Genomic DNA, 49,891 nt, shown 5'->3' with positions numbered 1-49,891 from the left:
GGCGGGGGGGGGGGCCCCCCCGGGGGGCGCGCCCCCCCCCCCCGGGGCGGCCGCCCCCCCCCCCCCCCCCCCCGCCGGCGGGCCGGGCCCCCCCCCCCCCCCCCCCCCGCCTCCACGTCGTGGAGGGCCGGTTGCCGCCCGGCGCGTCAGGCGCAGGTGAAGCGGGCCGCGGCCCAGTCCCCGTGGTCGCCGGACTTCTTCGCGTCGGTGTCGGTGACCTTGAGCGTGACGTGCCGGGCGCCGTCCAGTTTCACGTCCACCGCCGCGGTCGCCGAGGCCCCGGTCAGCTTGGGCGAGGTCCACAGCACCTTGCCGTCGGCCTCGACGGAGAAGGCCACTTCGCCGTAGCCGTTGATCTCGTCGTCGATGCCGACGTCGGCGGTGAAGGCGGTGCACCGGCCGCCGGTGTAGACCTCGATCGCGGAGTCGGCGTGGGTGCCGATGCCCTTGTCGTAGGTCTTCCCGGCGAGGGTGAGCTTCTTGCCGTCGGTGGCGCCGGACTCGCCGTTGCTGCGGTCGCGTTCGGCGGGCCCGTAGCCGTTGGACGACTTCAGCCAGACCATGTCGCTCGCCCAGGTGCCGGTGGTGGGCGGTGGCGGCATGACGGCCGCCCCGAAGCGCTGGACGGTGGTCCTGTCCTCGCCCGCCGCGCGGTGGCGGGCGGTGGCGGTCAGGGTGGTGTCGCCCGGCACGGCGTCCTTGGCCGGGGTGACGGCGACCTCGACGCGCCGGGTCGTCCCCGCCGGTACGCGGTCGACGGTGGCGGCGGGGGTGACCTGCCAGCCGGCCGGTGCGTTCAGCGACACGGAGACGCCGGTGGCCTCGCGGCTGCCGGCCGTCACGTCGACGGCCACCTTCCCGGTTTCCCCGGCGCCCAGTTCCTGGCCGGGGGCGACGGCGAGGGAGGCGGCGGCACCGGGCTGCTTGCCGCCGACCGCGCTGGTGTCCTCCAGCTCCAGTGCGAAGGACCGGTTCGTGGGCAGCGGTGCGGTCTTCACCCTGACCACTCCCCCGCGGTCGTCGCGGTCGTACCACCAGCCCTGGACGGCACTGTCGTACGCCTGCCTGCTCTTGAGCCGCGGCAGTTCGCGTCCGGCGAGCTCGACCTCGTCGGGGGCGGAGTTGGTGTGCACGGTGAAGGCGTACGGCCGGCGGGTCTGCTTGCCGGTGAAGTCTCCGTTGCTCGCGCCGATCCGGATCGAGACGTCGCCCGCCCCGCGCCGCGGGGCCTCGACGTCGGCCCGCTGGGTGGCGAACCTGCCGTCCCGGTGCTGCCGGGTGACGCCGTCGTCCTCGTACAGCGTGAAGGAGGACCGGCCCTGCGGGTAGACGTCCCAGGCGAGCGGGGAGTCCGCAGTGCGGTCGGCGTACGAGCGGATGCCCGGCCACATCGGGATGTTCGCGCCCGCCTTCACGAACAGCGGGAGGGTGTCGAGGGGCGCGCTGTAGTCGTCGAGGGTGACGGGACCCTCGTAGGTACGGCCGCTCCAGTAGTCGGTCCAGGTGCCCTTGGGCAGGTAGATCCCGTCCCGCTCGGCGCTGTCCTGGTACACGGGGGCGACGAGGAAGTGCTCGCCGGACATGAACTCGTACTTGGCGGCGTCGGTCGCGGCCTTCGGGTCGTCCGGGAACTCCAGGGACAGCGGGCGGACCATGCCGACGCCGGTCTTGGTGGCCTCGTGGGCGTAGGAGTACTGGTACGGCAGCAGCGACTCCTTGAGCTTGAGGTAGTCGCGGTTGATCGAGGTGTACGGCTCGCCGTAGCGGAAGGGCTGCTTGTCGTTGGCGGCCCAGCCGTCCATGGTCATCGTGGTGCCCAGGAACATCTTCCACTGGAGGTCGCGGGTGTACGTCTTGGCGCTGCCGCCGAAGATGCCGTCGACGTCACCGGTGGTGTAGGCGAGCCCGGACATGGTGGAACCGGCGTACGTGGGGATCTGCCAGCGGATGTACTCCCAGCTGCCGGACTGGTCCCCGGACCACTGCACCCCGCAGCGCTGGGCGCCCGCCCAGCTCTCCGGTGCCCAGGTGAAGCCGCGGGCGTCGCTGTTCGCCTCGATGCCCTTGTAGGCGTCCTTGCAGCCGTCGAGCGCGAACTTGTAGCCGTCGCCGACCCACGCGACGTCCAGCTTGGCGACCCGCTGCCCGGCCTTGACCTGCTCGCCGAGCTTGTCGATGCCGTCCTCGGTCCACAGCCCGAGCTGCATCTTGCGGTCCTGGAGCCCCTTGGCGGTCTGGGCCAGGTCCTCGTAACCGCACCCGTAGCCGTCGTTGACGAGCATCCAGCCGTTGGGCATGTCGTTCTGGACGTAGCCGTCGGCGACCTTCAGGGAGTCCAGGGTGCGGCGCTCGCCGCGGTTGGCGTTGTGCAGGTAGCAGTCGGCGTCGCCGATCTCCATGCCGTAGATCGGCGGGAGGAAGGGTTTGCCGGTGAGCTGCGTGTACTTGCCGATGACGTCCTTGCTGTCGCGGCCGGCGAAGTAGTAGGCGTCGAAGCGCTGTTCCTTGGCGGCGGTGGTGACGTCGGGCTGCTTGTCGGCGAAGGAGTAGGTGTTGGGGGCGTAGGTGTTGCGGTAGACGCCGTAGCCGGCGGTGGAGAGGTAGAAGGGTACGGAGTTGGGGTGGCCGCCGTCGTCCCAGTTGTAGTCGACGCCGACCTCGACGGTCTTGCCGCGGTGGGAGGTGTTGCCGCGGCCGTTCTGCATTCCGGCGCCGTAGAACTGCTCGTCGGCGCGCGGGGCGAGGGTCTGGGTGGTGGTGTCCTTGCCGTCCGTGCCCTTCCCCCAGCTGATCCCCTTGGCCTCGGACCACAGCTGGGTGCCGTCGGCCCGGTACAGGGCGAAGCGCAGGGGCGCCTTGTACGCGCGCAGGGTGACCTTGCCGGTGCTCAGCTCGTACCGGTCGCCGCGGTCCTTCCAGCGCACCCGGGGTGCCTTGCCGGACTGCGGCAGGACGATGTCCGTGCCGGTCGGGTCGGTGAACTTGCCGTCCGGGGCGAGTTCGACGCGGAAGGTCTCCTCGGTGACGAAGGTGACGCGGGCCTCGGCGGAGTCGGCGTGCAGGCGGAAGGTGCGGCCGTCGGGGGCGGCGTCGAATCCGGTGAGGTCGCCGACGGTGGTGCTGTCGGCGGCGCCGGCGGCAGCGGCGCGGGCCGGTTCCGCGGCCGTTCCGGTGCCGCCGGGCCCGGCGAGCGCGAGAACGAGCCCGAGGAGCGCGGCGGGGACGGCGGCTCTGAGGAGGGTGGGTGGTCTCATGGGGCGTTGTTCTAGCGCGGTTGGCGTGTACGCGACCATGGACTTGCGTGGGGGGTGCGTGGACTTACGTGGACACAGAGGGGCCGCGCCCCTTCAGGGGCGCGGGGAACTGCGCGAGCGGGCACATCGAAGCCGCGGATACGCACCCGGCCCAGGAGGGCTCGCCACCCGTTTCGGGAAGGGGCGGGGTGGGGGAAGGCCCCGCGCAGCGGCCGAGCCCCGGCCATGGGGCGGCCGGGGCTCGGGCGGAGGCAGGAGTGAAGGGGGTCATCCGCGACAGGCGGGCCCCCCGCCCACCTGCACGGACGTGCTACAGCGCAACCCCCAGCAACGCATCCACCGTCCGCGAGATCACTCCCGGCGCCCCCTCCTCCGTACCGCCCTCGGACTCCTGGCGGGCCGCCCACGCGTCCACCGCCGCCAGCGCGCCCGGCGCGTCCAGGTCGTTGGCCAGCGCTTCGCGTACCGCTTCGACGGTCGCGTCGGCGGACGGGCCGTCCGGCCGGGAGACCGCCGCACGCCACCGCTCCAGCCGGGCCACCGCGTCCGCGAGTACCTGGTCGGTCCACTCCCAGTCCGCCCGGTAGTGGTTCGCCAGCAGGGCGAGGCGGATCGCCGCCGGGTCCACCCCGTCGCGCCGCAGCTGCGAGACGAAGACCAGGTTGCCCCGGGACTTCGACATCTTCTCGCCGTCCAGGCCGACCATGCCGGCGTGCACGTACGCCTGGGCGAACGGGTGCTCGCCGGTCAGCGCCTGGGCGTGCGAGGCGCCCATCTCGTGGTGCGGGAAGGCCAGGTCGGAGCCGCCGCCCTGGACGTCGAAGCCCATGCCCAGGTGCTCCAGGGCGATGGCGACGCACTCGATGTGCCAGCCCGGCCGGCCGCGGCCCAGCGAGGCGCCGTCCCAGCTCGGCTCGCCCTCGCGGGCCGCCATCCACAGCATCGGGTCGAGCGGGTTCTTCTTGCCGGGGCGCTCCGGGTCGCCGCCGCGCTCGGCGGACAGCAGGCGCATGGCCTCCGCGTCGAGCCCGGAGACCTCGCCGAAGTGCGGGTCGGCCTCGACGGAGAAGTAGATGTCGCCCTCCAGCTCGTAGGCCGCGCCGGAGTCCCGCAGCCGCTCGACGAGCGGCACGATGCCGGGGATGGCCTCGACGGCGCCCACGTACTGCTGCGGGGGCAGCATGCGCAGGGCCGTCATGTCCTCGCGGAAGAGGGCGGTCTCGCGCTCGGCGAGGCCGGTCCAGTCGATGCCGTCGCGGATCGCGCGCTCCAGGAGCGGGTCGTCGACGTCCGTCACGTTCTGGACGTAGTGGACCTGCCGCTTGGTGTCGAGCCACACGCGCTGTACCAGGTCGAACGCGTTGTAGGTCGCCGCGTGACCCATGTGGGTCGCGTCGTACGGCGTGATGCCGCACACGTAGATGCGGGCGACGGGACCGGGGTCGAGTGAGACCAACCCCTGGGTCGCAGTGTCGTGGATCTGGAGGTCGCGGCCCTTGCCGGGCAGGGCGGGGACCTCTGAAGCGGGCCAGGCATGCATGTAGCGAGCGTAACCGGACGCATGTTCCGGTTACGAACCGGACCGGGATCTTGACCGATTACGCCGTCTTGCGCACACCGCCCCCGATGGGGCACGGCCCGCGCACCCCGGACGGATCACCCGCCGGGCACACCGCCCCCGGCCGGCCACGGCCTCACACCGGCGGCCACGGGATCGCGGGCCACTGCCCGCTCGGCTGCGGGTGCGCCGCCGATTCGCGCAGGGTGGCGACCCGTCCGCGCAGCGCGGCCAGTTCCGCCGCCGTGATCAGTTCGGCCAGCCGGGTGGCGAGCAGGGTCCCGTCCGCGAGGTCGTCGGCCAGCTTGGCCAGTACGGCGACGGCCTCGTCCGGCAGCGGTTCCCCGGCCCAGCCCCACAGCAGGGTGCGCAGCTTGTCCTCGACGTGGAAGGTGACGCCGTGGTCGATGCCGTAGAGCCGGCCGTCGCCCGTGGGCAGCAGGTGGCCGCCCTTCCGGTCGCCGTTGTTGATCACCGCGTCGAGCACCGCGAGGCGGCGCAGCCGTTCGTCGTCGGCGTGCACGAGCAGGGCGGTGCGGCCCTCCTCGATCTCGGCCAGCACCACCGGTTTCCAGCCGTCACCCGGTTCGTCCTCCTCGACGAGGGCCAGCAGCGCGCCGCCCGCCTCGGGGTCGCCCTCGATCCACAGCTGGCACATGCCCTCGCCGTACGGCCCGTCGCGCAGCACCGTCGGCGGGATCAGCCCCCAGCCGGTCGCCCGGGAGATCTCGTACGAGGCGACCTCGCGCCGGGCGAGGTTGCCGTCGGGGAAGTCCCACAGCGGCTGTTCGCCCGCGACCGGCTTGTAGACGCACGTGGCGCTGTCGCCGTCGTGGGAGATCTCGCAGTAGAGCACCGCGTTGGACGCCTCGCGGACCTGGCCGAGCACCTTCAGCTCGCCCTTGGCCAGCAGCGTCAGGGGGTCGCCGGGCACCGGGGTCACAGCCCCCGCCGGTATCCGTTCTGGCGCGGGCATACGTGTCCCTCCGGGTCGAGCGGCAGGCTGCACAGCGGGCACGGCGGGCGGCCCGCGTTCACGACGTCCAGGGCGCGCTTGGCGAACGCCCTGGCCTGGGCTCCGCTGAGCCGCACGCGCAGCATCGGCGGGCCGTTCTCCTCGTCCTGGAGCAGCCGCTCCTCGGCCTCCGCGAGGTCTTCCTCGGTGTCGACGTCGAGTTCGACCAGGGCCTGCGCCTCGACGATCATGCGCTGTTCCTCGCCGTCCCAGGCGAGCGCCATGGTGCCGACCCGGAACTCCTCCTCGACGGGGGCGTCCAGCGGGGCGCTGTCGTGCACGTCGGCGGGGGCCACGGCCGGTACGGGGGCGTTGCCGCCGGTGCGGCGCACCACCTCGTCGAGCAGTTCGTCGATCCGTTCGGCCAGTGCCTCGACCTGGGTCTTCTCCAGGGAGACGCTGGTGACCCGGCCGGCCGCCGACGCCTGGAGGAAGAAGGTACGGCGGCCAGGCAGCCCGACCGTACCGGCCACGAAACGCTCCGGCGGGTCGTAGAGGAACACCTGACGGGACACGTCCTGATCTCCATCGCTTCGGGGGGCTGGGAAGGGAAATGGTTTACGGCGCGACCACCCTACTGTGCACGGCGATCACGGTGCTCCCGCGCCACCGCCCACCGCCGCGTCGCCATTGTCCGTACCCGCGCTGTCGTCGCTCGGGCGCGGGGCGAGGGAGGCCAGGTCCCCGGTGTCGCCCAGGCGTACGAGAAAGGGCCGGAGCCTGGTGTAGCGGATCACCGTCAGGGAACACGGGTCGACGTGAATCCGCTGGAAGAGGTCGAGATGCATGCCGAGGGCGTCCGCCACGAGCGACTTGATGATGTCGCCGTGCGAGCACATGACGTACATCGCGTCGCTGCCGTACTCGGCGTCGATGCGCGTGTTCCAGTCGCGTACGGCGTCCACCGCTCGGGTCTGCATGGCGCGCATGGATTCGCCGCCGGGGAAGGCCGCGGCGGAGGCGTGCCGCTGGACGACGTCCATCAGGGGGTGGTCGGTGAGTTCGCCGAGCTTGCGCCCCGACCACTCGCCGTAGTCGCACTCGTTGATCCGCTCCTCGGTGTGCAGGGGCAGTCCGGGGCGGGCGTCGAGCAGCGGCCGCAGGGTCTCCCGGCAGCGCTGGAGGGGGCTGCTGACCGCGGCGGCCAGGGGCAGCGCGGCGAGCCGGGCGGGCAGGGCGGCGGCCTGTCCGGCGCCGTGGTCGTCGAGGGCGACACCGGGCGTCCGGCCCGCGAGCAGCCCGGCGGTGTTGGCGGTGGAGCGTCCGTGCCGCAGAAGAATCAGCGTGGCCATGCTCCTCAGCGTAGGCGCAGGGACGCAGGTGGCCGAAGGCGGACAGGTGCAGCGGGGTGCGCGACGGGCCCGGCCCGGGGAGAATGCACGCCGTGATCGTCGACTGCGCCATCTACCGCGAGGGCCGCCGCACCGAGGGCCCGGCCGACTTCTCCGACGCGCTCGCCGAGGCACGTTCCGCGAAGGACCGTTTCCTGTGGATCGGGCTGCACGAGCCGACGGAGGAGGAGTTCTCCCTCGTCACGTCGGAGTTCGGGCTGCACCCGCTGGCGGTGGAGGACTCCCTGTCGGCCCATCAGCGGCCGAAGCTGGAGGTGTACGAGGACTCGCTGTTCGTGGTCCTCAAGCCGGTCGTGTACGAGCCGAAGAGCGACACCGTGACCACGGGCGAGCTGATGGTCTTCGTCGGCGACTCGTTCGTGGTGACCGTGCGGCACGGCGAGGGCGCGCCGCTGACGGCCGTACGGGCGCGGCTGGAGTCGGATCCCAAGGTGCTGGCGCACGGTCCGACGTCCGTGCTGTACGCGGTGAGCGACGCGGTCGTCGACCACTACCTGGAGGTCGCGGCCGAGCTGCAGACCGACCTGGAGGAGCTGGAGGCGGAGGTCTTCGCGCCGCCGGGCGGCGACACCAAGGGCACCGCGGGGCGGATCTACACCTTCAAGCGGCAGGTGCTGGAGTTCCGGCGGGCGACGGGGCCACTGACCGGGCCGATGCAGCGGCTGGCCAGTCCGGGGCTGCCGTTCGTGCACGAGCACGCGCAGCCGTTCTTCCGCGATGTCGGGGACCATCTGACCCGGGCGAACGAGCAGGTGGACGGCCTGGACCGGCTGCTCTCCGACATCCTGTCCGCGCATCTCGCGCAGATGGGGGTGCGGCAGAACGACGACATGCGGAAGATCTCGGCGTGGGCGGCGATGGCCGCGGTCCCGACGATGGTCGCGGGCATCTACGGCATGAACTTCGAGAACATGCCGGAGCTGAAGTGGTGGTGGGCGTACTACGCGGTGCTGGTCTTCATGGTGCTGTGCGAGGTGGGGCTGTACCGGCTGTTCAAGCGGCGCGGCTGGCTCTGAGCGGTACGGGGACCCGCGGGGCCCGTTCTCCTAGGCCGCGGGGCCGTTCAGTGCTCCCCTGCGCTCGGGCATGGTCAGGGTGACCATCCGCCGCCGGCCGAGGACCCGCTCGTAGAGGTGCATCAGGCGGATGCCGGTGGCGAGCAGGGTGGATTTGGGGCGCGACCAGCCGAGGAGCTGTCCCATCCGGGCCATCACGGCGAGGCTGACGTCCCGGTAGACGCCGATCTCCACCCGTACGCACTCGTCGAGGACGCGCCGGATGGTGGGGCCGTGGCCGAGGGCGGCCAGCCGCAGCAGTTCCTCCTGGCAGTAGGCGAGGTGGTTCTCCTCGTCCTGGCAGATCATCCGGATCGGCTTGCCGGCCTCGGGGTGGTTGCCGAAGTGGGTGACGAGCATGTCCATCTGGTCGGCGGCCCGCTGCTCGGTGACCCTGCTGTGGGCGAGGTAGACGACGATGTCCTCCTCGGTGAGCGTGGTGTCGGCGCGCAGTTTGCTGTGCGCGAGACCGATTCCGGCGCGTTCCAGGAGCAGTGTGTAGTCGAGCGCGAGGGGCACCTCGACCTCCGTGAGGTCGCGCTTGTTGAGCAGGGCCCGGAAGAGCCGGCCGTGCTTGTCCTCGTCGGCGCCGTGCCGGGCGATCTTGGGGGCGAGGTCGCGCATGGTGTCGGGAACGAGGGCGGCGATGCGGCCGTTCTCCCAGCCGCCCTGGGCCTCGCCGCTGGCCGCGACCGAGCAGAACAGCCGGAACGACTCGTCGTTGTCGAGGATTTCCTGGAAGAGACTCCGAGCAGAGAGCATCACTGCCACCTCCGTGCACCTGTCGCACCGGCCGTCGAACCCAATGTGTCGAGTGAAGTGCGGTACGGACCGGGAGGCAACAGGTATGACGGACAAGTCGCCCGCATGAGGGAGCGTGCAATCCCTTCGCAGGGCGTAACCGACGGGCCGCTGGCGCGTTGTGCTGCATGACGGCCGTGGCGGGGAAGACCCCCGAGCCCCCACCACGGCCGCTGACTTCGAATCCCCTGTGCGCTAGGCGAGTCCGGCGTGCTCCAGGGCCTCCGTGCCCGCCCGCAGCGCGGCGATCCGCTCCTCCCGCGTGAATCCCGCGGGCGCCAGCGTCAGGGTGGTCACTCCCGCGGCGGCGTACGCCTGCATCCGCTCGGCGATCCGCTCGACCGGGCCGAGCAGGGTGGTCTGGTCGATCAGCTGGTGGGGTACGGCGGCTGCCGCGCCGTTCTTGTCGCCGCCCAGGTACTTGTCCTGGATCTCGGCGGCCTCCTTCTCGTAGCCCATGCGCTGGGCGAGCTTGTTGTAGAAGTTCTGCTTGCGGCTGCCCATGCCGCCGACGTACAGGGCGGTGTACGGGCGGAACATGTCGGCCAGCGCGTTCACGTCGTCGCCCACCGCGAGCGGCAGCGTCGGGCAGACGTCGAAGCCCTCCATGGTCCGCCCGGCCTTCTCGCGGCCCGCGCGCAGCGGGGCGAGCGCGGTCTCCTCCAGGTGCTCGGCGGAGGGGAAGATCAGCAGCGCGCCGTCGGCGATCTCGCCGGTCTGCTCCAGGTTCTTCGGGCCGATGGCGGCGATGTACAGCGGGATGGTCTCGCGCTCGGGGTGCACGGTCAGCTTGATGGGCTTGCCGGGGCCGTCGGGCAGCGGGAGCGTCCAGTGCTCGCCCTCGTACGACAGGCGCTCGCGGGACATGGCCTTGCGGACGATCTCCACGTACTCGCGGGTGCGGGCGAGCGGCTTGTCGAACTTGACCCCGTACCAGCCCTCGGAGACCTGCGGTCCCGACACGCCGAGGCCGAGCCGGAAGCGCCCACCGGACAGCGAGTCGAGGGTGGCGGCGGTCATCGCCGTCATGGCGGGCTGGCGGGCCGGGATCTGCATGATCGCGGAGCCGATGTCGATGCGCTCGGTCTGGGCGGCGACCCAGGAGAGCACGGTGGGGGCGTCCGAGCCGTACGCCTCGGCGGCCCAGCAGACCGCGTAGCCGAGCCGGTCGGCCTCCTGGGCGACGGCGAGGTTGTCGCCGTCCATGCCCGCTCCCCAGTAGCCGAGGTTGATCCCGAGCTTCATGCGTCGCTCCCTTACTCATCGGTAACGTCCTGGTGCGGCGGACTCTAGCGCGCCCGGAACACATTCGTCTGCGGCGGGTTGTCCACAGGCCCCGTCTCCCCGAAGGGGTGGACCAGTACTCTCGCGGCCATGGAGCAGAGGCATCTCGGCCGCACGGGCCTGCGCGTATCGAGAATCGGGCTGGGCACGCTCACCTGGGGCCGGGACACCGGCGAGCACGACGCGGCGGACCTGCTGAAGGTGTTCTGGGAGGCGGGCGGCACGCTCGTCGACACGGCCGACGTGTACGGGGACGGCGACTCCGAGTACGTGCTGGGACAGCTGGTGGAGCGGCTCGTCCCGCGCCGGGACCTGGTCATCGCCACCAAGGCGGGCAGCGTGCTCGACCCGGACCGCCGCCAGGACTGCTCGCGCGGCCATCTCCTGGCCGCCCTGGACGCCTCGCTGGAACGCCTCGGCACGGACTACGTGGACCTCTGGCAGGTGCACGCCTTCGACCCCGGCACCCCGCTCGACGAGACCCTCCAGGCCCTGGACATCGCCGTGAGCAGCGGCCGGGCCCGGTACGCGGGGGTCGCGGGCTTCTGCGGCTGGCAGCTCGCGAGGGCCGCCACCTGGCAGCTCGCGGCCCCCGGCACCCGGACCCGGCTGGCCAGTACGCAGATGGAGTACTCGCTGCTCCAGCGGGGCGTGGAGCGCGAGGTACTGCCCGCCGCGCTGGACCTGGGGGTCGGACTGCTGCCCTCGTCGCCGCTGGGCCGGGGCGTGCTGACCGGCAAGTACCGGCACGGCACACCGGCCGACTCGCGCGGCGCCTGCGACCATCTCGCCCCGTTCGTCGCGCCCTACCTGGACGACGCGGCCGGCCGCATCGTGGACGCGGTCGCGACGGCCGCCGACGGCCTGGCGACGACCCCGCTCCAGGTGGCCCTGGCGTGGGTACGGGACCGGCCGGGCGTGGCCGCCCCGATCGTCGGCGCGCGCAACGCGCAGCAGCTCGCGGCGGCATTGTCAGTGGAGGCGCTTAGTCTGCCCTACGAGATCTGCCGAGCGCTGGACGACGTGTCCGCGCCCGTGCACCGCTATCCCGACCAGGACTGGAGCACGCTGTGACCGCGCACCCCCGGGGGGAGACCCCCGTCCCCCCGGCCGACCCCGAGGCCGCGGAAGCGACCGGGACACCGGACCAGCAGGCCGCACCTGACGACCCGGACGGCGACACGCCCGTGGAGGACACACCCACGGAAGACACGTCCGCGCAGGACACGCCCGGCCCGGAGGCGACCGCCCCGGACGGGGACACGTCCGGGACCGCCCCTGACGCGACTGCGCAGGACGCGACCGCGGAGCACGAGACTGCGGAGCACGAGACCGGCACCGGCACACCCGCCGAGGACGGCGCCGCGCCGGAGGAAGCCGCGCCCGCCGGGGACGCGGACGGGTCCGAGGCGCCCGGGGCGGACGGGGACGCCCCCGAGGCAGCCGCGCCCGCCGAGGGCGAGGACGGTGCCGGCCCGGACGCGTCCGCCGGGGAGGACGACGGCGCGGCCGACTCCGACGACGCGGACAGCGCGCCCGACGGGGGGACCGCGCCGGCGGCCGGGGACGACGCCCCCGCCGCGCCCCAGCTCTCCGAGGCCGAGGCCGAGCTGGCCGCCCAGCGGGAGTTCCGGGCCAGGATCGAGAAGCGGAAGGCCGAGAAGCCGGCCATTTCCGCCGGTACCAAGCTGAGCGGGCGTGCTGCCGACCTGATGGCCGCCGTACGGGCCGTGGAGAGCGGCTCCAGGCCCGCCACCGCGTTCGTCGCGGAGCCCGCGCCGGCCGCCGGGCCGGCCAGTGCCCCGGCTCCGGCCGCCGTGCCGTCCCAGGCCGCGTCCCGCCCGGTGACTCCGGCTGCCGGGCCGGTCGCCGCCGGGCCGCGGACGGTGGCGGACGTACGGGGCGTGCTGGCGGCGGGCGGTGCCCCCGAGGAGCTCGCGCCGCAGGTCGCCGAGCGGCTCGGCGAGCAGGCCGCGGAGCTGCTGCGGGAGGACCCCTGGCAGTTGCTTTCCGTACCGGGCGTGCGGCCCGAACAGGCCGACGGGTTCGCCAGGGCGCTGCTCGGCGGGCAGTGCGGCCCGGACGACGGGCGGCGGACCGCTGCCCTGGTCGGCTGGCTGCTGGAGCGGGCCGCCCGGCAGGGCCACACGGCCGTCCCGGCCGAGCAGGTGTGCACAGCGCTCGCCGGGCACGCGGTGCCCGACCCCGCAGGAGCGGTCGCGCACGCCGTCGCGGAGGGCGTCGCACTGTCCCTCCAGGAGGACGACGGGGCCGACGACGCGCAGGAGGAGGAGCCGGCGGACGGCGAGGAGGCCGCGGACGGCGGCCCCGACGCGCCGGAGCCCGCGCCCGCCCTGCTCGGTCTCGACCGGTACGCGATGGCCGAGGAGAGCCTGGCGGAGGGCCTCGCCCGGCTGGTGAACTCCCCCGTGGCCGACGCCGGGGAGTGGGAGCGGCTCCCGGGCTCCGCGGGCGAGTTGGTGCAGGCGGTGGCGGACCACTGCCTGGTCGCCCACACCGGCGGCGAGGCGTCCCGCGCGGAACCGGCCGCCCTGCTCGCGGCGGCCCACCGGCTGGGCCTGCGCGCGTTCGCCGCCACCCACAGCCCCGACGGCCGCGCCCGCGTGGCCGCGGCACTCGACGCGGCGACCGGGACCCCCTCCCCGGACGGCGGCCCGGCGGCCCCGGACGGCGACGCCCGCCCCGCGGCACACCCGTGGGCGGTCACCCTGGCCGGGCTGCTGTCCGGCGCCGAGGGTCCCGGCCGGGACGCGGACGGTGCGCTCGCCCTCGACCTGCTGGTGGTGCTCGACGCACCCCAGCTCGACGTGGAGACCGGCGCGGTGCTCGTCGAGGCGCTGCCCGACGGGGCGCGCCTGGTGCTCAGCGGCGACCCCGGCGTACTGGCCTCGGCCGGTGCCGGGCAGGTGTTCGCGGACGTGCTGAGCGCCCGCGCCTGTCCGCAGATCGCCTCGCGCACCCCCGACCCGGGCCCGATCGGCGAGCTGGTGTCGGGCATCGGCATCGGTGAGCTGAACCAGGTCGCCGCCCCCGGCAAGGAAGTGGTGATCGTGCCGGTGCGCGACGCGGGCGAGGCCGTGCACCGTACGGTCCAGCTCGTCGCGGACTCGGTGCCGCGGGCTTTCGGAGTACCGCCCGAGGACACCCAGGTGATCACCCCGGGCCACGGCGGCTCCGCGGGCACCCGGGCGCTCAACGCGGCGCTCAAGCAGCGGCTCAACCCGGGCCCCGGCCGGTTCGGCGGCTTCGACGCGGGCGACCGGATCGTGTACGTCCCGGTGGCCGGGCGGACCGTGCCGGGCACCGTGGTGGGGGCGGACGCGGAGGGGCTGCACCTGGACTGTGCCGGCACGCCCGTCGTCGTACCGAAGGAGCGGGTCGAGTCGTCGGTGCGGCACGGCTGGGCGCTGACCGCGCACCAGGCGGCCGGGATGCGCTGGCCGGCGGTGGTCGTGGTGCTGCCGGGCGACGCGGCGCAGGTGCTGGACCGCCCGTGGGTGTACACGGCGTTCGGCCGCGGTGAGCGTCATCTCTCGGTGGTGCACGGGGTGGACCAGGCGCTGCCGCGTGCGGTGGCCGAGGCTCCGGCGCGCCCGCGCACGACCAGGCTGGCGGAGCTGCTGCGCCCGGCACCGGCCGGGGCGACGGCGTAACGGCACGGGCGTCCGACGCGTGACCAAGGGGGTGCGGGGCAGTGACTGCCCCGCACCCCCTTGGTGCGGCTGCCGCGCGCGGGCGGCCCCGTTCTGCGCTCAGACCTCTTCGAGGTCGTCCATCTCGTCGTCGTCGAAGACCGAGCTGACGTCGAAGCGGCACACGACGCTCTGCGGATCGGCGCTGTCGAACGGGGAGTTGAGCCACTCCCCCGGCTCCGGAAGTTCCTCGACGGCGGCGATCCACAGCGTGGAGTCGCCCTCCTCCAGACCGAACTCCTTGTGCCGGGAGGCGATCTCGTCGGGCTCGTACTCGCCGAAGAGCACCCCGAGGGCGGCCTGCACACTGCTGCCGACCACGCCCGCGGAGGCGGGTAGTCCGTTGGTGCCGACGTCCGGGTCGAGGTCGGCGATGCGCTGTGCCTGGGCGAGCAGCCGCTGCGGCTGGGAGACCGCGTAGTCGCGCCGGATCAGCACGCTGAGCGCATCCAGGGGCCCGGTGTGGGCCGGGAAGGACGTCTCGGGGCTGGGGATCTCGAAGGGGGTGACCTCGTCGTAGCGCTCGTAGAGCAGCTCGTCGTAGTCCTCCGCGGCTGCGGCCAGTTCGTTGAAGGCGTCGTAGACGGCGGGGTCGTCGTCCCCGGAACGGCGTTCGACCGCCTCAAGGTGGCGGTCCAGCGCGGCTTTGACCGCCTCGGCGGCGGCGCGTACCTCGGCAGCGGTGGGCTGAACGGCATCAGACATAGTGCAGACGCTATCCGTAGACGACCTCTGCCCGCACAATAGATGCGATGCCGGAATACGAATTTGTCGACGTGTACGTCCCGCGCGGGGTTTCCCGCAAGGAGGCGACCCGCCTGCTGACCGACCACGCCGAGTACGGGCACTGGGAACTGGACCGACTGATCCTGCGCCACGACGGGAGCCGCCGGGTGCGGCTGCGCAGGCGGATCATCCGCCAACTGCGGGCCACCTGGTGAGGTGACAGCGCCACGGCCCCATACCGGCCGGGCACTTCACGCAGCGGGCCGCGCCGTGACGGGACCCGCTCCGTGAAGTGCTGTTGCTCCGTGTCGTCGCGCCGGACCTGGCCGGCGCCGTGACCGCGGTTACGCCGCCGAGCGCGACCGGCGGTAGAGCACCGCGCCCGCGAGGAGCAGACCCGCGCCCGCGGGGATCACCGTGCCGAGCGCGCCGGACGCGCCGGTCTGTGCGAGCGACTCGGTGGCCTTGGGCTCGGTGACGGTCTGCGTCCGCGGGGTGTTGGGGATCGCCCGGGTGGGCGGGGTGTGCGGCTGCGGCGGGGTGACCGGGTGGTGCGGCTCGCCGGGGGTCCCGGGGTTGCCGGGGTGCGGCGGCTCGTCGGGGGTGGCCGGGGTGGCGGGCGACTCGTTCGCGCAGTCGTTGCCCATGGCCGGGTTGAGCAGGCCGACGACGCTGACGCCGTTGCCGCAGGCGTTGACCGGGATGTCGATCGGCACCTGGATGTTGTTGCCGGAGCCGATGCCGGGCGAGTTGGCGGTGGTGCCGTCGGCGGACGAGCCGCCTCCGGTGTGACCGCCGCCGGTGTGACCGCCCCCGGTGTGGCTGCCGCCGCCGGTCTGGTTGCCGCCGCCCGTGTGGCTGCCGCCGCCGGGTCCGGCCGGGCCGGGCTTGCCGGGGGTGGCCGAACCGGACTTGTTGGCGCACGCGTTGCCCATCGCCGGGTTCAGTGCCCCGATGACGTTGACGGTGTTGCCGCACGCGTTGACCGGGACGTGGACCGGGATCTGCACCGAGTTGCCGGACAGCACGCCCGGCGAGTGCGACGCGGTGCCCTCCGCACCCGAGTCGGCCTGCGCGTAGCCGCCGCCCAGGGCGAGCACGCCACCGGCGGCCGCGACGGTGATCAGACCTTTTTTGGTGACCTGACGCATTGGATCGTTCCCCTGCCTCTTCCGGAATGCCCGCGGACGTGCTTGACCGCGGGCCGCAATGCGAGGGCGGCCCCGGAGTGCATGGCGCGCACTCCGGGGCCGCCCGGGAATCAGACCCTCAAGGGGTCGTGGCACAACGTCAGCTGTTGACGCAGGTGTTGCCGAAGGTGGGGTTCAGCAGACCGATCACGGAGACCGTGTTGCCGCACGCGTTCACGGGCACGTGGATCGGCGCCTGAACAACGTTGCCGGAGAGCACGCCGGGGGACTGCAGCGCAGCGCCCTGGGCACCCGAGTCGGCGACGGCCATACCCGCACCGGCGAGAACGAGGCCACCAGTGGCAGCCGCAGCAGCGACGACCTTCTTGATCATTGTTCCTCCTAGTTGGAAAGTGCGATCCCAGCCGCGGACCGCACCACCTGTAACGAAGAGAAACGGGCGGGGCTACGACCCGGTCCCACCATTCACTCTTTTCATTCAATTAGCACGTGAGGGCGAATACCCGGGCAATACGTTTCCGCAACCCCCGTCCTGGGCATCGCCCCGCGCCCCTGCCGGGTCTCAGCAGGCGTCGATGAAGCGGTCCAGCACCCGGGCGCCGAACTTGAGCCCCTCGGTCGGCACGCGCTCGTCGACGCCGTGGAACATGCCCGCGAAGTCCAGCTCGGGCGGCAGCTGCAGCGGCGCGAAGCCGAAGCAGCGGATGCCGAGGTCGTCGAAGTGCTTGGCGTCGGTGCCGCCGGAGAGCATGTACGGGATGGCGCGGGCGATCGGGTCCTCGGCGCGCAGAGCGAGCTGCATCGCGTCCACGAGCTTGCCGTCGAAGTCGGTCTCCAGCGCCCTGTCGCGGTGCGAGCGCTCCTCGTCGATCTTCACCCGCGGGCCGAGGATGCGGGCGAGGTCGGCGTGGAACTCCTCCTCGTAGCCGGGCAGGAAGCGGCCGTCGACGTGGGCGCTGGCCTGGCCGGGGATGACGTTCACCTTGTAGCCGGCGTCGAGCATGGTGGGGGCGGCGGAGTTGCGCAGGGTCGCGCCGACCATCTTGGCGATGCCGCCGAGCTTGGCGAGGGTCTCGTCCATGTTCTCCGGGTCGAGCTCGGTGCCGAGCGCGTCGGAGAGCTCGTCGAGGAAGGAGCGCACGGTCTTGGTGACCCGCACCGGCCACTCGTAGCGGCCGAGCCGTCCCACCGCCTCGCACAGTTCGGTGATGGCGTTGTCCTTGTTGGTCATCGAACCGTGGCCCGCGGTGCCGTCCACCGTGAGGCGCATCCAGTTCATGCCCTTCTGGGCGGTCTCCACCAGGTAGAGGCGCAGGTTCTCGTTGACCGTGAAGGAGAAGCCGCCGACCTCGCCGATGGCCTCGGTGACGCCCTCGAAGAGGTCCGGGTGCTTGTCGACGAGGTGCCGGGCGCCGTAGGTGCCGCCGGCCTCCTCGTCGGCGAGGAAGGCCAGCACGATGTCGCGCGGGGGCTTGCGGCCGGAGCGCAGCCGGTCCCGGACGACCGCGAGGGTCATCGCGTCCATGTCCTTCATGTCGACCGCGCCGCGCCCCCAGAGGCAGCCGTCGGCGATCTCGCCGGAGAACGGGTCGTGGGTCCAGTCCGCCGCGTTGGCGGGCACCACGTCGGTGTGGCCGTGGATGAGGAGGGCGGGCCGCGACGGGTCCTCGCCCTCGATGCGGGCCACGGTCGAGGCGCGCCCCGGGTGGGACTCGAAGATCTTCGGTTCGAGACCGACCTCGGCGAGCTTCTCCGCCACGTACTCGGCGGCCCCCCGCTCGCCCGGCCCGGAGTGGTCGCCGTAGTTGCTGGTGTCGATGCGGATGAGGTCCCGGCAGAGGTCGACGACCTCGTCCTCGCCGGTCACCTTCCGGGTCGTGTTCGACTCGCTCACGCTGCTTCCTCCCACTGCGTTCCTGGTGGTCCCCCTCATCCTCTCGCCCGCACCGCCGCCGCCCAAGGGGGGCCCACCTGCGCAATACGCCGTTCACGCAGGTGGGAGGCCCGATCGGGGGTGGTGATCGAGCACCCCGAACCCCTGGTATTGTTTTCCACGTCGGAACGGGACAGCACAAAAGCCCCAACCGGCAGACACCTTGTCCGGGTGGCGGAATGGCAGACGCGCTAGCTTGAGGTGCTAGTGCCCTTTATCGGGCGTGGGGGTTCAAGTCCCCCCTCGGACACAGAGACGAGAAGGCCCCCAGATGATCTGGGGGCCTTCTCGCATGTCCGGGCCCGTCCCCCGGCGGGCCGATGTCCCGGGGCACGGACAAGGGGGCCGCCCGGTGCGGGCGGCCCCCTTCGTCGTGACCGGTGTCAGTGGCCGCGGGCGATCCAGTCTGCGAGGTGGGGGGCCTCGGTGCCGATGGTGGTGGAGTCGCCGTGGCCGGTGCGGACGGCGGTGTCCGCGGGGAGGGTGAGCAGCCGGTCGCGGATCGAGTCGACGATGGTCGGGAAGTGGGAGAAGGAGCGGCCGGTGGCGCCGGGGCCGCCCTGGAAGAGGGTGTCGCCGGTGAAGACGGTGCCGAGGTCCGCCGCGTAGAGGCAGACGGCGCCGGGGGCGTGGCCGGGGGTGTGCAGGACCTGGAGGGTCGTTCCCGCCACGGTGAGTTCCTGGCCGTCGGTCAGGGTGCCGTCCGGGGCGCGGTCCGGGTGGGTCTGCTTCCAGAGGGGCAGGTCGTCCTCGTGGAGGAGGATCGGCGCGCCGGTGGCCGCCGCGAGGGCGGGGGCGGCGTCGATGTGGTCGTTGTGGGCGTGCGTGCAGACGATGGCGCGCAGGGTGCGTCCGGCGAGGGCGGCCAGGATGGCGTCCGCGTCGTGGGCGGCGTCGACGACGATCGCCTCGGTGTCGTCGCCGACGATCCAGACGTTGTTGTCGACGTCCCAGGTGCCGCCGTCGAGGGAGAAGGTGCCGGAGGTGGTCAGGTGGTCGATGCGGGGCTCGCTCACGAGAACTCCACCACCGAGCGCAGGACGTCGCCCTCGTGCATACGGGCGAAGGCCTTCTCGACGTCGCCGAGGCCGATGGTCTCGGTGACGAAGGCGGCCAGGTCGATGCGGCCCTGCTGGTGCAGGTCGACGAGCATGGGGAAGTCCCGCGAGGGCAGGCAGTCGCCGTACCAGGAGGACTTGAGGGCGCCGCCGCGGCCGAAGACGTCGAGGAGGGGGAGTTCGAGCTGCATGTCGGGCGTGGGGACGCCGACCAGGACGACGGTGCCGGCGAGGTCGCGGGCGTAGAAGGCCTGCTTGTACGTCTCCGGGCGGCCGACCGCCTCGATGACGACGTCGGCGCCGTTGCCGCCGGTCAGCTCGCGGATCGCCTCGACGGGGTCGGTGGCGCGGCTGTTGACCGTGTGGGTGGCGCCCATGGACCTGGCGGTCTCCAGTTTGCGGTCGTCGATGTCGACGGCGATGATCTTCGCCGCTCCGGCGAGCCGGGCGCCGACGACGGCCGCGTCGCCCACTCCCCCGCAGCCGATGACGGCGACCGAGTCGCCGCGGCCCACCTGTCCGGTGTTGATGGCGGCGCCGATGCCCGCCATGACGCCGCAGCCGAGGAGGCCCGCGACGGCCGGGGAGACCGACGGGTCGACCTTGGTGCACTGGCCGGCCGCGACGAGGGTCTTCTCGGCGAAGGCGCCGATGCCCAGGGCCGGGGAGAGTTCGGTGCCGTCGAGCAGGGTCATCTTCTGCTTGGCGTTGTGGGTGTCGAAGCAGTACTGGGGACGTCCGCGCAGGCAGGCCCGGCACTGGCCGCAGACCGCGCGCCAGTTGAGGATCACGAAGTCGCCGGCCGCGACGTCGGTGACGCCCTCGCCGACGGCCTCCACGACGCCCGCCGCCTCGTGGCCGAGGAGGAAGGGGAAGTCGTCGTTGATGCCGCCCTGCTTGTAGTGCAGGTCGGTGTGGCAGACGCCACAGGCCTGGATCTTCACCACGGCCTCGCCGGGTCCGGGGTCGGGGACGACGATCGTCTCGACGCGCACCGGCTCGTTCTTGCCCGGGGCGATCACGCCGCGCACCTGCTGTGGCATGTGGGGTCCTTCCTGACCTGGCTGGATGACTGGCTGAAGAGGTGTCTGACCTCGCAATATGTCCGACCATACGCCGGTCGGCCGCCTCCCCGGAGGGGAGACGGCCGACTGCGGTGCGCGGGCGTGGATCAGAACTGTCCGGTGCGCTCCGCGGCGATGGCGTTCACCCGGCGGCGTACCAGGAACCAGCCGCCGACGAGGCCCGCCGCGATCAGCGGGAGGCAGTACACCGTGGTCCGGCCGACCCCGTCGCCGTACCACATCAGGAAGACGACGATCGCGAGGAAGACGAGCGTGACGATCTGGGTGTACGGGGCCCAGGGCAGCTGGTACGAGGGGCGTTCCAGCAGGCCCTGCTGGGAGCGGCGCCAGAACAGCAGCGAGCAGGTCATGATCATCGCCCAGGTGCCGAGGATGCCGATCGAGGCGAAGTTCAGGACGATCTCGAAGGCGTCGTCGGGGACGACGAAGTTCAGCGCGACGCCCAGGACGCCGAAGCCCGCGGTGAGCAGGATGCCGCCGTAGGGGACCTGGCCCTTGTTCATCAGGCCGGTGAACTTCGGGGCGGAGCCCGCCAGCGACATCGAGCGCAGGATGCGGCCGGTGGAGTACAGGCCGGAGTTCAGGCTGGAGAGGGCGGCGGTCAGCACGACGAGGTTCATGATGGCCGCCGCGCCGGGCACGCCGATCTTGTCCATGACGGTGACGAACGGGCTCTGCTTGTCGGTGTACGCGGTGTACGGCAGCAGCAGCGCGAGCAGGACGACGGAGCCGACGTAGAAGACGCCGACGCGCCACATGATCGAGTTGATCGCCTTGGGCAGCACCTTGTGCGGGTTCTCCGTCTCGCCGGCGGCGACGCCGCACAGCTCCACGGAGGCGTACGCGAAGACGACGCCCTGGATCACGATCAGCATCGGCAGCACGCCCATCGGGAAGATGCCGCCGCCGTCGGAGACGGTGGAGAAGCCGGGGGTGTGGCCGTCGACCGGGGTCTGGGTGACCACCAGGTAGATGCCGATCAGCATGAAGACCACCAGGGCGGCGACCTTGACGATGGCGAACCAGAACTCCAGCTCGCCGAAGTACTTCACCGAGATGAGGTTCGCGGTGAGGCAGACGGCCAGGGCGATCAGCGCGAGTATCCACTGCGGGATGTCGCTGAACATGGCCCAGAAGTGGGCGTAGGTCGCGGCGGCGGTGATGTCGGCCACAGTGGTCGTCGACCAGTTGAGGAAGTACAGCCAGCCCGCCGTGTACGCGCCCTTCTCACCCATGAACTCGCGGGCGTAGGAGACGAAGGCGCCCGAGGACGGCCGGTAGAGGACCAGCTCGCCGAGGGCGCGGACGACGAAGAACGCGAAGACGCCGCAGACGGCGTACGCGATGGCCAGGGAGGGGCCCGCCCCGGCCATCCGGCCGCCCGCCCCGAGGAAGAGGCCGGTGCCGATGGCTCCGCCGATGGCGATCATGTTGATGTGGCGGGACTTGAGGTCCTTGCTGTACCCCTCGTCACCGGCGTCGACGTGCGAGGACGTCGAGGGCGGGGACGGCGGGGCGCTGTCGACGGCCGCAGTGCGGGTGCGGTCACTCATGTATCGCTTCGCCTTCGTATGGGGGGATGTGCGGTACCGGGGCGCACGAGGGAGTTGAGTGCGGTCTCGACGAGTTCGAGGTGGGCGGCCATGGCGTGCACGGCTGCCCCCTCGGACCCTTCGACGATCGCTTCGACCAGGGCCCGGTGCTCGATGTCCGACTGGCGTCGCCGGTCACCGAGTTGGTTCAGGAAGCTGGACTGCCGCGCGAGGGCGTCCCGGATCTCTTCGATGATCTTGCTGAAGACGGGATTGCCCGATGCCCTGGCGACGGTGAGGTGGAACATCGAGTCCAGGGCCACCCAGGCGGTGGGATCCGTCTCGCGTTCCATGCTCGCGATCAGCGTGAGGAGATGATCGATGTCGTCCTGGGTGCGGCGAGCAGCAGCGTACCCCGCCACGGGGATCTCCACGTGACGGCGGACTTCCAGCAGGTCACGGGCCGAGTACGAGCCGAAGACCGGATTCTGGTCCACACCGGCCGACTCGACGTACGTGCCCTTGCCCGCGCGCGACACCGTGAGGCCGAGGGCCTGGAGGGTGCGCAGGGCCTCGCGGACGACGGAACGGCTGACGCCGAAGTGCCGGCCGAGCTCCGCCTCGGTGGGGAGCTTGTCGCCCACGGCCAGTTCGCCGGACCCGATGGCATCACGGAGATGCGCGATGACGACATCGGTCGCACTCACGCGTCTCGGGATGCCGGGAGCGCCACCCTGAGTACTTGCGGAACCTGGTATTCCATCCGAGCTCATGGGGCTTGTCCGGCTGTCTGACAAGGCCATGCGGAGAATGCTCGGGCGTCGTTACTGGTGCGTCAAGGCTGAACTGAGAGGAATGGGCGGGCTGATGAATTTCTCACACGTCGTAATCGTTACGGGCTCAGCGGGTACAGGGGAGGCAGCAATTGGGGCATTACCGGCGCAAAGGGTCGGGGTGTCGTACGCGGAGGGTAATGACTTCCCGCCGGCCGCCAACCCCGCCGGGACGACCGGCACAACGCCGCCGACCGACGAGGGGCGGCGGCCCCGACGGGAGCGGCTCGGCGAACGGGCCCCCGCGCGGGGCGACTTGGGCGGCGCGGTGGGCTGCCCGGCGCTACACAGGGTGGTGCTGCCGGATTCGCCGTACGCGTCGCTGGAGGGGGCCGGCAGGAACGAGACGGGCGTCACAGTGGACGTCGCGGGCGCGGCCGGATGCCGGGCCGTCCGTGCGGACCGTGGGCGGCGGACGGCGTGCGACGGGCTAAGGGCTACGGGTGCCAGTGCGGGTGCTCGTTCTCGGCCCAGGTCCGGTCGACCGTGCCGGTGCGCATGCCCACGCGGGACTCCGGGTGGGTCAGGGCCGTCCAGAGGTGTCCGGCGACGACGACGCCGATGAGCAGGGCGAGCCAGTCGTGGACGAAGGTGGCGCCGGTACGCCAGAGGACCGGTGCGAGATGGGTGAACCACATCAGCAGGCCGGTGCCGAGCATGACCAGTACGGCGCCCGCGATCCAGCCCGCGTACAGCTTCTGGCCCGCGTTGAACTTCCCCGCCGGGCGGACGAGCTCGCGGCGGCGGGCGGCCCGCAGCCAGTCCCTGTCGTAGGGGGCGAAGCGGCCGATGCGGCGGAGGTCGGCGCGGAAGGCCCGGGAGAACAGGCCCAGCAGGTAGGGGACGGGGATCAGGACACCGGTCCAGATGTGCACGGTGACGACCAGGTGGCGGCGGCCCACCAGCTCGGCGAGGAAGGGCAGGTAGAGGAAGGCGGCGGTGGCCACGCAGGTCAGGGTCAGGACGGCCGTGGCCCGGTGCACCCGGCGTTCGGCGCGGGTGAACCGCTCCACCCGGGCGGGGAGTTCAGACGGTGGGGGTGTCGGAGCGTCCGTTCGACCGGCCGACCCAGGCGTCGATGTCATAGCCGAGTTCCTCCCAGTAGCCGGGGACGACCCGGTCGGTGACCGTGATGCCCGAGAGCCATTTGGCCGATTTGTAGAAGTACATGGGGGCGACGTACAGCCGCACCGGGCCACCGTGCGAATGCGTGACGTCCTCGTCCCGCATCCGCAGCGCCACCAGCACGTCCTGGCGGCCCGCCTGCTGGAGGGTGAGGCTCTCGGTGTACGTACCGTCGAAGCAGGTGAAGCGGATCGCGCGGGCGGTCTCCCGCCTGACCCCGGCGAGCGCCAGCAGGTGCGAGAGCCGCACGCCCTCGAAGGGCGTGCCCGGCACTCGCCAGCCGGTGACGCACTGGACGTCGCGCACGATCCGGGTCTGCGGCAGCGCGCGGAGCTGGTCCAGGCTGTACGTGGCGGGGCGCTCGACCAGTCCGTCGACGGTGAGCCGGTAGTTCTCCGGGGTCTTCTTCGGGACGGAGGAGGCGACCGAGTAGTAGCGGAAGCCGCCGGTGCCGGGCAGGAGCCCGGTCAGACCGGTGGGGTCCTTGCCGGCCGCCGCGCCGAGGAAGGAGTCGATGCCGCGCTGGACGTACGGGGCCGCCGCGACGCCCGCGGCGCCGAGACCGAGCATCCCGAGGACGAGACGGCGGCCGACCGGAGCACCGCGCGGGGACTCGGGCGGGTCCGGTGCGGCGGGCGGGGGCCCGGACCGGTCCGGGGCGGCGGGCGGGCCGTCGGAGGGCGGCGGTTGAGGGTTCACACGGACGATTCGAGCACTCGTGGCCGCCCGGATCCAGGGGCCACGGGCACTCGTCAGCGTTTCGTAAGGTGTACCGGCCCGTCACCGGAGGTCCGGCAACGGGCCGTGGCGGGGGCCGCGGCCGAGGTCAGTCGCGTGCCGCCGCCGACTCGGACGCCGCCTTGTCCAGCTGGAACGCCTCGTTGCCGAGCCCGATCCGGGCGTGCACCTCGGGCTTGCGGGAGCGCAGCACCAGGCCGAAGACGATGCCGCCGATCAGGGTGACGCCGATGACGCTCGGCAGGATCCAGCTCAGCGCGGAGCCGGGGCCCGCGCCCACCAGCACGTCGAAGTCCTGGACGGTGAAGACCGTGATCACGGTCAGCGCGACACCGGCGATGCCGGAGGCGATCAGCCAGCCCGCCTGCGCGCGGGCCGCGCCGCGCCGGACGAAGAAGGCGATCACCGCGAAGGACGCCACGGCCATCAGCACCATCACGCCGAGCGCGCCGATGTTGCCCATCCAGGTGAAGAGGTGGAGCACCGGGACGGTGGGGTCGCCGTTCGGCTTGTCGTCGGTGAACGCGAAGACGGCGACGATCACCAGCGAGATGGCCGTCTGGAGGAGGGAGCCGGTGGCGGGGGCGCCGCTGGCCTTGTTGGTGCGGCCGAAGGCGGCGGGCAGCAGCCCCTCGCGGCCCATCGCGAAGGCGTAGCGGGCGACCACGTTGTGGAAGCTGAGGAGCGCCGCGATCATTCCGGTGACGTACAGCACGTGCAGGATGTCGTTGTACGTGGAGCCGAGGCGGGCCTCGGTGAGCGAGAAGAGCAGGCCCGGCCCCTCGGCGGCGGCTGCCTTGACGACGTTGCCGGGGCCCGCGGCGACCGACATCGCCCAGGAGCTGAGGGCGAGGAAGACCACGCCGCAGCCGACCGCCAGGAACATGACACGCCGGACCACGACCTGGGGGCGGGAGGTCTCCTCCGCGTACACGGGGGCCTGCTCGAAGCCGACGAAGGCGGCGATGCAGAAGCACAGGGCGGTGCCGAGGCCCGCACCGGTGAGGGTCTCGGGGTTGAAGGCCGCCATGGAGAGGCCCTCGGGTCCCGGCGAGGCTATCGCCGCGATGTCGAAGACGACCACGAGGGCGAACTCGATGACGAGCAGCACGCCGAGCACCTTGGCACTGAGGTCGATCTTGAGCCAGCCGAGCAGGCCGATGCCCGCCACCGAGACCAGCGCGATCACCCACCAGGAGACGCTGAGGCCGAGGTACGCGGAGAAGAGGCCGGACACCTCGAAGCCGAGGATGCCGAAGATGCCGACCTGCATCGCGCTGTACGCGACGAGGGCGACCATCGAGGCACCGGCGCCGACCGTCGGACCGAGGCCCCGGGCGATGTACGCGTAGAACGCGCCCGCGTTGTGGACGTGCCGGCTCATCTCGGAGTAGCCGAGGCTGAAGAGCAGCAGGATCGCGCCGATGATGACGTACAGGAGGGGCTGGCCGACGACGCCCATCACGCCGAAGAGCGTCGGCATGACGCCGGCGACGGTCATCAGGATGGCGCTGGCCGCGAGGACGGAGAGCAGCAGACCCCCGGTGCTGAGGCGGTCGGCGCGCAGCGCCCCCTCCTCCCCCTTGAAGGTGTTGATCCCGCCCGGACCGCCCGGCCCGGCCGGTCCGGCGTTCCCGCCGCTGCTTCTCGTGGTCGAACTGCCCGTCGCCATGGCGGGGTTGTCCCTTCGGTGGATGGAGTGGAAGGTGTCCGGGCGCGCCGCCGTTCGAGCGGCGGGCCGGCCGGTCCGGTCAGTCGTCGCCCAGCGCGGCAGCGCGCGCGGCGCGGAACGCCTGGTGCGGGTCCCGGTCGGGGTACGACCAGGGGGCCGCGGTGCGGTGCGGGCCGATCCGGTGGAACAGGGCGGCAGCCTCGGCGGTGCGCCCCTCGCAGTGTTTCGCGTGCGCGAGGAAGTTGAGGTCGATGCGGGAGCGGGGGTGCTTTCGGTGCTCCCACTCCAGCCACCAGTCGAACGCCGACTTCATCACCTGGCGGGCGCGGCGTCCGGTCCAGTGGCCGGACAGCTCCGGGTCGGGCGGGATCTGCCCGGCGACGGCGAGCACGCGGTAGCGCTCGGCGTGCGCGACGACCGGGAGGATCGCCAGCGGGGAGTCCGCCGGGGCCTGCTCGGCGGCCCAGGAGGCGAAGTCGTACACCTCGTGGAGGGGGTCCTGCCCTATGTCGGGGCGACGCTCCGCGAGCCGGGCGATGATCAGGTGGTGGGCGTGGTGGTGCTCCGGGTGACGGGCCCTGACCTGGTCGTACAGCTGGGTGACCTCCTCCTCGGTGCCGAGGTGGCGGGCGAGGAGGAGCAGCGCGAGCCAGGGGGTGGGGTCCTTCGGGTGGCGCTGCGCGGCCGTCCGGCAGGCCTTGCGGGCGCGGTCCGGGGAGCCCTTGCCGGACAGGGCGCGCTGTACCTCGGCGCAGGCCAGCAGGGCGGCGGCGTCCGCGCTCTCGGGCTCGGCGAGCAGCCAGTCCTGGGTCCAGGCGTGGGTGCCCTTGGGCTCGGCGAGGACCAGCAGTCGGTGTCCGCGGCGGTCCCACTCGTCGCCGGTGCGGGCCAGCAGGGTGCGCACCGCGGTCCAGCGGCCCTGGGCCAACTGGTCGCGTACTTCGACGAGTTCGGTGTCGTCGAGGGCGGAGTCCGGCGGCTGTTCACCGCGACGACGGGAGCGGCCGAGGAGCGGCGGCGGAGGTGGGGCCATCCGCGGGGTACCTCCACGACGCGACGAGCCAGCGTTTGATCAGGCACAGCAAAGCGGTAGGGGTGGCTCCACGTCAAGGGGAGTTGGGTTTTGCTCCCTGCCAACTGAAGCCGTCCGCGGAGCAGTTGGCAGGGGGATGGTACGGGATCGCCGCTGGTGGTGGGGGGTGCGGCGATAAAGTGGGGGGATGAGTGAGGACTTGAGGGGTGAGGGTGTGGATTCGGCCGGTTCGGTGGGTTCGGCCGGTTCGGCGGGTTCAGCGGGTTCGGTGGGGGCCGGGGGGCAGCCGGCGTTGCCGCCGTATCTGCTGGCCTTTCCCGGCCCGTTGCGCGACCGGCTGGTCGCAGCCGTGCTCTCCGGCGAGAAGACGCTGACCACGGGGTTGCTCTGCGAGTACGAGGCGGAGGACGAGGAGCTGCCGCCGGTCGGTGAACTGGCCGCGCTGATCGACTCCGACGGGCGCGAGGTGGCGGTCCTGGAGACCACCGAGGTGCGGGTGCTGCGGCTGGGCGACGTCGACCTTCGGCACGCGCTGGACGAGGGCGAGGGGTACACGTCGGTGGCGGAGTGGCGGGCCGGGCACGAGAGGTTCTGGCACGGGGAGGAGATGCGGGAGGCGATGGGGGATCCGTCGTTCACCGTCGATGAGGAGACGAAGGTGGTGGCGGAGAGGTTCAGGGTGGTGGAGGTGTTGTAGGGGTGGGCGGGACCCGCGGGGCTGTCGGTTTCCCCGCGGGAGGGGATTCGGTCGCTCGCGCGGTTCCCCGCGCCCCTGAGGGGCTCCTCTCAGGAGACTGCTCAGGAGACTGCTCGGGCGGCGGCCCGGCCGGCGGCCCGGCCGGAGAAGATGCAGCCGCCCAGGAACGTGCCCTCCAGGGAGCGGTAGCCGTGGACGCCGCCGCCGCCGAAGCCCGCCGCCTCACCCGCCGCGTAGACACCGGGGAGCGGGGTGCCCTCCGGGGTGAGGACGCGGGAGGAGAGGTCGGTTTCCAGGCCGCCGAGGGACTTGCGGGTCAGGATGTGCAGCCGTACCGCGATCAGCGGGCCCGCCTTCGGGTCCAGGATGCGGTGCGGGGCGGCCGTGCGGATCAGCTTGTCGCCGAGGTACCTGCGTGCCCCGTGGATCGCCGTGACCTGGAGGTCCTTGCTGAACGGGTTGGCCATCTCCCGGTCGCGGGCGACGATCTGGCGGCGCAGCTCGGCCTCGTCGATCAGCGGCTCCTTGGTGAGCGCGTTCATGCCGCGCACCAGGGAGGACAGGTCCTTCTCGATGACGAAGTCGGCGCCGTGGTCCAAGAACGCCTTCACGGGGGCGGGGACGGCGGCGCGGGCGCGTTCGACGACACCGCGCACGGACTTGCCCGTCAGGTCCGGGTTCTGTTCGGAGCCCGACAGGGCGAACTCCTTGCCGATGATCTTCTGGTCGAGCACGAACCAGGTGTAGTCGTACCCGGTCCGCATGATGTGGTCGAGCGTGCCTAGGGTGTCGAAGCCGGGGAAGAGCGGCACGGGCAGGCGCTGCCCGCGCGCGTCCAGCCAGAGCGACGAGGGGCCGGGCAGGATGCGGATGGCGTGCTTGTCCCAGATGGGGTTCCAGTTCTCGATGCCCTCGGTGTAGTGCCACATCCGGTCGCGGTTGATGTGGCTGGCGCCGGCCGTCTCCGTGATGCCGAGCATCAGGCCGTCGACGTGGGCCGGGACGCCGGAGAGCATGTGGGCGGGCGGGGTGCCCAGGCGCTCGGGCCACTGGGCGCGGACCAGGTCGTGGTTGCCGCCGATGCCGCCGGAGGTGACGATCACCGCCTGGGCGCGGAGCGTGAAGTCGCCCGCGACGGTGCGGGAGCTGGCCGTGCCGCGTGCGGCGCCGGAGGGTTCGAGGACTTCGCCGACGACCGTGTCGACGTTCCCCGCGGTACGTTCCAGGCCGGTCACCCGGTGCCGGAACTTCAGGGTGACCAGGCCGCGTGCCACACCCGCGCGGACCCGCCGCTCGAAGGGGGCGACGACGCCGGGGCCGGTGCCCCAGGTGATGTGGAAGCGGGGTACGGAGTTGCCGTGGCCGCCCGCGTCGTAACCGCCGCGCTCCGCCCAGCCGACCACCGGGAAGAAGCGGACGCCCTGCTGGTGCAGCCAGGAGCGCTTCTCCCCCGCCGCGAAGTCGACGTACGCCTCGGCCCACTTGCGCGGCCAGGCGTCCTCCTCGCGGTCGAAGCCCGCCGTGCCGAGCCAGTCCTGGAGGGCCAGCTCACGGCTGTCCCTGACCCGCATGCGGCGCTGCTCGGGCGAGTCGACGAGGAAGAGGCCGCCGAAGGACCAGTGGGCCTGGCCGCCGATCGACTGTTCGGGCTCCTGGTCCAGGAGGATCACGCTGCGCCCCGCGTCGACCAGTTCCGCGGTGGCGACGAGGCCCGCGAGTCCCGCTCCGATGACGACGACGTCCGCGTCGTACCCCTTGGCATCCATGGCCCGATCTTCGGTACGCGGCAGTAACTAGTCAACCGTCCGGAGGCCTCTTCCGGTGGCTTCCGCGGGGCGGCCCCGGCGGCGTGCGGAGCGCGGCAGGCGGCTGCGGGGCGCTCTGCGGCCTCCGCAGCGATCACAGGCCCGGTGCGGCTATGGTCGGGCCAGGTCCCCGCACACTCACTCCACGGTTGAGGGTTTACACGGTGTCGCTGACTGTTCTTCTTCTGGCTCTGAGTGCCGCGTGCTGCATCGGTTTCGGTTTTGTACTCCAGCAGGATGCCGCCCGGCGGGCTCCGCTCGGTGACTTCCTCTCGCTGCGGCTGCTGCTGGATCTCGTACGGGTGCCGCGCTGGCTGGCCGGGATCGGCTGCATGGTGGCCGGCATGGTGCTGGGTGCGCTGGCGCTCTCGCAGGGCCGGGTGTCGCTGGTCGAGCCGCTGCTCGCGACCAATCTGCTCTTCGCGATGGCGCTCTCGCGGTGGCGCACCGGCTGCCGGCTGGGCAGGCAGGGATGGGCGGGGCTGTGGCTGCTGGCCGGGGGCGTGGCCGCGTTCCTGCTGGCGGGGCAGCCGCACGGCGGGCGGGCCGAGGTGGATCCGGTACGGCACTGGCTGGTGGTCGGGGTGGTGCTCGGGCTCGCCGTACTGCTGACCGCGCACGCCAAGCGGTCCCGGATGAGCTCGGGCCCGGCACTGCTCGCCCTGGCCGCCGGGCTGCTGTACGGGCTCCAGGACGCGCTGACCCGGGTGAGCGGGCAGCGGTTCGAGGAGGGCGGCTGGGCGGCCCTGGCCGGGGGCTGGCAGGTGTACGGGGTGCTGGCGCTCGGCGTCGTCGGGCTGGTGCTGGTGCAGAGCGCGTTCGAGACGGGCACCCTGCGGATGTCGCTGCCCGCCCTGACGGCGGCGCAGCCGCTGGCCGGAGTGGCGTGCGGGGTGGGCTTCCTCGGCGACCGGCTCCAGACGAGCCCGGCGGCGCTGGCGGGAGAGGCGGCCGGGCTGGTCGCGATCGTGGCGGGAATCGTACTGCTGGGACGGCACCCGGCGATGCCGGTGGGCACCGGCGCGGCGACCGAACGGGCACTGGCCCACCGATGAGACGGGCCCCTGCGGGGCGGCGGGGTGGGACTCTGCGGGGCGGTGGGGTGGGCTCCTGAGGATGGTGGTGCGGGACCCTGCGGGCGGCGAGGTGGGGTGCGGCTGGGCGGTGGTGCGGGGTGTGTGAAGCCGGATCTCGCATTTAATAATGGGCAGCATTACAGTGGGGGTATGGCAAGGACGTCAGGACCCGGTACCCGGGAGAAGCTGATCCGCGCGGCCGAGGAGATCTTCGCCGCGCAGGGGGTCGACGGGGCGCAGCTGCGGGACGTGGTGCGGCTGGCCGGGCAGAGCAACCCCTCGGCGGTCCAGTACCACTTCGGTTCGCGCGCCGGACTGCTGGACGCCGTGATGGCGCAGCGCCAGGAGCGCACCGAACGGGTGCTCGCGGCGAACTCGGCCGACTGCCCGGACTCCGTACGGGAGCTGATCGGTGCGCTCGTCGCCGCCGAGGCCACCGAGCTGGCCACCGACCGGGGACGGCGCTGTCTGCTGATCTCCGCGCAGCTCAGCCACGAGAGCGGGGTGCGGACCGGAACCCCGCACCCCACGCTCGCCGGCACGGCGTACTGGCGGCTGATCGAGCGGGTGGGCGCGGCCCTCGCCGCCTCCCCCGCCCCGCTGCCCGGCCCCCTGCGGCTGGAGCGGCTCGACCTGGCGCTGACGCTGATCGGCGCCGCCCTCTCCGACCGGGCCCGCCAGTACCTGGCGGGCGCCACCCCGCTGACCGACGAGGACGTGTTCCTCGCCGACCTCGTGGAGACCACCACCGCGCTGCTCGGGGCACCCCACGCCCCGGCCGCGTAACCCACAAGAACTGAGAGAAGAACGCACCATGAGCAACAACGACCTCACCGGCAAGACCGTCCTCATCACCGGCGGCGCCCGCGGTCTCGGCGCGGCTGCCGCCCGGCAGGCGGTCGCGGCGGGCGCCAACGTCGTGATCACCGACGTGCTCGACGAGGAGGGCGCGGCCACCGCCGCCGGACTCGGCGAGCGGGCCCGCTTCCAGCACCACGACGTGACGTCGGAGGAGGACTGGGCGCGCGTCGCGGCCTTCGCGGTCGCGGAGTTCGGCGGCATCGACGGACTGGTGAACAACGCCGGCATATCGACCGGTCGGTTCCTCGCGGACGAGTCGGTCGAGCACTTCCGCAAGGTCCTCGACATCAACCTGACCGGTGTCTTCATCGGCATGAGGACCGTCGTACCGGCGATGCGGGAGAACGGCGGCGGCTCGATCGTCAACATCTCCTCGGCGGCCGGCCTGATGGGCCTGGCGCTGACCGCCGGTTACGGGGCCTCCAAGTGGGGCGTGCGCGGCCTGACGAAGATCGGCGCGGTGGAGCTGGGCACCGAGCGCATCCGCGTCAACTCCGTCCACCCCGGCATGACGTACACCCCGATGACCGCCTCCGTCGGCATCCAGCAGGGCGAGGGCAACTACCCCAACACCCCGATGGGCCGGGTCGGCGAGGCCGACGAGATCGCGGGTGCGGTCGTCTTCCTGCTGTCGGACTCCGCCTCGTACGTGACCGGCGCCGAGCTGGCGGTGGACGGCGGCTGGACGACCGGGCCGACGGTGAAGTACGTCATGGGTCAGTGACCGCCGGGGTGGGTGGGGTTGGATGGTCACCATGACTCCAGGAACCCCCGCTGTGAACCCCGCCGACGAGATCCTCGACGTCGTCGACGAGAACGACGTGGTCGTCGGACAGGCCCCGCGCGCCGAGGTGTACGCGCGGGGCCTTCGCCATCGCTGCACCTTCGTCCGGGTCCGGGACGCCGGGGGCCGCACCTTCGTGCACCGGCGGACCGCGACCAAGCTGGTGTTCCCCTCGCTGTACGACATGTTCGTGGGCGGGGTCGTCGGCGCGGGCGAGTCGTACGACGACGCGGCGCTGCGCGAGGCCGAGGAGGAGCTGGGGGTCTCCGGGCTGCCCCGGCCGGTGCCGCTGCTGAAGTTCCTGTACGAGAGCGCGGACGGCGCGCAGAGCTGGTGGAGCCACGTCTACGAGGTGCGGTGCGATCTGCCGGTGGACCCGCAGGTGGAGGAGGTCGCCTGGTACGGGTTCCTGGACGGGGAGGAGCTGGCGCGGCGGCTGACGGAGTGGACCTGGGTGCCCGACGGCCTGGCCGCCCACGAGCGGCTGCGGGAGCTGGGGCTGTGAGCGGGTTCGCGCGCGGGCTGCGGCTGTGGTTCGCGCCGCGGCGCATCCGCGAGGAGGGCGACACCCCGGACTACCGGTTCTCGCTGGCCAACGAGCGGACCTTCCTCGCCTGGGTGCGGACGGCGCTGGCGCTGGTGGGGGCCGGGTTCGCGGTCGACCAGTTCCTGCCCGACCTGCGGTGGGCGGTGCGGGTCGGCATGGCGGTGGCGCTACTGCTGGCCGGGGCGCTGTGCGCGCTGCGGGCGGTGAACCACTGGGTGCGCTGCGAGCGGGCGATGCGGCGCGGCGAGGACCTGCCGGCGACCCGTTTCCCGACGGTGCTGAGCCTGCTGGTGGCGGTGGTCGCGGTGGCGATGGTGGTGGTCGTGCTGTTCGGGTGGGAGGGATGAGCGGGGCCGTGGCGGGCCAGGGGGAATCCGGCGGGAGCGCGTGCGGGGCGGGCACGGGAGAGTCCGGCGGGAGCGGGGCCGGGGCGGGGGCGGTGGGGCCGGAGCGCGATCCCGGGCTCCAGCCGGAGCGGACCCGGCTCGCCTGGCGGCGTACGACCCTGTCCTGCACGGTCGTCGCGGTGCTGGCGGTGAAGCAGGCGGTCCACGGCCAGGGGGACCCGGGCGGAGTGCTGGCCGCCGCGCTGAGCGTGCTGGTGTGGCTGGGATTCCTGGTGGTGACGCACCGCCGGCTGCGGGAGCTGGACCGGGCCAGGCCTCCGGTGCTGTCGGCGCGCCGGGCGCTGGCGGCGGTGGGCTGCGTACTGGCGCTGACCGTTCTCGGGGTGGCCCTGATGCCGTGAGGGCGCGGCCGGTGCTTCGAGTGTGCAGTGCCACACGGGTTCCGGGGCGTCGCACCGCTCCCCCTCTGGACGGCATACCGACTGGTCGGCATCATGGTGCGCAGCATTCGCCCGCCGCCACCGGAGGTAGCCCCATGAGCACCGTCCCCCCGACCGAGCCGACGGCCGCCGCGCCGCCCGGACTCGACCCGGAGCGGCTGCGCGCCCATCTGGACCAGGAGCGGCCGGGGCTGGTGGCCGGGCCGCTGTCCGCGCGGCTGATCGAGGGCGGGCGGTCCAACCTGACGTACGAGGTGACGGACGGGAAGACCCGCTGGGTGGTCCGGCGCCCGCCGCTGGGCCACGTGCTGGCGACCGCGCACGACATGACGCGGGAGTTCCGGGTGATCAGCGGGCTGCACCCGACGCGGGTGCCGGTGCCGGAGCCGATCCTGCTGTGCGAGGACGACACGGTGCTCGGCTCGCCGTTCTACGTCATGGAGTTCGTGGAGGGGACCCCCTACCGGACGGCGCAGGAGCTGGCTCCGCTCGGTCCCGGGCGGACCCGGGACGCCGTGCTGTCGCTGGTGGACACGCTCGTGGAGCTGCACGCCGTGGACCCCGCCTCGGCCGGGCTCGACGGCTTCGGGCGGCCCGAGGGGTTCCTGGAGCGTCAGCTGCGGCGCTGGGGCAAGCAACTGGACGCCTCCCGCAACCGCGAACTGCCGGGCATCGACGAACTGCACGCGGAGCTGGGCCGGGCCCTGCCCGACTCCCCCGCGCCGACCGTCGTGCACGGCGACTACCGGCTGGACAACGTACTGATCGGCGGCCCCGACGACAGCATCCGGGCGATCCTCGACTGGGAGATGTCGACGCTCGGCGACCCGCTGACCGACCTCGGGCTGCTCGTGATGTACGGGACGAAGCTGGACCTGCCCGACTCCCCCATCTCCACCACCGCCGCGGCGCCCGGCCACCCGTCGACGGACGAGATCGTCGCCCGGTACGCGGCCGCCTCCGGGCGCGACGTGTCGGCGGTCCACTGGTACACGGCGTTCGCCTGGTTCAAGCTCGCCGTGATCCTCGAAGGCATCCACTACCGCTACACGCTCGGGCAGACCGTCGGCGCCGGCTTCGACCGCATCGGCGAACTGGTCCCCGTCTTCATCCGCCACGGCCTGACGACCCTTCAGAAGGGCTGAGAATCCATGGACTTCGCATACGACGCACGGACCGAGGAGCTGCGCGGGAAGCTGCTCGCCTTCATGGACGAGCACGTCTACCCGGCGGAGGCGGTCGCCCACGAGCAGCGGGCCCGGCTTGCCTCGCCGTGGGACACCCCGCCGGTGATGGAGGAACTGAAGGCGCAGGCGCGGCGGCAGGGGCTGTGGAACCTGTTCCTGCCGGACGCCGAGTACGGGGCGGGGCTGACCAACGTCCAGTACGCGCCGCTGGCCGAGCTGACCGGGCGCTCCCCGCAGCTGGCGCCGACCGCGCTGAACTGTGCGGCGCCGGACACCGGGAACATGGAGCTGCTGGCCCAGTTCGCCACCGGGCAGCAGAAGAAGCAGTGGCTGGAGCCGCTGCTCGCCGGGGAGATCCGTTCCGCGTTCGCGATGACCGAGCCGGAGGTGGCCTCGTCCGACGCGACGAACATCGAGACCCGGATCGAGCGGTCCGCCGACGGCTCCGAGTACGTGATCACCGGCCGCAAGTGGTACATCTCCGGGGCGATGAACCCGGACTGCAAGGTCTTCATCGTGATGGGCAAGACCGACCCGGACGGCGAGGACGCCCGCCGCCAGCAGTCGATGATCCTGGTGCCGCGCGACACCCCCGGCCTGGAGGTCCGCCGCGCGATGCAGGTGTACGGGTACGAGGACCACTACCACGGGGGCCACGCCGAGGTCGTCTTCGACGGCGTACGGGTGCCGGCCGCGAACCTGGTCGGCGAGGAGGGCGGCGGCTTCGCCATCGCGCAGGCCCGGCTGGGCCCGGGGCGCATCCACCACTGCATGCGGCTGATCGGCATGGCCGAGCGGGCGATCGAGCTGATGTGCCGCCGGGCGGTCTCCCGGCACGCCTTCGGGAAGCCGCTCGCCCAGCAGGGCGTCGTGCAGAACTGGATCGCGGACGCCCGGGTGACCGTGGAGCAGCTGCGTCTGCTGGTGCTGAAGACGGCCTGGCTGATGGACACGGTCGGCAACCGGGGCGCGCACACCGAGATCCAGGCGATCAAGATCGCGACGCCGCGCGCGGTGCTCGACATCATCGACAACGCGGTGCAGCTGTACGGGGCGGGCGGGGTGAGCCAGGACTACCCGCTGGCCGAGCTGTGGGCGGCGGCGCGCACGCTGCGGCTCGCGGACGGTCCCGACGAGGTGCACCAGCGCTCGCTGGCCCGGCGGGAGCTGAAGCGGTACCTGTAGGGGGGCTGCGCGGGGCGGGACCTCCGGCCCCTTCCGGCGGGACCTCGGTCCCGCCGGAAGGGGCCCCGGTCCGCCACCCGATGTCCGGATCGCCGGGTAAGTTCGATTGGTCCCTCGATCGAAAGTACCCCCCGCATGTCTCACAGCACCGCGGCGCCCGCCGCCGCCGCGCCCGTCAGGACCGCCAACCCGGGTCCGCTCGGGCTGGCCGCGTTCGCGCTGACCACCTTCGTCCTCAGCATGTTCAACTCCGGCCTGGTCGCGAACGCCGCGCTGAGCGCGGTCGTCCTGCCGCTCGCGCTGTTCTACGGCGGGCTCGCCCAGTTCGCCGCCGGACTCTTCGAGTTCCGGCGCGGCAACACCTTCGGGGCGACCGCCTTCGTGTCGTACGGCGCCTTCTGGATGGCCTTCGCGGGGTACGTGAAGTTCGTGGTGCCGGGACTGCCGGCCGAGGACGCGCACCTGGCGACGGGGCTCTTCCTGATCGCGTGGTTCGTCTTCACGCTGTACATGACCGTCGCGGCGCTCAAGCTGGACGTGGCGCACCGGCTGATCTTCGTGACGCTGACGCTGACGTTCCTCTTCCTCGCCCTCGGCGACCTGGCGCAGAACACGGCGCTGGGCCACGTCGGCGGCTTCCTGGGCCTGCTGTGCGCGGGCTGCGCCTGGTACACGTCCTTCGCGACGGTGACGAACGAGACCTGGGGGCGCAAGGTCCTGCCGCTCGGCTGAGCCCTTCCGCCGTACGGCCGTGGGGCCCGGCCCCCCCCGGGGGGGGGGGGCCCCGGCCGGCGGGGGCGGGGGGGGGGCCGGGGCGGGGGGGGGGGGCCCCGGGCCCCCGCGGGGGGCGCCGGCGGGGGGCGGGGGGGGCGGCCCCCGGGCCCGGGGGGGGGGCCCCCCCCCACGGCCGTACGGCGTAGCGGGGCCGCCCGGTCAGGGGCGCAGGGCCCGCAGCAGCAGGTCGGCGAGGTGGTCGGCGACCTGCTGCTGGCTGAGCGGGCCGTCGGGCCGGTACCAGGTCGACAGGTGGTGCACCGAGCCGAAGTGGTAGTCCACGACCAGGTCGGCGGGGGTGGCCGTGGAGAAGACGCCCGCCTGCTGCCCCTCCTCGACCAGCGCGCGGAACCGCTCGTGGTAGCGGCGCCGCTCGGCCCGCACCTGCTTGTCCTTCTCCGGGCTCAGGTGGTGCATGGAGCGGAAGAAGATCGAGGCGTCGTCGAGGTTCTCGATGGTGGTGACGACGACGTCCGCCGCCGCGTCGCGCAACCGCTGCTCGACGGGCGCGTCCGCGTCGGCGAAGGCGTCCAGCCGCTCCTGCTGGACCCGCAGCATCCGCGCGTACACCTCGTGCAGCAGGTCGTCCTTGGAGCCGAAGTAGTGGTACAGGGCACCCTTGGTGACGCCCGCCGCCTCGACGATCTCCTGGACCGAGGTGCGGTCGTAGCCCTGCTCCGCGAAGAGCCTGGTGGCGGCGGCCAGCAGCCGCTGGGGAACGGGGGTGCCGCCCGGGTCCGTCGTTCTGGCCATTGCCGCCACCTGCCTTGATCAATCGCTCGCGTGCTGGGTCTGCCGGGGTGTCCGCGCCTGGGGGGAACGCAGTTCCCGCCGGAGGATCTTCCCACTTGTCGTCTTCGGCAGCTCCGGCAGGATGTCCACCTCACGCGGGTATTTGTACGCGGCGAGCCGTTGCCGGCAGTACTCCGACAGTTCGGCGGGGGTGGCCTCGGCCCCCGGGCGCAGGGCGACGTACGCCTTGACGGTCTCGCCCCGGTAGGCGTCGGGGACGCCGACCACGGCCGCCTCGCGGACCGCCGGATGCGTGTAGAGGACGTCCTCGACCTCGCGCGGCCAGACCTTGAAGCCGGACGCGTTGATCATGTCCTTCTTGCGGTCGACGACGTACAGCCAGCCCTCGGCGTCCATGAACCCGATGTCGCCGGTGCGCAGTTCGCCGTCCGGGAACGTCTCGGCGGTGGCCTCCGGCAGCCGCCAGTAGCCCGTGACGACCTGCGGGCCGCGCACCGCGATCTCGCCCTGCTCGCCGAAGGGCACGTCCTGGCCCTTGTCGTCGACGATCCGCACCACCGTGTCGGGTCCCGGGACGCCGACCGACAGCGTCCCGGACACCGGGTCCACCGGCGCCTCGCGCTCCGGCGGTACGGAGGCGCAGGGCGCCGTGCACTCGGTGAGCCCGTAGCCGTTGCGCAGGTACGGGCCGAACCCGGCCCGGAACTTCTCCACCAGGGCGGGCGGCAGCGGGGCGCCGCCGGAGGAGATCACCTCGAACGAGGCGAAGTGCTCCCTGCTCGCGCCGGGGGTCGCGGCCAGCGCCATGAACGCCGTCGAGGGGCCGACGGTGTACGCGGGCCGGTGCTCGGCGAAGGCGTCCAGGACCACCTGGGGGTGGAAGCGGTGGGCCAGGACGAGGGTGCCCGCGTTGGTCAGACAGGCGGCCAGCTGGCAGACCATGCCGGTGATGTGGAAGAGCGGGGCGAGGGCGAAGTAGGCGGACCCCTCGGCGACGGGGTGCCCGGTGCGCTGCCGCTCCGCGTTGACCATGATGTTTCCGTGGGAGTTCATCGCCCCCTTCGGGGTGCCGCTGGTGCCGGACGTGTAACTGATCAACGCGGTGTCGTCCGCGCCGAGTTCCCGCCCGGGGGGTGAATCCAGGCCCGCGCGGGCGACCGTGAGCAGGTCGTCGGCGTCCTCGGCCGGGGGCAGCCGTTCGAGGTTGAGGACCCGCTCGTCGTCGGTGCTCTGCAGGTCGAGCTCGCAGCCGGTCAGCGCGATGGTGACCGACGGCGCGCCGGCCACGGTCTCCCGCAGGTACTGCTGCCAGGCCCGGTCCGCGCAGATCAGCGCGGTGACCTCGGCGTCCTTCAGGACGTGGGCCACCTCGGCCGACTTGTACATGGGGTTGAGCGGGACGACCGTCGCCCCGGCCTTCCAGGCGCCGAGCAGGGCGAGCACGAAGTGCGGCGAGTTCTGGAGCATGATCGCGACCCGGTCGCCGTGCCGCAGCCCCTCGGCGGCGAGGTGCCCGGCCACCGAGTCGGACAGCAGGTCCGTCTCGCGGTAGGTGAGCCGTCCGTCGAAGTAGGCCAGCGCGGGCCGGTCGGGGGCCCGGCCCACGCTCTCCCGGAAGGCGTGCAGCAGGGTCGGCGCCGGGTGCACGGGCGCCCGCTGGGCGTCGCTGAGCAGGTGCAGCCAGGGCTTGTCGGCGTAACGGGAGGGCGGGGCGGGAGCCGGGGCCGGGGCCGAAGTCGGGGTCTGGGACGGGGCCGGGGGCGCGGACGGATCTGCGGACGGGGCCGGATTCGCGGACGGGGCCGGGGTCGGTTCGGTCATCGGGCCTGGCCCTCCCACTTCTGCTGGAGCTGGTTCATCCCCGCCAGCCAGCGGTCCGGTTCCGTCGCCCGCGTCCGGTAGTAGTCCGCCACCTCCGGGTGCGGCAGGATCAGGAAGCGGTCGTCCGCGATGCCCGCGAAGAGGGCGTCGGCGACGTCCTCGGGTTCGATCGCGGTCGGCGCGAGGACCAGGTCGCCGGCCGATCCGGCGGAGGTCAGCATGTCGGTCCGTACCCCCTGCGGGCAGATCGCGTGGACCTTGACGCCGCGGTGGCGGTAGGTCAGCGACAGCCACTCGGCGAAGGCCAGCGCACCGTGCTTGGTGACGCTGTACGGGGCGGCCCCGATCATCGTGAGCAGTCCGGCGGCCGAGACGGTGGACACGAACCGGCCGCTCCCCCGCTCCAGCCAGTGCGGCAGCAGCGCGCGGGCGGCCCGCACGTGCGCCATCACGTTCACGTCCCAGGCGCTCTCCCAGAGGTCCTCGGCGAACGGGTCGCCGCCGCAGCCGACCCCGGCGTTGGCGCAGTACACGTCGATCGCGCCGCCGAGCGCGTCGCGGGCCTCCTCCACGATCGCCGAGGCGTCCCCGGGAACGGCTCTCGCGCCGATCTCCTCCGCGACCTCCTTGGCCTTGCCGGCGTCCAGGTCGTTGACCACGACCCTGGCCCCCTCGGCCACGAACCTGCGGGCCAGTGCGGCACCGATGCCGCCTCCCGCGCCCGTCACGACCACTCCCGCGCCCTGCACCGCGTCCATCCGGGGCCACCTCTCGCTGTCGGCTCTGCGGGCAGACTAACCAGTCGGTATGGAGTGGCGAAAGGGGGTGCGCGCACCTGCCCCCGGTGCGCGGACCCGGTCCGGAGCGGCGGACCCGCCTTCCGGCTGGCGCGTTCCGTTCCGCGGCGGCCGGTGAGCGGTTAGCGTGCGCGGACATGACAGACCGGCCGATCATGGAGGTTGCGCGATGAGCTTGTCCAGACGGGGACTGCTGGCTGCGGGCGGCGGCGTGGCGGGGGTACTGGCGACCAGCGGTTCCGCGGCGGCGGCCGGGCCCGAGGGGACCGCCGGGGTCGGCGGGCAGCGGGGCGGGGACCACCCCCGGGTGCGTACCGGGTTCGACCGCCTGGCCGCCGACGGCTACCGGCTGCTCCAGGGCCGCAGGGTCGGCATCGTCACCAACCCCACCGGTGTCACCGCCGACGCACGGCACGTCGTCGATGTCATGCACGCCGACGACCGGGTGTCGCTCACCGCGGTCTTCGGCCCCGAGCACGGCTTCCGGGGCACCGCGCAGGCCGGCGGCTCCGAGGGCCGCTACGACGACCCGGCGACCGGGCTGCCGGTCTACGACACGTACCTGAAGAGCGGGCAGCCGCTCGCCGACGTGTTCACCGCGTCCGGCGTGGACACCGTCGTCTTCGACATCCAGGACGCGGGCGCCCGGTTCTACACCTACATCTGGACGCTGTACGACTGCATGGTGGCGGCCTCGCTGGCGGGCAAGCGGTTCGTGGTGCTGGACCGGCCGAACCCGGTGACCGGGCGGGCGGCGCTGGGACCGGTGCTGGACCGGGCGTTCGCGACCTTCGTCGGGCGGGAGCCGATCGCGCAGGCGCACGGGATGACGGTGGCGGAGCTGGCGCTGCTGTTCAACGCGGAGTTCCTGCAGCGGCCGGTGCCGCTGGAGGTGGTGCGGATGACCGGGTGGCGGCGGGCGGACTTCTTCGACGCCACCGGGCTGCCGTGGGTGCCGCCGAGCCCGAACATGCCGACGGCGGACACGGCCCTGGTGTACTCCGGGACCTGCCTGTTCGAGGGGACGAACCTCTCGGAGGGGCGCGGTACGACGCGGCCGTTCGAGCTGCTCGGCGCGGAGGGCATCGACCGGCGGTGGGCGGAGGCGGCGAACGCGGAGCGGCTGCCCGGGGTGCGCCTGCGGGAGGCGTACTTCGCGCCGACGTTCTCGAAGTTCCAGGGGAAGACGGTCGGGGGCGTCCAACTGCACGTCCACGACCGGGAGTCGTTCGACCCGGTGCGCACCGGCATCGCCCTGCTGGTGACGGCCAGGAAGGCGTGGAGCGGCTTCGCCTGGCGGCCGGACAACTGGATCGACAAGCTCACCGGCAACACCCGGGTGCGGACCATGATCGACGCGGGGGCGGGCACCGACGACGTGGTGGGCGCGTGGCAGGCGGACCTGGCGGCGTTCCGGCGGACCCGGCGGGAGCACCTGCTGTACCGCTGAGGCGGGCGGCACGAGGGGGCCGGACCGGGAATGTCCCGGGCCGGCCCCGTGTGCTCCGCTGCCGCCGTTCAGCGGTGTCCGGGAACCGCGTCCGCGACCAGGGCCGCTACGGCCGCGGCGGTGATTCCGGTAGTTCTCAACCGGCCGCGTCGGACGGGGGTTCGGGGACGGGAGGTACCGGAGGGCACGGGTGCTCCCCGCGAGCTCCCCGGGGATGCCGGTGCTCCGGAGGTTACTGGCGGTCAGCCTGCCAAGGGAAGATGAGCATCTCTCAACTTTCTCCCTTCCTCACCCGATCGAGCGATGCGTTCGAGGGGTGCTGTGACCGGTGGGAACCGTGCGAATCCGGGCCAATTGTTCCGTGATGGGGCCCATCGGATTTTCGATGGAGCCGAAACGGGCACCCGTACGTCCATTCATCGACGCCGAAGTACCAGCGACGGAGGTGGCAGTGCGATGGCCGGTTTTCGGAGTCTCGCGAGACAGGTACGTGACCCGAGGTGTGACCTTGCGTTGCGGCGGTATTCGCTGCGCAAGTGCCTGGAGAGGTTCGCCCCTTACGGGCACCGGGCGACCTGGGACCACCTGTGCACCCGGCACGGGTTCGGTCCGGAGGACAGGGCGCCCGACCCGGTGCGGCTGGTGGCCGCGCTGGAGGAACTGGAGGAGGCGCGGGCCGTCTGGCTCGCGTACGAGGTGGAGTTCGCGAAGCGCCGCAAGCGCGAGAAGCACGACGGGCTGCGGCGGCCGGGCTCCTTCGACGACTGGCACCGGCGGACCTGGGGCGGTTTCGGGGTCGCGTGGTGCGACGATCCGGCGGTCCATCCGTCGGCGCCGCTGGCCGAGGTGCTGCGCGGGCTGATCTCCGCCCTGGAGTCGGCACCGGGCGCCCACTGCCCGGTGTGCGCGTCCGGCGGGATCGTCTGGAAGCAGGACCTGGTCCACGAGCCGTGGTTCGGGCCGGTCTGCACGGGATGCGGGATTCTGGTGCCGCAGCCCGTCCTGACGCCCGAGGCGCTGGCGGAGGCCAAACGGGCACGGAGCCGGGAGCTGGCGTCCGTGGCGTGAGCACGCGGGGCGCGGCGGAGGCCATCCCCGTGGCGCCGCGCCCCCGTGTCACCCGGCCGGAGCGAACGGCCCTGCGCGGTGGTGGCGCCCGCGCACCCGCGCGTCCCGCGCACCCGCGCCGTCCACGCCCGCGCGTGCACTGTCGCGGACGGACCCGTTCCGGTGCACGGGTTTCCCCGCGACAACCGTGCGAATGCTCAGTGCATGGCTGATTGTCAGTGGTGGGTGTCACCATCGAATGCATGGTCGAGCCCTTGATTCAGGTGTGTCTGAACGGACAGCGCGGTCCCGGTGACGGCGCGGCGGTCCCGGTGTCGCCGGACGCCATGGCGGAGGCCGCGGCGGCGGCGGTGGCGGCGGGCGCCGGTGAGGTGCATGTGCACCCCAAGACGCCCTGCGGCGACGACACGTTGTCGCCCCGCGCGCTCGCCGCCACCCTCACGGCGATACGCGACGCGGTGGACGTGCCCGTCGGGGTGACCACCGGCGCCTGGACGGAGCCCGAACCGCACCGGCGCGTCGAGCGGATCGAGTCCTGGACGGTGCTGCCCGACCACGCCTCGGTGAACTGGCACGAGCCCGGCGCCGAGGAGGTCGCGCACGCCCTGCTCGCCCGCGGTGTCGAGATCGAGTCGGGGCTCTGGTCGGGCACGGACGGGGTGAAGAAGTTCCTCTGCTCCCCGCTGGCCGACAGATCGCTGCGGGTGCTGGTGGAGGTGACCGACCCCGATCCGCTGACCGCGGAGGACTCCGCGCTCCAGTTCCTGGCCGAGCTGGCCCGCTGCGGCGGGGTGGGCGCGAAGGGCGACGTGCGCGGGGCCCCGATGCTGCTGCACGGCGAGGGCGGCGGGGCCTGGCCGGTGCTCGCGCTGGCCAGGCGGCTGGGCCTGGCCACCCGGATCGGCCTGGAGGACACCCTGCTGCTCCCGGACGGCGCGCCCGCCGCGTCGAACGCCCAACTGGTGGCCGCCGCCCGGAAAATCAAGTGGCCGGTGGAGGGCGCCTGACCGCACAGTGGAGTCGCATCCACAGCAGCCGTAAGCACGGCCCACGCCCCGGGACACCGGCGCGTGGGCACAGAGGGGGACCGCCGCCATGTCGACGTTGCGCGTGACCGCGGAGACACTGACCATCCACGACCACCCGAACGCGGACGCGCTCGAACTCGCGCAGGTCGGCCTCTACCGCGCCGTCGTCGCCAAGGGCGCCTACCGCAGCGGCGAGGCGGCCCTCTACATACCGGAGCAGTCCGTGCTCCCGGCCGCGCTGATCGAGGAGCTGGGCCTGACCGGCAGGCTGGCGGGCCGGGCCGCGGACCGGGTGAAGGCGGTGCGGCTGCGCGGCGAGGTGTCGCAGGGCATCGTCTGCCGCCCGGCCGCCCTGTCCGGAACGGACCTGGCCGCTGCCGCCGCCGACGGCACCGACTTCGCGGACCTGCTCGGCATCACCAAGTGGGTGCCGCCCATCCCGCCGACGATGAACGGCGAGGTGGAGTCCGCCCCCGAGCTGCTGCCCTGGGTCGACATCGAGAACCTGCACCGCTACCCGCAGATCTTCGAGCCCGGCGAGCCGGTCGTGCTGACCGAGAAGCTGCACGGCACGGCCTGTCTGGTGACCTATCTGCGGGACCCGGAACTGCCGGACGGCGAGCGGGTGTTCGTCTCCTCCAAGGGCTTCGGCGCGAAGAACCTCGCCCTCAAGGAGGACCCGCGCAACCTGTACTGGCGGGCCGTGACCGGCCACGGCGTGCCGGCGGTGGCCGCCCGTGTCGCCACCGCGCTGGGCGCCCGCCGCGTCGGCGTGTTCGGCGAGGTGTACGGGGCCGGGGTGCAGGACCTGGCGTACGGCGCGGACGGCCGCTCCGAGCGGCTGGGGTTCGCCGCCTTCGACGTGTCGGTGGAGGTGGCCGGGCGGGTGCGCTGGCTGGACGCGGCCGAGTTCGCCGAGCTGCTGGAGGGCGAACTGCCGGTGGTGCCACGGCTGTACGAGGGCCCGTACGACGTGTCGAAGGTGCTGGAGCTGGCCTCGGGGCGGGAGACCGTGTCGGGGCGGGAGCTGCATCTGCGGGAGGGCGTGGTGATCCGTCCGGCGGTCGAGCGGCACAGCCATGTGACCGGTGGCCGGGCCGTGGCGAAGGCGGTCAGCCCGGCGTACCTGACGCGCAAGGGCGGCACCGAGTTCGAGTGATCCGGGGCGGCCGGGCAGCTCCGGCCGCCCCGGAGCCGCACGCTCCGCCGGGGTGCGGCCGGGTCAGGACTTCTTGCGCTTCTCGCCCATCAGGCGCGAGCCGCTGATCTGCTCGCCGATGACGTCGTCCGGGTTGGAGAGCACACAGGTCTCCAGCGACAGACAGCCGCAGCCGATGCAGTCGGTGAGGTGGTCGCGCAGCCGTCCCAGCTGCATGATCCGGGCGTCGAGTTCGGTGCGCCAGTGCTCGGAGAGCCTCGCCCAGTCCTCGCGGGTCGGGGTGCGCTCCTCGGGCAGTTCGGAGAGCGCGTCGCGGATCGTGGCCAGCGGGATACCGACCCGCTGGGCGGCCCGCACGAAGGCGACCCGGCGCAAGGTGTCGCGTTCGTAGCGGCGTTGGTTGCCCGAGGTGCGGCGGCTGGTGATCAGCCCCTTGGCCTCGTAGAAGTGCAGGGCGGACACGGCGGCTCCGCTGCGCGCGGACAGCTGGCCGACGGTGAGCTCATGGACCTTCAAGGGAATCTGCGGCACTCCGCGAAGCCTAATGGGCGTCCGTTGACAGGAACACACGGCCCCAACCATGCTGAGCAAACGCTTATACAAGTGATGAGGAGCTCAAGGATGGCTGCCGAGCCGAGGATCTTCACGTCCGCCGAGGAACTGTCCGCCGGGGTCGGCGAGCAGTTGGGGTACAGCGAGTGGCTGGAGATCGACCAGAAGCGGATCGACCTCTTCGCCGAAGCCACCGGCGACCACCAGTGGATCCACGTGGATCCGGAGCGGGCGGCGCAGGGCCCGTTCGGGACGACGATCGCGCACGGCTATCTGACGCTGTCCCTGCTGCCGACGTTCGTCCCGCAGGTGCTGCGGGTCGAGGGCATGAAGATGGGCATCAACTACGGGACGGGCAAGGTCCGTTTCCCCGCCACGGTGCCGGTCGGCTCGCGGCTGCGCGCCACGGCCGTGCTGACGGAGGTGACCGAGGCGGGCGGCGGCGTGCAGGTCACCGCGAAGGTGACGGTCGAGCGCGAGGGCGGCGACAAGCCGGTGTGCGTGGCCGAGTCGATCTCCCGCTACTACTTCTGACCCGCCCCCGTCCGGGCGCAGCGGCGGGTTCCGCCCGGGTGCCTACGGGGTTCCCGCCGCGACCATCCGCAGGACGAGGTCGGCGTAGAGCGCGCCGACCTCGTCGGGGGTGCGGCGGCCCTCGGTGTTGAACCAGCGCGCCACGTCGATGCAGAGCGACAGCACGGCCAGCGTGGTGCCCGGCACGTCGGGGACGTCGAACTCCCCCGCGCGCACCCCGTCGTTGATGATGCGCCGCACCGCCGCGTCGCTCCTGCGCCGCAGCGCGACGATCTCGGTGCGGTGCTCCTCGCCGAGCGCGTCCAGCTCGTACTGCACGACCCGCGCCGTGGTGTGGTGCGCGGCGTGCCAGCGTACGAAGGTGGTGACGGCGTCCGCGAGCCGTTCGGCGGCGTTGCCGTCGCCGTCGGCGGCGGTCTCCAGGATGCGCAGGGCCTTGTCGTGGCCGATGCGGCTGATCCGGTGGAGCAGCTCTTCCTTGGTCTTGTAGTGGATGTAGAGCGCGGCCGGGCTCATGCCCGCGCGGCCCGCGATGTCGCGGGTGGTGGTGGCGTGGTACCCGCGCTCGGCGAAGGCGCCCACGGCGGCGACCAGCAGCCGCCGGGCGGCGTCCGGGGCGACCTCGCCCCAGGCCAGGTCCTCGTTGCCGGTGTCCTCCGCGCCGCCGGGCGCGTCCTCCGCCGTGCTCATCGCTGGTCCCTTCACCCGGTGCCGTGCCGGTTCCGGCAGGACGAACACCATACCCCGCGGTTCTGAGCAAGCGCTTAGCGCGGACCCCCGGGGCCGGAACGCCGGAGCCCGGGGAAGCGGAGCACGGGGCCGGAGCACAGGGCCGGAGCCCGGGGAAGCAGAGCCCGGGGAAGGGGTGGTGCTAGAGCTTGGTGAAGGGGTCGTGCTCGGCGAGGATCTTCTCCAGCCGGGCCTGGTCGACCCGGCTGACCAGCTGCCCGGCCTCCTGCCTGTCCCGGATCACCTTGGCGAGCGTGAAGGCGGAGGTGGTGAGGTAGAGGACGCCGACCGCGAGGAAGGCCCGTACCCAGCCGCTGGCGTCGAGGTAGACGATGCCGCCGACCACCGCGCCCAGCGCGACGGCGAAGGAGGCCACGGCCTGCCCGTAGAAGGCTCCCGTGTTCTGCTGCTTGACCGGTGTGTCACTCATGCCTGAAGAGTGACGCGGGTCACTGCGCCGGGCATCCGTACGGGTACTCAGAAACGTACTCAGAAGGCCGAAACCCCGGTCAGCGCACGGCCGATGACCAGTTTCTGGATCTGGCTGGTGCCTTCGTAGAGGGTCATCACCCGGGCGTCGCGCAGCAGCTTGCCCGCCGGGTACTCGTCGATGTAGCCGTAGCCGCCGTACACCTGGAGGGCGTTGTTGGCGGCCCGGACGGCGGCCTCGGAGGCGAACAGCTTGGCCTTGGACGCCTCAGTGACGAAGGGTTCGCCGCGGTCGATCAGATCGGCGACGCGCCAGGTCAGCAGCCGGGCGGCGTCCACGTCGACCGCGATGTCGGTGATCAGTTCCTGGACGAGCTGGTGGTGGGCGATGGTCCGGCCGAACTGCTCGCGCTCACCGGCGTACGACAGTGCCGCGTCCAGCGCCGCCTGCCCGATCCCCACACAGCCGGCCGCGACCGACATCCGGCCCTTGGCCAGGGCGGACATGGCGACGGAGAAGCCCTTGCCCTCGGGCGCGAGCATCGCAGAGGCGGGCACCCGGACGTCCTGGAGGACGAGTTCGGCGGTGGCCTGGCCGCGCAGCCCGAGCTTGCCGTGCACGGTGTTGCGGGTGAGGCCGGGGGTGTCGGTGGGGACGAGGAAGGCGGAGACGCCCCGGTGGCCGGGGGCGTCGGTGGAGCGGGCGAAGAGGAGGACGACATCGGCCCAGGTGCCGTTGGTGATGAACATCTTGGTGCCGTTGATGACGTAGTCCGCGCCGTCCCGGACCGCCCGGGTGGCGAGGTTCCCGGCGTCCGAGCCGGTGCCGGGCTCGGTGAGGCCGAAGCAGCCGATCGACTCGCCGGAGGTCAGCCCCGGCAGCCAGCGCCGCTTCTGCCCCTCGCTCCCCCAGGCCGCGATCGTCTTGGCGACCAGGCCCAGCGACACGGAGACGATGCCGCGCACCGACGAGTCGCCGCGCCCCAGTTCCTCGGTGACCAGGCAGTACGCGAGGTGGTCGCCGCCGCTGCCGCCGTACTCCTCGGGAATCGTCAGACCGAGGAAGCCGAGTGCGCCGAGCTTCTTCACGATCGCCCGGTCCACGCTCTCGGCGCGGTCCCACGCGACGACGTGCGGGGCGACCTCGCGGGCGACGAAGTCGCGGGCGAGCTGCCGGACGGCGCTCTGCTCCTCGCTGAGTTCCAGGTTCACGGCGCTCCACCTCGTTCGTCGGGTGCGGTTCGGCTTTAAATTAGCACTGCTAGTTTCGGTGACGCAGGCCCTACTATGGGCGGCATGGCCCGACCGCGCAAGCCCCTCCTGAGCAGAGACCGCATCGTCGCGACGGCGAGCGCGCTCGTGGACGCGGAGGGCCTGGGCGCGGTCTCCACCCGGCGGCTCGCGGCCGAACTCGGCGTCAGCGGCCCCTCCCTCTACAACCACTTCCGCACCAAGGACGAGATCCTGGAGGCGGTCGCGGACACGGTCTCCGCAAAGGTCGACCTGTCGATGTTCGAGGAGGGCGATCCGCGCGGCTGGCAGGCGGCGCTGCACGATTGGGCCCTGTCGTACCGCGCGGCCCTCACCGAGCACCCGCACATCGTCCCGGTCCTGGCGAGCGGCCCCGGCCGCCGGCCGGCCGGGCTGAGGGTGGCGGACGCGGTGTTCGGCGCGATGGTGCGGGCCGGCTGGCCGCCCGCGCAGGCCACGTACATCGGGGCGCTGATGCGGTACTTCGTCACCGGGTCCGCACTCGGCTCGTTCGCGCGCGGTTTCGTCGACGACGAGGCGGCGTACGACCCGGCCGACTATCCGCACCTCGGACAGGCGCACCTGCTGGCGGACCACCAGGAGAAGGTCGACGAGGGGGCCTTCACGACGGGGCTGCGGGCCCTGGTCGAAGGACTGGCCTGCCAGTACGAGGCCGGGGGCTACGGGGCGACGGCCGCCGCCCGGTCCGCGCTCTGAGAACAGTTCGGCCCGCGCCGAAGCATTTCTAGGGCACCCTGGGAGGATGTCGCCCTCCTCCACGCCCACCCCGCCCTCCGTCGCGGCGCCGCCCGCGGAGCGGCTGGCCGCGTTCGCCGCCCTGCTGGCCGACGAGACCCGGGCCGTCTTCCTGCTCTCCCTGCTGGACGGCCGCGCCTGGACCGCGAGCGAACTGGCCCGTCAGGCGGGGGTCGCCGCCTCCACCGCCAGCGAGCACCTGGGCCGGCTGATCGCCGCCGGACTGCTCACCGAGGAGCGCCAGGGCCGGCACCGGTACGTACGGCTGGCGGACGGCGGGATCGCGCAGCTCATCGAGTCGGTCGCAGCCCACGCGATCCCCGGTCGCGACAACCCGCACACGCTGCGCGCGGCCGGCGCGAGCAGTGCGATGGCGCGCGGCCGCACCTGCTACGACCATCTCGCCGGGCGGCTCGGCATCGCCGTCACGGACGCGCTGGAGCGGCGCGGACTGCTGCTGACGAACAGCGGTTTCGCGCTCACCGACGCGGGCCTGGAGTGGTTCGCGGGTCTGGGCATCGCGCTGGAGAACCCGAAGGGCCGCCGCCCCATCGTCAGCTCCTGCCTGGACTGGACCGAACGCAAACGGCACATCGCGGGCGTCGCGGGCGCCGAACTGTGCCGTCACGCGCTCGCCGAGAAGTGGTGCGTGCGGATCGGCAGCGAACGTGCCGTGCGGGTCACGGCGGCCGGCGAGCGGGCACTGCACGACCTCCTCGGTATCGATGCGGGAATACTTCGGTGACAACCGAAGTGTCCGTGCCCTAGCATCTTGGCATGACCACATCCCCCGCGCCCTCGGGCGCCTCCGAGGCCCGCTCCGAACCGCTCGCCCTGGTCGCCGCCGCCGTCACCGTCGCCCTGTGGGCCTCGGCCTTCGTCTCGATCCGCAGCGCCGGGGAGTCGTACGCACCGGGTGCGCTGGCGCTGGGCCGGCTGCTGT

General features: G+C 72.6%; 49 protein-coding genes and 1 tRNA gene (1 of these 50 cut by a window edge). 23 read left to right on the top strand and 27 right to left on the bottom strand.

Annotated features, from left to right (window positions below; all coding sequences use genetic code 11):
• Positions 1-146 precede the first annotated feature (146 nt).
• The 5 genes from ACFYVL_RS38635 to ACFYVL_RS38615 all read right to left on the bottom strand — a co-directional run bounded on the left by ACFYVL_RS38635 (position 147) and on the right by ACFYVL_RS38615 (position 7,119).
• Positions 147-3,254 carry an NPCBM/NEW2 domain-containing protein gene (locus tag ACFYVL_RS38635; protein WP_389253607.1) on the bottom strand — a complete coding sequence of 1,036 codons (3,108 nt, stop codon included), beginning with the start codon at positions 3,252-3,254 and terminating at the stop codon, positions 147-149.
• 310 nt (positions 3,255-3,564) lie between these two features.
• Positions 3,565-4,794: a cysteine--1-D-myo-inosityl 2-amino-2-deoxy-alpha-D-glucopyranoside ligase gene (gene mshC / locus ACFYVL_RS38630; protein WP_389253605.1), complete on the bottom strand. Its 1,230-nt coding sequence runs from the start codon at positions 4,792-4,794 to the stop codon at positions 3,565-3,567.
• Positions 4,795-4,948: 154 nt separating this feature from the next.
• The gene (locus tag ACFYVL_RS38625; protein ID WP_389253603.1) at positions 4,949-5,788 is read right to left on the bottom strand and encodes an SCO1664 family protein; all 840 of its coding nucleotides are present in this window, start codon (positions 5,786-5,788) and stop codon (positions 4,949-4,951) included.
• Entirely contained in the window at positions 5,752-6,342 is a 591-nt protein-coding gene (locus tag ACFYVL_RS38620; RefSeq protein ID WP_389253601.1) for a DUF3090 domain-containing protein, read from the bottom strand. Before ACFYVL_RS38620 ends, ACFYVL_RS38625 begins: the two co-directional genes overlap by 37 nt.
• 75 nt (positions 6,343-6,417) lie before the next feature.
• Positions 6,418-7,119 (bottom strand): histidine phosphatase family protein, encoded by a 702-nt coding sequence (locus ACFYVL_RS38615; protein ID WP_389253599.1) that lies wholly within the window; start codon positions 7,117-7,119, stop codon positions 6,418-6,420.
• Positions 7,120-7,202: 83 nt separating this feature from the next.
• On the opposite strand from ACFYVL_RS38615, the gene corA reads away from it, so the two are divergent.
• Positions 7,203-8,195 carry a magnesium/cobalt transporter CorA gene (corA, locus tag ACFYVL_RS38610; protein ID WP_389253597.1) on the top strand — a complete coding sequence of 331 codons (993 nt, stop codon included), beginning with the start codon at positions 7,203-7,205 and terminating at the stop codon, positions 8,193-8,195.
• 30 nt (positions 8,196-8,225) lie between these two features.
• On the opposite strand, the gene ACFYVL_RS38605 is transcribed toward corA, so the two are convergent.
• A complete protein-coding gene (locus tag ACFYVL_RS38605; RefSeq protein ID WP_389253595.1) occupies positions 8,226-8,996 on the bottom strand; it encodes a ferritin-like domain-containing protein in 771 nt (256 codons plus the stop codon).
• Positions 8,997-9,230: 234 nt separating this feature from the next.
• Entirely contained in the window at positions 9,231-10,280 is a 1,050-nt protein-coding gene (locus tag ACFYVL_RS38600; RefSeq protein ID WP_389253593.1) for an LLM class F420-dependent oxidoreductase, read from the bottom strand.
• Between the two features lie 129 nt (positions 10,281-10,409).
• Between ACFYVL_RS38600 and ACFYVL_RS38595 the strand changes: the two genes are divergently transcribed.
• On the top strand, positions 10,410-11,393 hold the full coding sequence (locus ACFYVL_RS38595; protein ID WP_389253591.1) for an aldo/keto reductase: 984 nt from the start codon (positions 10,410-10,412) through the stop codon (positions 11,391-11,393).
• 113 nt (positions 11,394-11,506) lie between these two features.
• Complete coding sequence (locus tag ACFYVL_RS38590; protein WP_389253633.1) at positions 11,507-13,993, top strand: helix-hairpin-helix domain-containing protein; 2,487 nt, start codon at positions 11,507-11,509, stop codon at positions 13,991-13,993.
• A gap of 99 nt (positions 13,994-14,092) precedes the next feature.
• Here ACFYVL_RS38590 and ACFYVL_RS38585 read toward each other — a convergent pair whose 3' ends face one another.
• Positions 14,093-14,737, bottom strand: coding sequence for a hypothetical protein (locus ACFYVL_RS38585; RefSeq protein WP_389253588.1), 645 nt, complete (start codon positions 14,735-14,737; stop codon positions 14,093-14,095).
• Between the two features lie 47 nt (positions 14,738-14,784).
• Here ACFYVL_RS38585 and ACFYVL_RS38580 point away from each other — a divergent pair, with 47 nt between their 5' ends.
• The gene (locus ACFYVL_RS38580) at positions 14,785-14,973 is read left to right on the top strand and encodes a DUF5703 family protein (protein ID WP_389253586.1); all 189 of its coding nucleotides are present in this window, start codon (positions 14,785-14,787) and stop codon (positions 14,971-14,973) included.
• A 129-nt stretch (positions 14,974-15,102) separates the two neighbouring features.
• On the opposite strand, the gene ACFYVL_RS38575 is transcribed toward ACFYVL_RS38580, so the two are convergent.
• From ACFYVL_RS38575 to ACFYVL_RS38565, 3 genes are all read right to left on the bottom strand, one after another.
• Positions 15,103-15,909, bottom strand: coding sequence for a chaplin (locus tag ACFYVL_RS38575; RefSeq protein ID WP_389253584.1), 807 nt, complete (start codon positions 15,907-15,909; stop codon positions 15,103-15,105).
• A gap of 139 nt (positions 15,910-16,048) precedes the next feature.
• Positions 16,049-16,282: a chaplin ChpH gene (gene chpH / locus ACFYVL_RS38570; protein WP_389253582.1), complete on the bottom strand. Its 234-nt coding sequence runs from the start codon at positions 16,280-16,282 to the stop codon at positions 16,049-16,051.
• Between the two features lie 189 nt (positions 16,283-16,471).
• Positions 16,472-17,803: a M20/M25/M40 family metallo-hydrolase gene (locus tag ACFYVL_RS38565; RefSeq protein WP_389253580.1), complete on the bottom strand. Its 1,332-nt coding sequence runs from the start codon at positions 17,801-17,803 to the stop codon at positions 16,472-16,474.
• A gap of 204 nt (positions 17,804-18,007) precedes the next feature.
• Here ACFYVL_RS38565 and ACFYVL_RS38560 point away from each other — a divergent pair.
• Positions 18,008-18,092: transfer RNA gene (locus tag ACFYVL_RS38560), tRNA-Leu, on the top strand.
• Between the two features lie 133 nt (positions 18,093-18,225).
• Here the strand turns inward: ACFYVL_RS38560 and ACFYVL_RS38555 are convergent.
• From ACFYVL_RS38555 to ACFYVL_RS38520, 8 genes are all read right to left on the bottom strand, one after another.
• A complete protein-coding gene (locus ACFYVL_RS38555; protein ID WP_389253578.1) occupies positions 18,226-18,858 on the bottom strand; it encodes an MBL fold metallo-hydrolase in 633 nt (210 codons plus the stop codon).
• Entirely contained in the window at positions 18,855-19,943 is a 1,089-nt protein-coding gene (locus ACFYVL_RS38550) for an S-(hydroxymethyl)mycothiol dehydrogenase (protein WP_389253576.1), read from the bottom strand. The genes ACFYVL_RS38555 and ACFYVL_RS38550 overlap by 4 nt, the downstream gene beginning before the upstream one ends.
• Positions 19,944-20,071: 128 nt before the next feature.
• Positions 20,072-21,538: an amino acid permease gene (locus ACFYVL_RS38545; protein ID WP_389253573.1), complete on the bottom strand. Its 1,467-nt coding sequence runs from the start codon at positions 21,536-21,538 to the stop codon at positions 20,072-20,074.
• Positions 21,535-22,290, bottom strand: coding sequence for a FadR/GntR family transcriptional regulator (locus ACFYVL_RS38540; protein WP_389253571.1), 756 nt, complete (start codon positions 22,288-22,290; stop codon positions 21,535-21,537). Before ACFYVL_RS38540 ends, ACFYVL_RS38545 begins: the two co-directional genes overlap by 4 nt.
• Before the next feature lie 497 nt (positions 22,291-22,787).
• Complete coding sequence (locus ACFYVL_RS38535) at positions 22,788-23,435, bottom strand: cytochrome b/b6 domain-containing protein (protein WP_389253569.1); 648 nt, start codon at positions 23,433-23,435, stop codon at positions 22,788-22,790.
• The gene (locus ACFYVL_RS38530; protein ID WP_389253567.1) at positions 23,377-24,174 is read right to left on the bottom strand and encodes a molybdopterin-dependent oxidoreductase; all 798 of its coding nucleotides are present in this window, start codon (positions 24,172-24,174) and stop codon (positions 23,377-23,379) included. Before ACFYVL_RS38530 ends, ACFYVL_RS38535 begins: the two co-directional genes overlap by 59 nt.
• Before the next feature lie 127 nt (positions 24,175-24,301).
• Positions 24,302-25,885 (bottom strand): APC family permease, encoded by a 1,584-nt coding sequence (locus ACFYVL_RS38525; RefSeq protein WP_389253565.1) that lies wholly within the window; start codon positions 25,883-25,885, stop codon positions 24,302-24,304.
• 79 nt (positions 25,886-25,964) lie between these two features.
• The gene (locus tag ACFYVL_RS38520; protein WP_389253563.1) at positions 25,965-26,918 is read right to left on the bottom strand and encodes a hypothetical protein; all 954 of its coding nucleotides are present in this window, start codon (positions 26,916-26,918) and stop codon (positions 25,965-25,967) included.
• Positions 26,919-27,105: 187 nt separating this feature from the next.
• Here ACFYVL_RS38520 and ACFYVL_RS38515 point away from each other — a divergent pair, with 187 nt between their 5' ends.
• The gene (locus tag ACFYVL_RS38515; RefSeq protein WP_389253561.1) at positions 27,106-27,615 is read left to right on the top strand and encodes an ASCH domain-containing protein; all 510 of its coding nucleotides are present in this window, start codon (positions 27,106-27,108) and stop codon (positions 27,613-27,615) included.
• A 101-nt stretch (positions 27,616-27,716) separates the two neighbouring features.
• On the opposite strand, the gene ACFYVL_RS38510 is transcribed toward ACFYVL_RS38515, so the two are convergent.
• Complete coding sequence (locus ACFYVL_RS38510; protein WP_389253559.1) at positions 27,717-29,381, bottom strand: FAD-binding dehydrogenase; 1,665 nt, start codon at positions 29,379-29,381, stop codon at positions 27,717-27,719.
• A gap of 203 nt (positions 29,382-29,584) precedes the next feature.
• Here ACFYVL_RS38510 and ACFYVL_RS38505 point away from each other — a divergent pair, with 203 nt between their 5' ends.
• The 9 genes from ACFYVL_RS38505 to ACFYVL_RS38465 all read left to right on the top strand — a co-directional run bounded on the left by ACFYVL_RS38505 (position 29,585) and on the right by ACFYVL_RS38465 (position 36,579).
• On the top strand, positions 29,585-30,475 hold the full coding sequence (locus ACFYVL_RS38505) for a DMT family transporter (protein ID WP_389253557.1): 891 nt from the start codon (positions 29,585-29,587) through the stop codon (positions 30,473-30,475).
• Between the two features lie 171 nt (positions 30,476-30,646).
• Complete coding sequence (locus ACFYVL_RS38500; protein ID WP_389253555.1) at positions 30,647-31,282, top strand: TetR/AcrR family transcriptional regulator; 636 nt, start codon at positions 30,647-30,649, stop codon at positions 31,280-31,282.
• Positions 31,283-31,310: 28 nt separating this feature from the next.
• A complete protein-coding gene (locus ACFYVL_RS38495) occupies positions 31,311-32,081 on the top strand; it encodes a glucose 1-dehydrogenase (protein WP_389253553.1) in 771 nt (256 codons plus the stop codon).
• 31 nt (positions 32,082-32,112) lie between these two features.
• Positions 32,113-32,646 carry an NUDIX hydrolase gene (locus ACFYVL_RS38490; protein WP_389253551.1) on the top strand — a complete coding sequence of 178 codons (534 nt, stop codon included), beginning with the start codon at positions 32,113-32,115 and terminating at the stop codon, positions 32,644-32,646.
• Complete coding sequence (locus tag ACFYVL_RS38485) at positions 32,643-33,035, top strand: YidH family protein (RefSeq protein ID WP_389253549.1); 393 nt, start codon at positions 32,643-32,645, stop codon at positions 33,033-33,035. The genes ACFYVL_RS38490 and ACFYVL_RS38485 overlap by 4 nt, the downstream gene beginning before the upstream one ends.
• Complete coding sequence (locus tag ACFYVL_RS38480) at positions 33,032-33,436, top strand: DUF202 domain-containing protein (RefSeq protein ID WP_389253547.1); 405 nt, start codon at positions 33,032-33,034, stop codon at positions 33,434-33,436. Before ACFYVL_RS38485 ends, ACFYVL_RS38480 begins: the two co-directional genes overlap by 4 nt.
• A gap of 134 nt (positions 33,437-33,570) precedes the next feature.
• Entirely contained in the window at positions 33,571-34,620 is a 1,050-nt protein-coding gene (locus ACFYVL_RS38475; RefSeq protein ID WP_389253545.1) for a phosphotransferase family protein, read from the top strand.
• A gap of 6 nt (positions 34,621-34,626) precedes the next feature.
• On the top strand, positions 34,627-35,847 hold the full coding sequence (locus ACFYVL_RS38470) for an acyl-CoA dehydrogenase family protein (RefSeq protein ID WP_389253543.1): 1,221 nt from the start codon (positions 34,627-34,629) through the stop codon (positions 35,845-35,847).
• A gap of 135 nt (positions 35,848-35,982) precedes the next feature.
• A complete protein-coding gene (locus tag ACFYVL_RS38465; protein ID WP_389253541.1) occupies positions 35,983-36,579 on the top strand; it encodes an acetate uptake transporter in 597 nt (198 codons plus the stop codon).
• A gap of 201 nt (positions 36,580-36,780) precedes the next feature.
• Here the strand turns inward: ACFYVL_RS38465 and ACFYVL_RS38460 are convergent, their stop codons facing one another.
• Genes ACFYVL_RS38460 through ACFYVL_RS38450 form a run of 3 tightly spaced genes read right to left on the bottom strand, consistent with a single transcriptional unit; the run spans position 36,781 to position 39,953 of the window.
• Positions 36,781-37,374 (bottom strand): TetR/AcrR family transcriptional regulator, encoded by a 594-nt coding sequence (locus ACFYVL_RS38460; protein WP_389253539.1) that lies wholly within the window; start codon positions 37,372-37,374, stop codon positions 36,781-36,783.
• A gap of 18 nt (positions 37,375-37,392) precedes the next feature.
• On the bottom strand, positions 37,393-39,195 hold the full coding sequence (locus ACFYVL_RS38455; RefSeq protein ID WP_389253537.1) for a class I adenylate-forming enzyme family protein: 1,803 nt from the start codon (positions 39,193-39,195) through the stop codon (positions 37,393-37,395).
• Complete coding sequence (locus ACFYVL_RS38450) at positions 39,192-39,953, bottom strand: SDR family oxidoreductase (protein WP_389253534.1); 762 nt, start codon at positions 39,951-39,953, stop codon at positions 39,192-39,194. Before ACFYVL_RS38450 ends, ACFYVL_RS38455 begins: the two co-directional genes overlap by 4 nt.
• A gap of 208 nt (positions 39,954-40,161) precedes the next feature.
• Here ACFYVL_RS38450 and ACFYVL_RS38445 point away from each other — a divergent pair, with 208 nt between their 5' ends.
• From ACFYVL_RS38445 to ACFYVL_RS38430, 4 genes are all read left to right on the top strand, one after another.
• Positions 40,162-41,442 carry an exo-beta-N-acetylmuramidase NamZ domain-containing protein gene (locus tag ACFYVL_RS38445; protein WP_389253532.1) on the top strand — a complete coding sequence of 427 codons (1,281 nt, stop codon included), beginning with the start codon at positions 40,162-40,164 and terminating at the stop codon, positions 41,440-41,442.
• A gap of 456 nt (positions 41,443-41,898) precedes the next feature.
• Positions 41,899-42,510, top strand: coding sequence for a hypothetical protein (locus tag ACFYVL_RS38440; RefSeq protein WP_389253529.1), 612 nt, complete (start codon positions 41,899-41,901; stop codon positions 42,508-42,510).
• A gap of 242 nt (positions 42,511-42,752) precedes the next feature.
• Positions 42,753-43,517: a 3-keto-5-aminohexanoate cleavage protein gene (locus ACFYVL_RS38435; protein ID WP_389253527.1), complete on the top strand. Its 765-nt coding sequence runs from the start codon at positions 42,753-42,755 to the stop codon at positions 43,515-43,517.
• Between the two features lie 88 nt (positions 43,518-43,605).
• The gene (locus ACFYVL_RS38430; RefSeq protein WP_389253525.1) at positions 43,606-44,697 is read left to right on the top strand and encodes an RNA ligase (ATP); all 1,092 of its coding nucleotides are present in this window, start codon (positions 43,606-43,608) and stop codon (positions 44,695-44,697) included.
• A gap of 63 nt (positions 44,698-44,760) precedes the next feature.
• Here the strand turns inward: ACFYVL_RS38430 and soxR are convergent, their stop codons facing one another.
• Positions 44,761-45,228 (bottom strand): redox-sensitive transcriptional activator SoxR, encoded by a 468-nt coding sequence (soxR, locus tag ACFYVL_RS38425; protein ID WP_389253523.1) that lies wholly within the window; start codon positions 45,226-45,228, stop codon positions 44,761-44,763.
• 90 nt (positions 45,229-45,318) lie between these two features.
• Between soxR and ACFYVL_RS38420 the strand changes: the two genes are divergently transcribed.
• Positions 45,319-45,783, top strand: a complete 465-nt coding sequence (locus tag ACFYVL_RS38420; protein ID WP_389253521.1) for a MaoC family dehydratase — start codon at positions 45,319-45,321, stop codon at positions 45,781-45,783.
• A gap of 42 nt (positions 45,784-45,825) precedes the next feature.
• Here the strand turns inward: ACFYVL_RS38420 and ACFYVL_RS38415 are convergent, their stop codons facing one another.
• The 3 genes from ACFYVL_RS38415 to ACFYVL_RS38405 form a co-directional block, all read right to left on the bottom strand.
• Positions 45,826-46,473: a TetR/AcrR family transcriptional regulator gene (locus tag ACFYVL_RS38415; RefSeq protein ID WP_389253519.1), complete on the bottom strand. Its 648-nt coding sequence runs from the start codon at positions 46,471-46,473 to the stop codon at positions 45,826-45,828.
• A gap of 181 nt (positions 46,474-46,654) precedes the next feature.
• Positions 46,655-46,942, bottom strand: a complete 288-nt coding sequence (locus ACFYVL_RS38410; protein WP_389253517.1) for a YiaA/YiaB family inner membrane protein — start codon at positions 46,940-46,942, stop codon at positions 46,655-46,657.
• 59 nt (positions 46,943-47,001) lie between these two features.
• Entirely contained in the window at positions 47,002-48,153 is a 1,152-nt protein-coding gene (locus ACFYVL_RS38405; protein WP_389253515.1) for an acyl-CoA dehydrogenase family protein, read from the bottom strand.
• Between the two features lie 84 nt (positions 48,154-48,237).
• Between ACFYVL_RS38405 and ACFYVL_RS38400 the strand changes: the two genes are divergently transcribed.
• The 3 genes in view from ACFYVL_RS38400 to ACFYVL_RS38390 are tightly spaced (at most 46 nt apart) and all read left to right on the top strand, a layout consistent with a single transcriptional unit that may run on beyond the window.
• A complete protein-coding gene (locus ACFYVL_RS38400; protein WP_389253513.1) occupies positions 48,238-48,909 on the top strand; it encodes a TetR/AcrR family transcriptional regulator in 672 nt (223 codons plus the stop codon).
• Positions 48,910-48,955: 46 nt separating this feature from the next.
• On the top strand, positions 48,956-49,693 hold the full coding sequence (locus ACFYVL_RS38395; RefSeq protein WP_389253511.1) for an ArsR/SmtB family transcription factor: 738 nt from the start codon (positions 48,956-48,958) through the stop codon (positions 49,691-49,693).
• A 32-nt stretch (positions 49,694-49,725) separates the two neighbouring features.
• A protein-coding gene (locus ACFYVL_RS38390; RefSeq protein WP_389253509.1) for a DMT family transporter crosses the window boundary here: on the top strand, positions 49,726-49,891 show its 5' portion. It continues 854 nt past the right edge of the window; the window shows 166 of its 1,020 coding nt (coding positions 1-166); its start codon is at positions 49,726-49,728; its stop codon lies off the right edge, out of view.

Origin of the sequence: Streptomyces sp. NPDC004111, from assembly GCF_042874215.1 — a bacterium.
Lineage (GTDB): Bacteria > Actinomycetota > Actinomycetes > Streptomycetales > Streptomycetaceae > Streptomyces.
This window is presented reverse-complemented; position numbering and strand designations above follow the sequence as displayed.

What these genes read in the sequence shown, in the direction of transcription:
- ACFYVL_RS38635 (WP_389253607.1), bottom strand. Translation starts at nt 3,254, where the DNA reads ATGAGACCACCCACCCTCCTCAGAGCCGCCGTCCCCGCCGCGCTCCTC.
- mshC (WP_389253605.1), bottom strand. Translation starts at nt 4,794, where the DNA reads ATGCATGCCTGGCCCGCTTCAGAGGTCCCCGCCCTGCCCGGCAAGGGC.
- ACFYVL_RS38625 (WP_389253603.1), bottom strand. Translation starts at nt 5,788, where the DNA reads ATGCCCGCGCCAGAACGGATACCGGCGGGGGCTGTGACCCCGGTGCCC.
- ACFYVL_RS38615 (WP_389253599.1), bottom strand. Translation starts at nt 7,119, where the DNA reads ATGGCCACGCTGATTCTTCTGCGGCACGGACGCTCCACCGCCAACACC.
- corA (WP_389253597.1), top strand. Translation starts at nt 7,203, where the DNA reads ATGCACGCCGTGATCGTCGACTGCGCCATCTACCGCGAGGGCCGCCGC.
- ACFYVL_RS38605 (WP_389253595.1), bottom strand. Translation starts at nt 8,996, where the DNA reads ATGCTCTCTGCTCGGAGTCTCTTCCAGGAAATCCTCGACAACGACGAG.
- ACFYVL_RS38600 (WP_389253593.1), bottom strand. Translation starts at nt 10,280, where the DNA reads ATGAAGCTCGGGATCAACCTCGGCTACTGGGGAGCGGGCATGGACGGC.
- ACFYVL_RS38595 (WP_389253591.1), top strand. Translation starts at nt 10,410, where the DNA reads ATGGAGCAGAGGCATCTCGGCCGCACGGGCCTGCGCGTATCGAGAATC.
- ACFYVL_RS38585 (WP_389253588.1), bottom strand. Translation starts at nt 14,737, where the DNA reads ATGTCTGATGCCGTTCAGCCCACCGCTGCCGAGGTACGCGCCGCCGCC.
- ACFYVL_RS38580 (WP_389253586.1), top strand. Translation starts at nt 14,785, where the DNA reads ATGCCGGAATACGAATTTGTCGACGTGTACGTCCCGCGCGGGGTTTCC.
- ACFYVL_RS38575 (WP_389253584.1), bottom strand. Translation starts at nt 15,909, where the DNA reads ATGCGTCAGGTCACCAAAAAAGGTCTGATCACCGTCGCGGCCGCCGGT.
- chpH (WP_389253582.1), bottom strand. Translation starts at nt 16,282, where the DNA reads ATGATCAAGAAGGTCGTCGCTGCTGCGGCTGCCACTGGTGGCCTCGTT.
- ACFYVL_RS38550 (WP_389253576.1), bottom strand. Translation starts at nt 19,943, where the DNA reads ATGCCACAGCAGGTGCGCGGCGTGATCGCCCCGGGCAAGAACGAGCCG.
- ACFYVL_RS38545 (WP_389253573.1), bottom strand. Translation starts at nt 21,538, where the DNA reads ATGAGTGACCGCACCCGCACTGCGGCCGTCGACAGCGCCCCGCCGTCC.
- ACFYVL_RS38540 (WP_389253571.1), bottom strand. Translation starts at nt 22,290, where the DNA reads ATGAGCTCGGATGGAATACCAGGTTCCGCAAGTACTCAGGGTGGCGCT.
- ACFYVL_RS38535 (WP_389253569.1), bottom strand. Translation starts at nt 23,435, where the DNA reads ATGACATCGACGCCTGGGTCGGCCGGTCGAACGGACGCTCCGACACCC.
- ACFYVL_RS38525 (WP_389253565.1), bottom strand. Translation starts at nt 25,885, where the DNA reads ATGGCGACGGGCAGTTCGACCACGAGAAGCAGCGGCGGGAACGCCGGA.
- ACFYVL_RS38520 (WP_389253563.1), bottom strand. Translation starts at nt 26,918, where the DNA reads ATGGCCCCACCTCCGCCGCCGCTCCTCGGCCGCTCCCGTCGTCGCGGT.
- ACFYVL_RS38515 (WP_389253561.1), top strand. Translation starts at nt 27,106, where the DNA reads ATGAGTGAGGACTTGAGGGGTGAGGGTGTGGATTCGGCCGGTTCGGTG.
- ACFYVL_RS38510 (WP_389253559.1), bottom strand. Translation starts at nt 29,381, where the DNA reads ATGGATGCCAAGGGGTACGACGCGGACGTCGTCGTCATCGGAGCGGGA.
- ACFYVL_RS38500 (WP_389253555.1), top strand. Translation starts at nt 30,647, where the DNA reads ATGGCAAGGACGTCAGGACCCGGTACCCGGGAGAAGCTGATCCGCGCG.
- ACFYVL_RS38495 (WP_389253553.1), top strand. Translation starts at nt 31,311, where the DNA reads ATGAGCAACAACGACCTCACCGGCAAGACCGTCCTCATCACCGGCGGC.
- ACFYVL_RS38490 (WP_389253551.1), top strand. Translation starts at nt 32,113, where the DNA reads ATGACTCCAGGAACCCCCGCTGTGAACCCCGCCGACGAGATCCTCGAC.
- ACFYVL_RS38480 (WP_389253547.1), top strand. Translation starts at nt 33,032, where the DNA reads ATGAGCGGGGCCGTGGCGGGCCAGGGGGAATCCGGCGGGAGCGCGTGC.
- ACFYVL_RS38475 (WP_389253545.1), top strand. Translation starts at nt 33,571, where the DNA reads ATGAGCACCGTCCCCCCGACCGAGCCGACGGCCGCCGCGCCGCCCGGA.
- ACFYVL_RS38470 (WP_389253543.1), top strand. Translation starts at nt 34,627, where the DNA reads ATGGACTTCGCATACGACGCACGGACCGAGGAGCTGCGCGGGAAGCTG.
- ACFYVL_RS38465 (WP_389253541.1), top strand. Translation starts at nt 35,983, where the DNA reads ATGTCTCACAGCACCGCGGCGCCCGCCGCCGCCGCGCCCGTCAGGACC.
- ACFYVL_RS38460 (WP_389253539.1), bottom strand. Translation starts at nt 37,374, where the DNA reads ATGGCCAGAACGACGGACCCGGGCGGCACCCCCGTTCCCCAGCGGCTG.
- ACFYVL_RS38455 (WP_389253537.1), bottom strand. Translation starts at nt 39,195, where the DNA reads ATGACCGAACCGACCCCGGCCCCGTCCGCGAATCCGGCCCCGTCCGCA.
- ACFYVL_RS38450 (WP_389253534.1), bottom strand. Translation starts at nt 39,953, where the DNA reads ATGGACGCGGTGCAGGGCGCGGGAGTGGTCGTGACGGGCGCGGGAGGC.
- ACFYVL_RS38445 (WP_389253532.1), top strand. Translation starts at nt 40,162, where the DNA reads ATGAGCTTGTCCAGACGGGGACTGCTGGCTGCGGGCGGCGGCGTGGCG.
- ACFYVL_RS38440 (WP_389253529.1), top strand. Translation starts at nt 41,899, where the DNA reads ATGGCCGGTTTTCGGAGTCTCGCGAGACAGGTACGTGACCCGAGGTGT.
- ACFYVL_RS38435 (WP_389253527.1), top strand. Translation starts at nt 42,753, where the DNA reads ATGGTCGAGCCCTTGATTCAGGTGTGTCTGAACGGACAGCGCGGTCCC.
- ACFYVL_RS38430 (WP_389253525.1), top strand. Translation starts at nt 43,606, where the DNA reads ATGTCGACGTTGCGCGTGACCGCGGAGACACTGACCATCCACGACCAC.
- ACFYVL_RS38420 (WP_389253521.1), top strand. Translation starts at nt 45,319, where the DNA reads ATGGCTGCCGAGCCGAGGATCTTCACGTCCGCCGAGGAACTGTCCGCC.
- ACFYVL_RS38415 (WP_389253519.1), bottom strand. Translation starts at nt 46,473, where the DNA reads ATGAGCACGGCGGAGGACGCGCCCGGCGGCGCGGAGGACACCGGCAAC.
- ACFYVL_RS38410 (WP_389253517.1), bottom strand. Translation starts at nt 46,942, where the DNA reads ATGAGTGACACACCGGTCAAGCAGCAGAACACGGGAGCCTTCTACGGG.
- ACFYVL_RS38400 (WP_389253513.1), top strand. Translation starts at nt 48,238, where the DNA reads ATGGCCCGACCGCGCAAGCCCCTCCTGAGCAGAGACCGCATCGTCGCG.
- ACFYVL_RS38395 (WP_389253511.1), top strand. Translation starts at nt 48,956, where the DNA reads ATGTCGCCCTCCTCCACGCCCACCCCGCCCTCCGTCGCGGCGCCGCCC.